This is a genomic window from Amorphoplanes friuliensis DSM 7358, from assembly GCF_000494755.1.
Taxonomy (GTDB): Bacteria; Actinomycetota; Actinomycetes; order Mycobacteriales; family Micromonosporaceae; genus Actinoplanes; species Actinoplanes friuliensis.
This window is the reverse complement of the sequence record NC_022657.1, coordinates 713,842-770,832: the sequence shown is the minus strand read 5'-3', so window position 1 is coordinate 770,832 and position 56,991 is coordinate 713,842. Positions and strand designations below refer to the sequence as shown.

Below are 56,991 nucleotides of genomic sequence, written 5' to 3'. Positions count from 1 at the left end.
TGTAGTCGTAGGTGTACGTGATGCCGAGCTTCTCGGTCTGGCCGTAGACCGCCCGGTAGCGCACGATCGGCTCGTACTTCTTCGGCAGGCCGGACAGGTATGCGGTCTTGCCGACCTGACCCGGCTCGTAGCCGAGGAAGACGACATTGACCGGCACCTTCTCGGTGAGGCGAGGCTGCCCACCGGGGTGCAGGAAGTGGTACGAGGACTTGGGTGCGGCGCCCGCTGCTCCCGCGGACGCACCCACCATCGCCGTAATCAGCGCAACGACGAGCGCGGCTCTCCGTTTCATGGGGTCACGCTTCCACCCGGCGGACACCCAGTAAAGATTCAGGAAGTTAAAAGGCTCAATCCCTTGGCGTACCCCTGGCCGGCCGCCTGCCAATAGCCGACAAGTACGTCTCGTTGAGCTTCGTCCAAAGTGCTCACATATCCGGCGATGCTTCCGCGTACGCCGTCGAGCAGCTCCGCGAGGTCCTCCGGCGTCATCGTGGCGGTGACGGTGACCTTGCGGCGGTCGTGCGGATCGGCCGCCCGTTCCGCGTAACCGGCCGCCACCAGACGATCGACCAGGCGGGTGGTGGCGCCGGTGGTCAGACCCAGCGCGGCCGAGAGCGCGCCCGGCGTCTGCGGGCCGCGCAGTTCCAGCAGGTTGAGCGCCTGATAATCGGTCGGCCCCAGACCCACGGCGTGCGCCGCCGACTGGTGGAAGAGGACCAGCGCGGCCAGGTATTCGCGGTAGACCGCCTCGAGGCTGTTGCGGGACGCCACCGGACCTCCTAGATTACCTGCATGGATGCAGATACTTTATCAGGGCAGATAAACGACTGCCTGGCGCGCATGAAGGATGCCTGGGACCGCGGCGACGCTACCGCCTACGCGGAATGCTTCAGTCCCGACGCCGTCTACGTCATCTTTGTCGGCACCACGTACATCGGCCGCCGGGACATCACGGAATGCCACGAAGCGCTGTTCGCGAAGTTCGCCAAGGGCACCACGATGTTCCTCACCGTGCTGGACATGCGCTTCCACGGCCCCGACACGGCGACGGTGCTGACAAGCGGCGACGCGGCCAAGCGGGCACCACGGCCCGGCCGGGGCAAGGTGCAGACCTACACGTTTCACCGGGGCACGGACGGCTGGACGTGCGTGTCGTTCCAGAACACCAAGCGCAACGTCCTCATGGAACGCACCTCGTTTCTCTTCGACCGCCGCTTCCGGCCGATCCTGCAGCGGGCGATCTAGGCTCTGCGGGTGGCGAAGTATTTCGACGTGCATCCCGACAACCCGCAGACGCGGGCCATCTCGCAGGTGGTCGGCATCCTGCGGGACGACGGGCTGATCGCGTACCCGACCGACTCCTGTTATGCGCTCGGCTGCCGCATCGGCAACGCCAAGGGGCTCGACCGGATCCGGGAGATCCGCCGGCTCGGCAGCGGGCACCACTTCACGCTGGTGTGCCGTGACTTTGCGCAGCTCGGGCAGTTCGTGCAGATCAACAATGCGGTCTTCCGGCTGGTCAAGGCCTCGACGCCCGGCAGTTACACCTTCATCCTGCCCGCGACCCGCGAGGTGCCGCGCCGGCTGCTGCACCCCAAGAAGAAGACCGTCGGGGTACGCATCCCCGAGAACGTCGTGACCCAGGCCATCCTCGCCGAGCTGGGTGAGCCGCTGCTCTCCAGCACCCTGCTGCTGCCCGGGCAGGAGGAGCCGCTGACCCAGGGCTGGGAGATCAAGGAAGAGCTGGACCACGTCGTGGACGCGGTCATCGACTCGGGCGAGTGCGGCACCGTGCCGACGACGGTGGTCGACCTGTCCGACGGCGAGCCCGAGATCCTCCGGGTCGGCGCGGGTGACCCGTCCCGCTTCGAGTGACCCGGCCGTAATGAAGCGGCCCGGCCCGCCGGGGCTGCGCTACAGTTTCGACCGCAAGGCGCTGATGGGGACGAGTAACGCCGAACGCAGCCGATAGAGACCCGGGGACGGTGGAAGCCCGGGGGCGTGCGCGGCGCGAACATCACCCCGGAGCCGACGCGATCAGAAAGAGAGGGCCGTCGTTCGTCAGGCGGTCAAGGAGGGTGGTACCGCGGGGCCGCACAGCCTCGTCCCTCCGTTGGAGCTGCACCCGCCGACGGAGGAAAGACGATGTACAAGCCCGTGCCGGCCCAGGTGGACCTGGGCGCGCTGGACCACGAGGTGCTGCACTTCTGGCAGGCCAACAGTGTGTTCCACCGCAGCCTCGAGCAGTCCCGTGGCCGCCCCGAGTGGATCTTCTACGAGGGTCCGCCGACCGCCAACGGCATGCCGGGCACCCACCACATCGAGAGCCGCGTCTTCAAGGACGTCTTCCCGCGCTACAAGACCATGAAGGGCTTCCACGTCGCCCGCAAGGCCGGCTGGGACTGTCACGGTCTGCCGGTCGAGCTCGCCGTGGAGAAGGAGCTCGGCTTCACCGGCAAGCAGGACATCGAGGCGTACGGCATCGAGCTGTTCAACGCCAAGTGCCGCGAGTCGGTGACCCGGCACACCGACGCGTTCGCCGAGCTCACCCGGCGCATGGGCTACTGGGTCGACATGGACGACGCCTATCGGACCATGGACCCCGAGTACATCGAGTCGGTGTGGTGGTCGCTGCAGCGCATCTTCGACAAGGGTCTGCTGGTCGAGGACTTCCGGGTGGCGCCCTGGTGCCCCCGCGACCAGACGGCGCTGTCCGACCACGAGCTGGCCCAAGGGTACGAGCAGGACATCGACCCATCGGTCTACGTCCGCTTCCCGCTGACCTCCGGCCCGTACGCCGACCAGGCGTCGCTGCTGGTGTGGACGACCACGCCCTGGACGCTGGTGTCCAACACGGCTGTCGCGGTGAACGCCGACGTCACCTACGTCGTGGCGAGCAACGGCGACGAGCAGCTCGTGGTCGCCGAGCCGCTGCTGCCGGCCGTGCTCGGTGACGGCTGGACCGTGGTCGCCTCGTTCACCGGCAAGGAGCTCGAGCGCTGGACCTACCGGCCGCCGTTCGACCTGGTCGAGGTGCCGGACGCACACATCGTGATCCTCGCGTCCTACGTCACCACCGAGAGCGGCACCGGGCTCGTGCACCAGTCGCCGGCGTTCGGTGCGGACGACCTCGCGAGCTGCCGGGCGTACGGGCTGCCGATGGTCAACCCGGTCCGCCCCGACGGCACGTTCTCGCCCGAGGTGCCGCTGGTCGGCGGGCAGTTCTTCAAGACCGCCGACGCCGCCCTGGTCACCGACCTGGAGGCGCGCGGCCTGCTCTTCCGCGAGGTCCCGTACGAGCACAGCTACCCGCACTGCTGGCGCTGCCACACGCCGCTGATCTACTACGCGCAGCCGTCCTGGTACGTCCGCACCACCGCCGTCCGCGACCGGATGCTGCAGGAGAACGAGAACACCAACTGGCAGCCGTCGACGATCAAGCACGGGCGGTACGGCGACTGGCTGACCAACAACGTCGACTGGGCGCTGTCCCGGCAGCGGTACTGGGGCACTCCCCTGCCCATCTGGCGCTGCCCCGACAACCACCTGACCTGCATCGGGTCCCTGGCCGAGCTCGGCGAGAAGACCGGCGCCGACCTGTCCACGCTGGACCCCCACCGGCCGTTCATCGACGACGTCACCTTCGCCTGCGGCGAGTGCGGCCAGGCGGCCACGCGGGTGCCCGACGTCATCGACGCCTGGTACGACTCCGGGGCGATGCCGTTCGCGCAGTTCGGCTACCCGTACCGCAACAAGGACGTCTTCGAGCGCAGCTACCCGGCACAGTTCATCTCCGAGGCGATCGACCAGACCCGCGGCTGGTTCTACACGCTGATGGCGATCGGCACGCTGGTGTTCGACCGGTCCGCGTACGAGAACGTGGTCTGCCTGGGTCACATCGTGGCCGAGGACGGCCGCAAGATGTCCAAGCACCTCGGCAACATCCTCGAACCGCTGCCGCTGCTGGAACGCCACGGCGCCGACGCGGTGCGCTGGTTCATGGCCGCGGTCGGCTCACCGTGGTCGTCGCGCCGGGTCGGGCACACCACGCTGCAGGAGGTCGTCCGCAAGACGCTGCTGACCTACTGGAACACCGCGGCTTTCCAGGCGCTGTACGGGCGTACCGCGGGCTGGACGCCGTCGGACGCCGACCCGGCGCCGGCGGACCGCCCGGTGCTGGACCGCTGGGTGCTGTCCGAACTGAACACCCTGGTCCGGGACGTCGACGCGGCGCTGGCGGCCTTCGACACCCAGGAGGCCGGCAAGCTGCTCGCCGGTTTCATCGACGACCTCTCCAACTGGTACGTCCGCCGCAGCCGCCGCCGTTTCTGGCGCGGTGACCCGGCGGCGCTCGCCACGCTGCACGAGGCCCTGACCACGGTGACGCTGCTGATGGCGCCGTTGACACCGTTCGTCACCGAGCGGGTCTGGCAGGACATGGTCGCGCCGGTCACCCCGACCGCGGCGCAGTCCGTGCACCTGGCGGCGTTCCCGGAGGCCGACGAGTCACTGATCGACCCGTCGCTGTCGGCGCAGATGGCGATCGCCCGCCGGCTGGTCGAGCTCGGCCGGGCGGCCCGGGCCGACTCGGGCATGAAGACGCGGCAGCCGTTGTCGCAGGCCCTGGCTTCGGCGCAGGGCTTCACGGACCTCTCGCCGGAGCTGCTGGCCGAGATCGCCTCGGAGCTCAACGTCGGCGTGGTGCTGCCGGTCGGCGCCGCGGGCGACTCGCTCGTGGACACCACGGCCAAGGCGAACTTCCGGCCGCTCGGCAAGCGGTTCGGCAAGCGCGTCCAGCAGGTGGCCGCAGCTGTCGCGGCGGCCGACGCCACCGCGCTCAAGGAGTCGCTGCGTTCCGGCGGAAGCGCCTCGGTTGTCGTCGAGGGCGAGGAAGTCTCGCTCGGCCCCGACGAAGTGATCATCACCGAGACGCCTCGCGAGGGCTGGGCCGTCGCGGCCGAGGCCGGGGCGACGCTGGCGCTCGACCTGCACCTGACACCGGAACTCCGCCGGGCCGGACTGGCGCGGGACGCGATCCGGCTCATCCAGGACGCCCGCAAGACCAGCGGCCTGGAGGTCTCCGACCGCATCGTGCTGCGCTACCAGGCGACGCAGGACGAGACCGCGGCCGCGCTCGACGAGCACGCCGGGCTGGTCGCCGACGAGGTGCTGGCCACCGACTTCGGCGCGGGTGACCCGGGCTGGGCCGGCGCCACGGCCTACCGGGAGGAGACCATGGGCCTCACCTTCTGGCTGAGCAAGGCCTGATGGTCCGGCGCGCGCTCCTCGCGGTTCTCCTGATCGTCGCGGGGTGCGCGGCGCCGCCCCGCAACGCCTGGACCGAGGCTTCCCTGCCGGGCGACGGCCCACGGCTCGTCCGTGACGCCGTCGCCTGCGGCGGTCACTGGTACGTCGTCGGTGGTCTCGGCACCGGTCCGGCCGCCTGGGAGAGCCGCGACGGGCGCACCTGGCGCAGTCTTCGTCCTGCGCCACTGCCCGGCAGCTACTACGGCCCGCGCAACCTGCTCTACGCCGTCGCCTGCGCCAACGGGCGCATCGCCGCCCTCGGTTCGAGCCCGGGCGGCGCGCACGGCAATCCCCGGGTCAGCACCTGGTACCAACGCGACGACGCCACCCTGGCCGAGGCACCGGCGCCGTTCGAGACGTACGGCGGTGACACGGCGGTCGACGTCGGCCGCATCTCGGGCGGCCCGGCCGGCTTCCTCATCACGGGCAACCGCACCAGCGGCGCCGCCGCCTGGACATCACCCGACGGCCGGCGTTTCCAGCTCTTCGAAAACGCACCGGGCCTGGCCGGATCGCGAACCCCGGCCCGCGACGGTGTGGTCCTCGACGGACAGTTCGTGCTGGTCGGCGGCACATCGGTCTGGACCTCCCCGACCGCCGCCACATGGACGCGGTCGGACGTGCCGGCCGGCGCCGGCTACACCGAACTCCAGCGTGTGACCCGCCTCGGCCCGGACCTGATCGCCGTCGGCCAGTCCGGCGACACCTTCGGCGCCTGGCACAACCAGGCTTTCACCGGCTGGACAGCCCTCGGTCGTTTCGGAACCGCAAACCAGAGCGGAGCGCGCTCACTCACCGCCGCCGGAGGTCGTCTCTACGCGGTGGCCGGCGGAATCTGGCGTTCGACCGACGGCGGACGGTCCTGGCTCGGCATCATCCCGCCGCGCGACGCCGACACCCCGGCCGCCGTCGCCGCACAGAACAACCAGCTCCTCCTGGCCGCCGCCGACCGCGTCTGGCTCGCCCACGGCGTCTGACCGGAACACTCATGCTCGGACAGGCGCCAGCCGGAAGCGGTTGACGATCGCGCGCAGATCGTCGGACATCTCCGCGAGCTGCCCGGCGGCCCGGTTCGCCTCCGTCACACCGACCGTCGTCAGCTGCACGGACGCGGCCACCTCCGTGATGGTGTCAGCCACCCGGCCACCGGCATCGGCGGCCTCGGTGACGTTGCGGCTCATCTCGTTCGTGGTCACCGTCTGCTCCTCGACCGCGGAGGCGATGGTGGTCTGAAATTCGCTGATCCGGCCGATGATCTCGCTGATCTCCCCGATCGCCGCGACCGCGCCGACGGTGTCGGTCTGGATGGCCGCCACCCGCTGTCCGATGTCCTCGGTCGCGCGGGCGGTCTCCTGAGCCAGGTCCTTGACCTCGCTGGCGACCACGGCAAAACCCTTGCCCATCTCACCGGCCCGGGCGGCCTCGATGGTCGCGTTCAGGGCCAGCAGGTTGGTCTGCTCGGCGATCGAGGTGATCACCTTGATGACGTTGCCGATCTCGGTCGACGACTCGCCGAGCTTCGCCATCACCGTGGTCGTCGTCGCGGTGACGTCGACGGCACGGGCGGCGACACCCGCGGCCTGGGTCGCACTCTGGCTGATCTCCCGGATGGACGCGCCCATCTCCTCCGCACCGGCGGCCACGGTCTGGATGTTCGACGACATCGTCGCGGCCGAGTCGGCGACGCTGGTGGCCTGCCGCGCACCGGCTTCGGCGCTCGCCGCACTGTCCTTGCTGGTCGAAGCGAGTGCCCCGGCCGCGGTGTTGAGATTCTGCGAGTGGGTGGTCAGGTCGGTGACCGTGGTCCGGAGGGTGGAGATGGCACGGCGCAGCGACCGCGCCATGTGCCCGAGTTCGTCGCGTTGTTCCACGTCGGGGTCCTTGGAGAGGTCACCCTCGGCAACCGCGTCGAGCACCACCGACACCCGCCGGAGCGGCGTAATGATCATTCGGGCGACCCAGAGAGCGAGCAAGATCGACAGTCCGAGCGCGATCACGATGGTCCAGATGAGGTTGAGCCGGGTGCTTCCGACCGTCGCGTCGAAGTCCCGGCCGGCGATCAGGGCCGCGTCGGCCCGATCACCCTCGGCGGCGAACTGCTCCTCGTAGGTTTTGCGCAGATCCCGGGTCGCGCCGAGCGCCGCGGCAACGGCCGCCGGCCGGTCGGTCACAAAAGTCTTGAACTCGGCGTCCAGTGCACTGAACCACGTATCGGTCCCGGCCTTGATCTTGTCGATCGTGGCCTGCTCAGCGGGCAGCCCCAGGCTGCGCGCGACGGCGAGTTGCTGATCGACCGCCTCCTGGCGGCCGAGGGCCTCGTCGCGGAACTCGGTGTCACCGGCGATCAGGTAACCGCGCTCGTCGTTCGCAGCGCCCTTTGCCGCTAGTGCCGCGTTCCTCTCACCCATCGGCGCGAGGTGCCGCCTGCTGACCATCTGGGTGCAGAAAGGTAGCCAAGAAATCTTTGCCAAGTTTTCTTGGGCAGGCGCTAAGCTCGGGCGATGGAAGAACCAGCGCGCCTCAACGACGCCCGGGTGATGCGGGCGCTCGCCCATCCGATCCGGCTGCGGATCATTGCGCTGCTGTCGGAGATCGGCCCGGCCAGTGTCAGTGCGCTCGCCGGGCACACCGGCGAGTCGACGGCCTCGGTCAGTTACCACCTCTCGCAGTTGGCCCGCTTCGGGCTGGTCGAGGAGGCCGTCGAGGCGCGCACCGGCCGCGAACGACCCTGGCGGGCTGTGCACCGGGGCTTGTCCTGGGACTGGAACGACGGGGATCACGGGCTGCGGGCGGCGTACCTGAAGGAGCGTCTGCGGGTCGTGGACGAGTTTGTCGCCGCGGAGGACGCGCTGACACCCGAGTGGAAGACCGCCGCGTTTTTCCTCGACGACGTCGGCCATCTGACAACTGCGGAGCTGGCCGAGGTCAGCGACCGCATCAAGGCGCTGCTGGCGGGATACCGGCGGCCCGACCCCGCGGACCGGCCGGCGGACGCCCAGCGGGTTGTCTTCTTCGCGTACGGGCTACCCCATGAGCGGTAAGGGGATCGCGGCGCTGACGGCAGCGAAGCTGATCTCCACCACCGGGTCGTGGACGAGCACCGTGGCGATGCCCTGGTTCGTGCTGACGACCACCGGTTCGCCGGCGCGGATGAGTCTGGTGCTCGCCGCGCAGGTCGCCGGGGTGGTGCTGCTCGGTCTGCCCGGGGGCGCACTGGTCACCCGGCTCGGTACGCGTCGCACGATGCTGCTCGGTGACGCCGCCCGGGCGCCGCTGATCGCGCTGATTCCGCTGCTGTTCCACGTCGACGCCCTGGCGTTTCCGGTGCTGCTGGCGCTGGCTTTCACGGTCGGTGGCTTCACCGCGCCGTACGTGGCCGCGCAGCGTCTGGCGGTCGCCGAGCTCGTCGGCGAAGAACCGGCCCGGGTGACACGGGCGAACAGTCTGGTGGACGGCGCCACCCGGGTCGGCAATCTCGCTGGGCCGGCCCTGGCCGGTGTGCTCATCGGCGTGTTCGGCGCCGCGAACGTACTGCTGGTCGACGCGTTGACGTTTGTGCTGTCGTTCCTGATCGTGCTCACCCTCGTGCACCCGCGGACCCGGGCCACGGCAACCAGGGCTCGGCACGGCCTCCGGACCATGACGGCCGATCCGGCGCTGCGGTGGATGGCGGTCTCGTTGCTCTTTGTCGGCGTGACCTACCCGCTGATCATGGTGACGTTGCCGGTGCTGACCACCACCCGGTTCGCGGGCGATCCGCGTACCTATGGGCTGCTGGTCTCGGCCAGCGGTCTGGGACTCGCGGCAGGGAGCGTGCTGGCGGTCTGGGTGGCGGGCCGCTGGTCACCCGCGACGCTGGGCGGGATCGCCGCGGTCGGCGCGATGGGCCCCCTGTGGTTGCTGCCCCTGCCGCTCAGCTGGGTGGGAACGGGCGCGGTGCTCGCGGTCTCGGGTCTGTTCATCCCGGTGTTCAGCGCCTGCCTGACGTCGTACTTCACGCTGCGGACGCGGCCGGAGCTGCGGGCCCGCGTGATGACCGGCGTGGTGGCCACGGAGAACACGGCAGGGTTTGCCGCCTACGCGTGCGGCGGTCTGCTGATCGCGGCCGTGGGCATCGGACCGACCCTGCTGATCGTCGCGGTGGCCGGCACCGGGTGCGCCCTGTCGCTGCTCACCGCCGTGCGGGAGATCAAGCGGGACACACCTCGGGCGCGACGGACACCGGAACCTTCAGTTTCAGCTGGGCCCGGGTCAGCAGGCTGACACCGGCCGCCGCGGCACCGGCGCTGGCCAGAGCGATCAGGGCGCCGACCGTGCCGCCGGTGATCTGCTCGCCCAGCAGCACCAGGCCGATCGTCGCGGCGGCGACCGGGTTGGCCAGGGTGCTGACCGCCAGCGGCGCGCCGAGACCGTCACGGTAGGACCGCTGGGTGAAGAGCGTGCCGGCCGTGGACAGGACGGCGATCGCCAGCGCGGCAACGGCAACCGTCGGGTCGAGCAGGGCGCCGAAACCCTCGTCGGTGACGTGCACGGCGACCGTCTGCGTCAGCGCCGAGGAGACACCGAACGAGACACCGGCGGCGGCCGCGGTCCACAGGCCCGAGGCGCCCGGCACTGCGCCCCAGCCGCCCAGGGCGGTCAGCACGGTGGCGGTCACCAGCAGCAGCCCGACGAGCTGGGCGGTGCTGAGCACGGCGATGCTGTTGGTCGTACCGGCGAGGAGCAGGATGCCGACCAGGCCGGCCACCGTCAGGGAGATGCCACGGCCCTCGACGCGGCTGACCGCCCGCCGGGCGAGCGTCGCGGCCAGCGGGACCGCCAGCACCAGGGTGAGCACACCGAACGGCTGGACCAGCGAGAGCGGGCCGTACCGCAGGGCGGCGACGTGCAGGGCAGCACCGACACCGTTCAGCGCGATCGCGACCCACCACACGGGCAAACGGACCAGCACGCCGAGGGGTCGCTGCGCCACCCGCTCCTGCAGGACGGCCGCGGCCGCGTAACCCGCGGCCGAGACGATGCACAGCAGCACGGCGATCACCAGCGAGCTCATGGCTGCGTCTCCCCCGGACGGACCAGACCACTCTGGTACGCGATGACGACCAGCTGCGCGCGGTCGCGGACGCCGAGCTTGCTCATCGCCCGGTTGATGTGTGTCTTCACCGTCAGCGGCGACAGGTGCAGCCGCTCGGCGATCTCGTCGTTCGACAGCCCGTACGCCACCAGCGCCAGCACCTCACGTTCGCGTTCCGTCAGAGCGCCGAGCTCCAACGCCGCCGGCAGTGCGCTGGGCACCGGCTGGCTCAGGAAGCGGCTGACCAGTCCGCGGGTCGCGGCCGGGGAGAGTAACGACTCACCCGCCGCGACGACCCGGATGGCGTGCAGCAGATCGGCGGGCTCGACGTGCTTGCCGAGGAAACCGCTCGCGCCCGCCCGCAGGGCCAGCACGACGTTGTCGTCGTTCTCGAAGGTCGTCAGGACCAGCACGCGCACGCCGGCCAGGTCCTCGGCCTCGGCGATGTGACGGGTGGCCTCGATGCCGTCCATGTCCGGCATGCGAATGTCCATGAGCACCACGTCGGCCCGCTCGGAGCGGGCCAGCTGCACGGCCTCGCGGCCAGTGCCGGCCTCGCCGACCACCTCGACGCCGGGGTCGGGCTCGACGAACATCCGGAAGCCGGCCCGGATCAGCGGCTGGTCGTCGGCCAGCAGGACGCGGATGGTCATGACGCGGCCGGCTCGAGGGCGGCGGAGGGCAGCTCGGCGTGGACCGCGAACAGGCCCTGCGCCCCCGGGCAGGCCGTGAGGAGGCCGCCCGTGGAGGCGGCACGCTCACGCATGCCGAGGATGCCGTACCCGGATCCGGCCGGGGCGTTCTCGCGCTTGACCGGGTTGGTGATGTCCAGGGTCACACCGTCGCCGGTGTAAGCCACGATCAGACGGGCGGTGCCGTCGCCGTATTTCTGGGCGTTGGTGAGCGCCTCCTGCGCGATGCGGAAGGCCGCGAGGTCGACCAGCGCGGGCAGCTCGCGGGACTCGCCGATCTGGTGGTGGTCGACACGCAACCCGGCGGCGGCGAGGTCGTCGAGCAGCCCGCTCAGCCGGGCCAGCCCGCGGGTCGGCTCGGTCGCCGGCGCCGGGTCACCGTCGAGGTTCTCGGAGCTGCGCAGCAGGCCGACCACCGAGGCGATCTCCTTGAGCACGGCGTCCGAGGAGCGGCTGATGTGGTCCAGCGCCGGGCCGACACGTTCCGGGCGGTGCGCCAGGATGTGTTTGGCCCCGGTGGCCTGCACCTTGATGACGGCGATGTGGTGGGCGACGACGTCGTGCAGCTCCCGGGCGATGCGGACCCGCTCCTCGACGACACGACGGCGGGCCTCCTCGTCGCGGCTCTGCTCGGCACGCCGGGCCCGCTCCTCGACCTCGGCGACGTAGGCCCGGCGGCTGCGGGTGGCGTCCCCGATGGCCGTGGCCATGCCGATCCAGGCGACACCGCCCAGGTTTTCCGGTGCCCACCAGCCACCGCCGCCCCACGCGACACCGGCCAGGTAGAGGGCCGCGGCGACACAACCGGCGGTGATCCAGGCCGTCCGCCGGTCGGTGCGGCTCGCGTGGGTGAAGAGAAGGACGACCAGGGCCGCGGTCAGCACCGGCTGCCGCTCGTGGTGGACCCCGACCACCGCGGTCCAGGCGATCGCCGCGACGATCAGCGCCGGCCGGGTCCGGACGCGGCGCAGGGAGACGGCCAGGAAGGCGACGGCGATCGCGAAGACGTCGGCGACTCCGGGCGAGCGCGGTGTCTCACCGTGCGGCCCGACGCGCAGGGCGATGACCGCGAAGATCGCCAGCGCCACGCCGAGGGCGGCGTCACAGAGCAGCGGATGGTGGCGAACTGCCTGCCCCACCCGTGTCTCGTGCCATCCGCCCAGCTCCATGCCGATCACGTTACGCGCGGAGGGGCCGACAGAACGTCGTCCCCGGGCGGTAAGAACGTGACCTCGGATACCGCAGTTGCAGTACACGGATCTACCCACCGCGGGACGACGCGGATGACAGGCCCGGCGCGCCAGCCTGGTACCCATGATCGAGGTACACGAACTCACCAAACGGTACGGCGCCAAGACAGCCGTCGACTCGCTGACGTTCACCGTCAAGCCGGGCATCGTCACCGGCTTCCTCGGCCCCAACGGCGCCGGCAAGTCCACCACGATGCGCATGATCCTGGGGCTCGACCGCCCCACGTCCGGCACGGCGACCATCAACGGCCGCCCGTACGCCGAGCACACCGCACCGCTCAAGCAGGCCGGCGCGCTGCTCGACGCCAAGGCCGTGCACACCGGGCGCTCCGCCTACCACCACCTGCTCGCCATGGCGGCCACCACCGGCGTACCCCGCAGCCGCGTCGACGAGGTGATCGACCTCGTCGGGCTGCACGAGGTCGCCCGCAAACGCGCCGGCGCCTTCTCGCTGGGCATGGGCCAGCGCCTCGGTATCGCGTCCGCGCTGCTCGCCGACCCCGAGGTGCTGATCCTCGACGAGCCCGTCAACGGCCTCGACCCCGAAGGCATCCTCTGGATCCGCCACCTGATGCAGAACTTCGCCGCTCAGGGCCGCACGGTTTTTGTCTCCTCGCACCTGATGAGCGAGATGGCGCTGACCGCCGAGCACCTCGTGGTCGTCGGGAAGGGCCGCCTGATCGCCGATGTGTCCGTGGCCGCGTTCATCGAGCAGGCCGCCCGCGACACCGTGCTGGTCCGCTCGCCGCGGGCCGTCGAACTCCACGACCTCATCACCGGGCCGGGCGTGACCGTGCTCAGCGTCGAACGCGGCGCCTTCGAGGTCTCCGGCCTCTCCGCCGCCGAGGTCGGTGACCGCGCCTCCGCGGCGGGCATCGCCCTGCACGAGCTGACCGTGCAACGGCCCTCGCTCGAGGAGGCGTTCATGGAGCTGACCAAGGACGCCGTCGAATACCAGACCGTAGGAGCAGCAGCATGAGCACCGCGACCCTCTCCCCGCCCCCCGACACCGCTCAGGCCGCCGCGCCGGTCGTGGCGTCCAAGCTCAAGGTCACCCAGGCGCGGGTGGTCCGCTCCGAGTGGATCAAGTTCTGGTCGTTGCGTTCCACGACCGTCACGCTGGCCGCGGCCGTCGTCCTGCTCGTCGGCATCGGCCTGCTCGCGTCCTCGATGCTCAACTCGGGTGACACCGGCGGTCCTGGCCCCGACGTCCTCGGCCCGGTCAGTGCCAGTCTCGCCGGTCTGACCTTCGCGCAGCTGGCCTTCGGCACCCTGGGCGTGCTGTTCATGGCCAGTGAGTACAGCACCGGCATGATCCGCTCGTCGCTGACGGCCGTACCGAAGCGCCTCCCGGTCCTCTGGGGCAAGATCGCCGTTTTTGCGGCGGTGGTCTTCGTTGTCGGTCTTGTCGCCTCGGCCGTCGCCTTCACCGGCGGTCAGGCCATCATCGGTGACGGCGGCGCCTCCTGGTCGGACCCGGGCGTGACCCGCGCAGTCGTCGGCTCGGCGGTTGTCCTGGCCGGCTCCGGCGTCCTCGGCTTGGCCCTCGGCGCGCTGCTGCGGTCGACCCCGGCCGCCATCAGCACGCTGTTCGGCGCGATGTTTCTGCTCAGCGGTGTGGCTCAGCTCCTGCTGCCGGACGCCTGGCGCGACGACGTCGTCCGCTTTCTGCCCGCCAACGCCGGTGACGCGTTCACGGCGGTGACCGAGGGCTCGGGCGCCCTGACCCCCTGGGCCGGCCTCGCCGTCTTCGTGGCCTACGTCGCCGCGGTGGTCGCGGGTGGCGCCTGGCGCCTCAAGCGCTCCGACGCCTGATCACGATAGGGTCGGAACCGGTGTGCCGGGAAGTCTGGTCGGCGATTCTGTCGGCGACCCCACCGGAGGCCCTCATTGTCCCTCTTCGGACGCGGCACCTGGCCCGAGGCACGCCGGATCGCCGAGCTGCTGCGCGCCGAAACCGTCGGCGGAGTGCTGCTCCTGGTCGCCGCGCTGGCCGGCCTCGCCTGGGCCAACTCACCCTGGGGTGACAGCTACCGCAGCCTCTCCGCTCTGCACGTCGGACCGCTCACCCTCGCGGAGTGGGCGGCCGACGGGCTGCTGGCGATCTTCTTCTTCGTCGCCGGTCTGGAGCTCAAGCGGGAGTTCGTCGCCGGGGACCTGCGTGATCCACGCCGCGCCGCACTGCCCGTCGTGGCCGCCGTCGGCGGGATGATCGCACCCGCCGTGATCTTCACCGTGATCAACCTGAACAGTGGCGCCCTCGCCGGATGGGCCACGCCGACCGCGACCGACATCGCGTTCGCGCTGGCCGTGCTCGCGGTCATCGGCACCCATCTGCCCGCCGCGCTGCGGACGTTCCTGCTGACGCTGGCCGTCGTCGACGACCTGCTCGCCATCACGATCATCGCGATCTTCTACACGTCGTCGCTGCACCTCCTGCCACTGCTGCTGGCGCTGCTGCCGCTGGCAGGATTCGGCCTGCTCGTCCAGCGCGGCGTACACCGATGGTGGCTGCTGCTGCCGCCGGCCGCGGTGACCTGGTTCCTGGTGCACGAGTCCGGCATCCACGCGACGGTGGCCGGTGTTCTGCTCGCCTTCACGGTTCCCGTGCACAGGGACGGGATGGCCGAGCATTTCGAACGCCGCATCCGGCCGCTGTCGTCCGGGTTCGCCGTACCGGTCTTCGCCTTCTTCGCCGCCGGGGTCTCGGTGGCCGCGGCGGGCGGACTCGGCGCCAGCCTGCGCGACTCGGTGACGATCGGCATGATCGTCGGTCTGGTCGCCGGCAAGACGATCGGCATCACCGGCGCGACCTGGCTGGTGCAGCGTTTCACCCGCGCCAGCCTCGACCCGGGCCTGAGCTGGTGGGACGTCCTCGGCCTGTCCCTGCTGGGCGGGATCGGCTTCACGGTGTCACTGCTGATCGGCGAGCTCGCCTACGGGTCCGGCACCGTCCGCGACGGCCACGCGAAGATCGGCATCCTCCTGGGTTCCCTGATCTCCGCACTGCTGGCGACGATCGTCCTGCGGCTGCGCGACCGGCACTACCGGCTGATCGCCGTCGAGGAGTCGCACGACGCGGACGAGGACGGCATCCCGGACGTCTACCAACGCTGACGCGCCACTGTCGTGTTTCGGCACTGCGGGTAGCCTTGGCGACCGGACCTAGACCGGGGGGCACTGGGTGAGCCGGCTACGCAGGCGCTGCGAGCGTCGCATTCAGAACATTCCGATCCCACGACCGTTCGATCTGAGCACGTTCTGCGCGGTGGTGGCCTCCCACCGCGGACGGCCGTTGAGTCTGCAACCCATGCCCGGCCTGACCGCCGGCGCACCGTGCGGCCTGTGGATCTCGGTGCCGACCGCGGACTACGTCTTCTACGATCCGGGCACCTCACGGCTGCACGCCGAACACATCGTCCTGCACGAGCTCGGCCACATGCTCAGCGGTCACACCACCGGCCTCGACGTCAGCGGCGGGGCCCTCGCCCGGCTCGTCCCCGACCTCGATCCGTCGACGGTCACGACCATCCTCGGCCGGGTCAGTTACACCACCGCGCAGGAGCGTGAGGCCGAGATGCTGGCCTCGCTGATCCGCGCCCGGTCCGGACCGGAGACCACCGGTGACGAGCGGCCCGGCGGCACTCTCGGCCGGGTCGCCGACGTGCTCAACTTCCAGTCTTGAACGGCGCTCTCACCGGCATCCTGCTTGTTGTCCTGTGGGGCACGGTCGCGGCACGTCTGCCGACGCTGTGGCGCGACGCCCAGCAGCGGGCCATGTGGGCGACGCTGTGCGCGCTGGCGCTGACCAAGACCGTGGCGACGCCCGGCGTCAACTCCGTGCTCGGCGAGCTGATCCCGCATCCGCAGATCCTGCCGCACCTGCTCGGGGTCGCGGCCGCGTACTTCCTGCTGCGGTTCATCTCGCTGATCACCGCTTACGACGCCGCTCATCCCCGGGCCGCCCGATACCAGCCACTCCTGGCCGGTGTGGTGGTCGTCCTGCTCATCGTGCTGATGAACGCGACACCCGGAGGCATCTCGACCACGGGCGCCGACCTGATGGCAGCAACCCTGACACCTTCGGCGACGGCGTACTGGGTGGTGCTGAACGGTTACCTGGGCACGGTTCTGGTCATTGCGACCGCGCTGTTCTGGCGGATCAGCCGGTCGGCCGCGGCGCGCCTGCTCCGCAACGGTCTGCGGGCCATCGCGATGGGGACGTTCCTGGTGGCCGCGTACGCGGTGCTGAAGACCGGTGTGATCGTGGCGCACGGTTCGGGTCTGACCCTGCCCCTGCAGGAGATCGAGCCCATCGCCAACGCCCTGCGGTCGGCCGGCACGATCCTCGCCGTCGTCGGCGCGGCCGTCCCGGCGGGCGGAAAGCTGCGCTCGGTGATCCGGTCGTACCGTTCGCTGTGGGCTCTTCGTCCACTGTGGCGGGTGATGCGGCGGACCTTCCCGCAGGTGATCCTCTTCTCGCGGCGGCGCGCCCTGGTCGAGCTGGCCGGTGTCGACGACGTCCAGCTGCGGCTCTACCGCCGGGTCATCGAGATCCGGGACGGCATGCTGACCCTGCGCGACTATCTGCCCGCCGGCACGCTGGCCGAGGCGCGGCTCTTCGTGGGTGAGAGTCCGGCGCTGATCGAGGCGTGCGGCATCACGCTGGCCCTGCACCGGCACGACTCCGGGTTGCCGCCCGTGGACAACGGCGACCACTGGGCGCAGGTGGGTGGTGAGGTCGCCGACGAGGTCGCCTGGCTCAGCGCGGTCGCGGCGGCCTTCCGCCGCAAGGAACCGGCCGCGTTCACGCGCCGGCGCACCGCGACGGTGGCAGGCTGACGGGTCTCAGGCCTCGGGTCGGCGACGGTCGCGTTCCAGCTCCCACACCTTGCGCACCAGCTCGCCGATCGTGTCGCGGCTGCTCGGTGACACGTCCGCGGCCCGCAGTGCGATCTCGGTGACCTGGGCGTCCCGCAGCGAGCTCAGCAGCGCCAGCTGACCGTCGATCTTGCGGGCCTCGGCGTCGTCCAGGAAATAGGCGACGGGCACCCCGAAAAAGGTGGCCAGCCCGGTCAGGTGCTGCACCGTCGGGTTGTCACGCCGCCCGGTCCGCAGCTGCCAGATGTAGGTGTGGGAGATCTGGATGCCCTGCTGGGCCCGGATCGCCTCGGCGACGGCCATGTAACTGGCCTCGCCCTGGCCCGCGGACCGGACCTGCTTGAAGAGCCGGTCCAGTTTTTCGGCGATGGAGAACTCGCTGGGCACGCGCACTCCCCTCGTCGCCGGGCCAAGATCGGACATGCGGATCATACCGACGAAAACCGGCCGCTGCATCGGTGCCCATGAGCAGCCGGAGCTGCACATCCCCCGATGTGAGGGCACCGCGAACGACCGTAAACTCAGATTTATGGTGCTCGTTGGGAGCGTAAACGAAACACTCCCGTCGCTCAAGCGACCGGTATTCTTCTCACCGTGACGGACATTGTGGAGAGTCCCGAGGTGACGACCCTGCTCGATGAGCTGACCCGGTTGCCGGGGCGGGACGATCCCTATCCGCGCTACCGGCGACTGCGCGAGATCTCGCCGGTCGTCCGCGCCGAGGACGGCGCCCTGGTCGTGACCCGGCACGCCGACTGCGTCGCCGTCACCCGCCACCCGAAACTCGGCCACATGCCGTCACACATGATGGAGTTCGTCCGCCCCGACTGGGACCGGCACCCCGCGCTGCAGCAGCTGTTCACCAGCATCCTGGCGATCAACCCGCCCGACCACACCCGGCTGCGCCGCCTGGTCAGCTCGTCCTTCACCGCCCGGCGGGTGCAGGCCCTGCAGCCGAGGATCGCGCAGATGGTCGAGGAGCTCCTCGAGCCGATGAGCGGCGAGGTCGACTTCGTGCAGGCGTTCGGCTTCCCGCTGCCGGTCAACGTCATCGGCGAGCTGCTCGGCATCCCGGAGCCCGACCGCGCGCAGTTCCAGACGCTGGTCCGCGACTGGACGCAGGTGCTCGAGGTCATCTCCCCCGAGGTGCTGGCGACCGCGGACCCGGCCGCGGCCACGATCCGCTCCTACCTGGCCGGCCTGGCCGCCGAACGCCGCCGCAAGCCCGGTGACGACCTGATCAGCGCCCTGGTCGCCGCCGAGGAAGACGGCGAGAAGCTCACCGAGGACGAGCTGCTCACGATGGCCGCCCTGCTCTTCGCCGCGGGCTTCGAGACGACCACCAACCTGCTCGGCAACAGCGTCGTCTCCCTGCTGCGCAACCCCGACCAGCTGGAGCTGCTGCGAATGCAGCCCGGGCTGGCGGCGAGCGCGGTCGAAGAGCTGCTGCGTTTCGACACCCCGGTGCAGCTGCTGAGCCGGGTGGCCTGGGACGACATCGAGATCGCCGGTGTGCCCGTGTCCGGCGGCGAGCGCATCGTGGCGTACCTCGGTGCGGGCAACCGGGACCCGGAGCGGTTCACCGACCCGGACCGCCTCGACCTGGCCCGTCCGGACAACGCGCCGCTGTCCTTCGGCGGCGGCATCCATTACTGCCTCGGTGCGCCGCTGGCCCGCCTGGAAGCGCAGATCGCGATCCCGGCGCTGCTGGCGCGCTTTCCCGGGCTGGCCCTCGCCGGCGAACCGGGGCGTCGTGACAGCCTGGCCATCCGCGGATACACCAGTGTGCCGGTGACCGTCGGCTGACGATTCAGCCGGGAAATAGGAGCGCCGCTGCGAATTCCACGGGGGAAGAACTCGCAACGGCGTCGTAGGAAAGAGTATCGACCGTTGCGGTTCTTGTCCATCCGTACCGACGATCAACGCGCGCGGGCCGAAACGCCGATCCCCCACTCCCCGCCCAGCACCCTGACATCGGCGAATCCGGTGGCCCGCACCGCCGACGCGACGGTCGAGGTGATCCGGTCGGCGGAGGTGGGACCGTCACCGCCATACAAGATCAATAAGCGCCCGCCGGGCCGGATCACCCCCGCGAGAACGTCCAGGCCCGCACCCGGCGTGGTCCAAAAAACATTGACGTCCATGGCGTACGCCGTGACAAATACTTGCCGTTCGGCAGTTAATTCGCCGAGGCTGCTCCGGCGCACCTCGAGCCGGCCGGCGTCCACGTGGGCCGCGTTGCGGCGCGTCGTGCGTCCGACGGCGACGGCCGACCGGTCGATCGCGAGCAGCCGCCCGGTGGTCAGGCGTTCGCAGACCAGCCCGGCGGCGACACCCGGACCGCAGCCGATCTCGAGCAGCTCGTCACCGGGCGCCGGCGCGATGACCTCGATCGCCCCGCGGACCCGGTCAGGATTCAAGGACGCCGACGCCGGGAGCTTCCGCGCTCTCCGCCAGCATCTTCTTGCGCTTCTTGGCGGGCAGGCGGTCGACGTAGAGCAGACCGTCGAGGTGGTCGGTCTCGTGCTGCAGGCAGCGCGCCAGCAGGCCCGTGCCGTCGATGCGAACCGGGGCGCCGTGCATGTCGACACCGGTCACGTACGCCGTGGTGGGCCGGCCGATGTCGGCACGGACGCCGGGCACCGACAGGCAGCCCTCGCTGTCGACCTCGAGCTCACGCCCGTCGGGCAGGTGCAGCACGGGGTTGACGACGTGCGCGACGACGTGGGTCTCGGTGGCGTCGGGGCAGTCGACGACGAACACCCGCGCGTCGACGCCGATCTGGTTGGCGGCGAGCCCGACCCCTTCCGCCGCGGCCATCGAGGCGAACATGTCGGCTACGAGCTGCTGAAGCTCGTCGTCGAAGACGGTCACCTCGGCGCACCGGCGGTGCAGGACGGGGTTTCCATAACGGGTGATGGGTCGCGGAGTTCCGGCACGAGTCTGCACAGCCCGATTTTATGACGGCCCCGGGCAGCAAGACGCCCGCGCTCCGGAACGGGGGACCGGAACGCGGGCGACGTCAAGCGATCAGGCCTGCGGGGTGTCACCGGGGTTGTCGGCCGGACGGCTCTCCCGGCGTGCGGCACGGCCGGCAGCGTCCGCAGCCGTGCTGGCCCAGGCGCGGGCCTTCCCGGCCTGCGTGCCGGCCCAGTCGCCGAGGTCGGCCGCGCCACCGGTCACCCGGCGGGCCAGCGTGACCAGCGGGTCCTGAGAGTTCTGGAACGACTCCCGGTAGTGACTCGCCGCGGCCTTGACGTCGCCGGTGACCGACGCGTTGCCGTCCGAGTCCCGGCGCGGGTAGTCGCCACCGACGATGCGGGCGTAGTCGCCGGAGTCGATCCAGCGGCGCAGCTCGGCCGCGCGGGCGACCGGCACCGGGTGGCTACTCCAGGCCGTCATGCTGATCTTGTGGATGCTGTCGCGCAGGTCGCCGCCACCCTGGTATTCCGCCGCCTGCTCGAGGAAGGCCGCGGTGTCGATCTGCGACAGGTCGCCGCCACCCGCGAGCTTCATCAGCAGGCGGATCGAGGCTGACGGGTCCTGGCCGGCGAGCAGGCCCGCACGGTCGGCGGAGAGCTCGGCCTTGCGCCACCACTCGTACATCGCGGCGATGATCGCCCGGAGTGCGATCGCGCCGATCGGGAGCCAGCTGACGCTGGTCGCCCACTTGGTCAGGATCATCATGATCGTCTTGTAGACGGCGTGACCGCTGCGGACGTGCCCGATCTCGTGACCCAGCAGCGCACGCAGCTCGTCGTCGTCGAGCTTCTCGACCGCGCCCGTGGTGATGACGATGAACGGCTTGTCCATGCCGATCGCCTGGCCGTGGATCATCGGCGACTGGGTGACGAACAGCTCGGGCAGCTCGGCGACGTCCAGCGTCGTCGCCGCCTCGGCGTACCGCTGATAGACCCGCGGGTACTGGCGGTGATCGACGCGGATCGACCCGGCCAGGTACGAGAGGCGGAAACCGCGCTCGTTCCACATGCCGAAGAACGCCTTGACGACGTCGTCGAAGCCGCGCAGCTCACGCAGGGCGGTCAGCGCACCCCGGTCGGCGGGGTGTTCCCAGGCCCGGGAGCTGATGTCGGTCAGCGTGACCCGCTGCCGGGCCGGTCGATTGTCGTCGTCGATCGTCATGGTGGTCCCCTCAGCGACTCGGTCTCCTGATCCGGCCACCAGCTTGGCTTCCGGGGCGGCCCGGGCACATCGGCTCCGAGCGGGACTCTGCCCAGCCAGGATCAGACTTTCGGCCGACCCGGCCTGAGGTGTTTTTGATGGGTCCCCAGCCTTGTTACGATCATGTAACGACCGCATTCTCGGAGGCGTGAAGCTTCTTCAGGGAAGAGTCGTCCTGGTCAGCGGCGGGACACAGGGCATCGGCGCGGGCGTCGCCCGGGCGGCGGCCCGCGAGGGCGCGTCCGTCGTCGTGACCGGCCGCCGACCCGAGAGCGGCGAGCCGCTGGCCCGCGAACTGGGTGGCACCTACCTGCAGTCCGACGTGTCCGACGTGGACAGCGCCCGTACGTCCGCCCGCGCGACGATCGAACGCCACGGCCGCATCGACTGCCTGGTCAACGCGGCCGGGCTGACCTCGCGCGGCACCCTGCTCGACACCACCCCGGAGCTTTTTGATCAGCACATCGCGGTCAACCTGCGCGGGCCGTTCTTCCTGATGCAGGCAGCCGTGCAGGACATGGTCCGCCGCGGTGAGCCCGGCACGATCGTCAACATCATCTCCTCGTCCGAGCTGGGCGGGCAGCCGTATCTCGCGCCGTACGTTGCCGCGAAGGCTGGGCTGGCCGGGCTGACCCGCAACGCCGCCCACGCGCACCGCTTCGACCGGATCCGCATCAACGGCCTCGACATCGGCTGGACCGACACCGAGGGTGAGGACGTCACGCAGCGCGCCTTCCACGCCGCCGACGACGGCTGGCGCGAGCGGGCCGCGAAGAACCTGCCGATGGGCAAGCTCAGCCAGGTCGACGAGATCGCGGACTTTGTGGTCTTCCTGCTCTCCACGCGCAGCGGCGTGGTGACCGGCTCGGTCATCGACTGGGACCAGAACGTCCTCGGCGGAATGGACTGAACATGCGAATCGGACTCATCGGGCTCGGCCGTATCGGTGCGTTCCACGCCGAGACCCTCAGCGGACTGCCCGCCGTCACCAGCCTCGTTGTCGCCGACGCCGTGCCGGCTGTGACCGAGCGGATCGCCGGCAAGTTCGGCGCCGAGCGGGCCGCCAGCCCCGGGGCGGTGCTGACCAGCGGCATCAATGGCGTGGTCATCGCGGCCGCCACCGACGCGCATCCGCAGCTGATCCTGGCGGCGGTCGAGGCCGGACTGCCGGTCTTCTGCGAGAAGCCGGTGGCGAAGGGCGCGGCCGAGGCCGAGGAGGTGCTGCGGCACTGCGCCGGCGCAGGAGTGCAGATCGGCTACAACCGCCGGTTCGACCCGGGCTTCGTGGCGGCACGCGCCGCGATCGCCGCCGGTGAGCTCGGGCGGCTGCACACCGTACGGTCGACGACGATGGACCCGGCACCACCGCCGGCGGCGTATCTCGCCGGATCGGGCGGGATCTTCCACGACTGCAGCGTGCACGACTTCGACATCATCCGGTTCGTCACCGGTCGCGAGGTCGTCGAGGTCTACGCGACCGGAAGCACAGCCGGCGACGAGATCTTCGCTCAGCTCGGTGACGCCTCCACCACCGCGGCGACCCTGACGCTGGACGACGGCACGATCGCGGTCGTCTCGAACACCCGGTACAACGGCCGGGGTTACGACGTGCGCCTCGAGGCGCACGGCAGCGCCGACAGCATTGCCGTGGGCTGGGAGGAACGCCTGCCGATGCGTTCGGTCGAGCCGGGTGTGGCCTTCCCCGGCGGCACCCCGCACGGCTTCTTCATGGACCGGTTCGCCGAGGCCTACCGCCGCGAGCTGTCCGCGTTCACCGAGGTTGTCGCCGGCACCCGCACCAGCCCGTGCACGGTCGCCGACGCCGTCGCGGCGGGCTGGATCGCCGAGGCCTGCACGGTGTCGCTGCGGGACCACCGTCCCGTACGTGTTGATGAAGTGAGGAGCGCAGCATGAGGATTGCCGGGGCGCCCATCTCCTGGGGTGTTTGTGAAGTGCCGGGCTGGGGCTATCAACTGCCCGCCGACCGGGTCCTGCGCGAGATGCGTGAGGTCGGGCTGACGGCGACGGAGTTCGGCCCCGACGGCTTCCTGCCGACCGACGAGATCCTGCGTGACCTGGGGCTGAGCGCGATCGGGGGTTTTGTCCCGGTCATCCTGCACGATCCCGGCCACGAGCCGGCCGTCGACTTCGAGCGGTTCGTCGCCGCCGGGGCCGACACCGTGGTTCTCGCCGCGGCGACCGGCCAGGACGGGTACGACAGCCGCCCGGTCCTGGACGCCCGGGGCTGGCAGAGCCTGCTCACCAACCTCGACAAACTGGCCGCCGCCGCGCGCGAACGTGGCCTCCGGGCCGTCCTGCACCCGCACGTCGGCACGATGGTCGAGCAGACCGCCGAGGTCGAGCGGGTGCTCGACGGCTGTGGCATCGGCCTGTGCCTGGACACCGGTCATCTGCTGATCGGCGGCACCGACCCGGTTGTTCTCGCTCAGCGGGCCGGCGACCGGATCGCCCACGTGCACGCCAAGGACGTCGACGACAGCGTCGCCGCCGAGGTCCGCGCGGGCCGGCTCGGGTACACCGAGGCCGTCGGCGCGGGCATGTACAAGCCGATCGGCGACGGGGACGTGGACTTCGCCGCGGTGGCGGCGGCGTTGCAGCGCCACGACTACGACGGCTGGTGGGTGCTCGAGCAGGACACGATCCTCACCGGCGAGCCGGCCGGCGAAGGGCCGATCGCCGACGTCCGCCTCAGCGCCGGCCGCCTGCGCGAGATCCTGGCCGCTCAGGCGAAGCGGTAACGGGTCTGCGTGTAGGGGTTCTTGCCGAAGGACAGCACCTTGCGCGGGCGCACCCCGAAGACGAGCCCGGTACGCCCGGCGCCGTCGCCGAACGCGTCCTCGCCTACCACGTAGTCCCAGTCCAGTTTCGACTTCCACAGCGCCGCGAGCTCGACCAGGCGGGCGTGGTCGGTGATCCGTTCGGCCACACCCTCGACCACCACGTCGACGCCGGAGTGCAGGTCGTTCGTACCGGTGGTCAGGACGCAGGCGGGCCGGCCCAGCAGATTTTTGGTCTTCTGTTCCTGGTCACCGGCGCAGAAGTGCAGGATGTTGTCGAGCCAGACGGTCGGCAGCGGCGTGACGTGCGGGCGCCCGTCGCCGCGGACGGTCGACAGCCAGAACATCTCCGACTTCGTCAGCAGGTCGTCGACGTCGGCCCACGGCACCGGGCCGGCGCCCGGCTCGCTGAAGCCCTCGTTGAACTCCACGATCGGTGCGGTCATCGGTCCTCATCTCGTCAGGTCCTCGGCGCGGGTCAGCAGGGCCCGGCGCTCCGGTTCGGTCGGGGCCGCCGCGGCGGCCCGCTCGAACAGCGACACAGCCCGCTCGACGTCCCCGGCCCGGGCGGTCAGGTCGGCCTCCACCGCCAGGACATACGGGTACGCGTCCAGCGCCCCACCCGCGCGTGCCTCCGCGAGCAGCACCAGCCCTGACGCCGCACCGTGGGCGTAGCCGTGCGCGACCGCCCGGTTCAGCGCGATCACCGGTGTCGGCAGCAGGCCGTAGAGCTCGTCGTAGAGGGTGGCGGCCGTGGGCCAGTCGCTGGGCGAGGCGACATGACAGGCGGCGATGCGCGCCTGCAACGCGTACGGGCCGGGCTGTGCCGGGAGGAGCGCGACGGCCTCCCCGATCGCCGCGTGGTCCCAGCGCCCGCGGTCCTGCTGGTCCAAAGTGAGCAGATTGCCGTCGGCGTCGCGACGCGCAGCGCGCCGCGAGTGCTGCAGCAGGAACAGCGCCAGCAGCCCCGACACCTCCGGCTCGCCCGGCATCAGCGCACGCAGGAGCCGCGCCAGCCGGATCGCCTCCTCCGCGAAGGCCGGCTCCCCCTCGGTGTCGTACCCCCGCGTGAACAGCAGGTAGAGCACGGCCAGCACCCCGGGCAGCCGTTCGGTCAGCGCCGCCCCGGTCGGTACGCGGTACGGGATCCCGGCCGTCGCGATCTTCGCCTTGGCCCGTGTCAACCGTCGTGTCATGGTCGACTCGGTGACCAGGAACGTCCGTGCGATGTCGGCGGCCGGCACACCCGCGATGGTCCGCAGGGTCAGCGCCACCCTGGCTTCCAGCGCCAGAGCCGGATGGCAGCAGGTGAAGATGAGTCGCAGCCGATCGTCCACAGCGGGCACCTCCTCCGGCTCGGTCGACGCCAGCATCGCCAGTTCTTCGAGCTTGCGGCGTTCGACGGTCGCGCGCCGCAGCACGTCGACAGCGCGGTTGCGCGCGACCGTCATCAGCCATCCGCCCGGGTTCGCCGGCACCCCGTCTTTCGGCCAGCGCTCCAGGGCGAGGGCCAGCGCCTCCTGGGCGCAGTCCTCCGCCAGGGTCCAGTCACCGGTGATGCGGATCAGCGCGGCGACGATCCGCGGGCGTGACTCCACACCCGCGTCGGCGACCGCCCGGGCGGTGTCGGTCATCTAGGCGAAGGGACGCAGCTCGATGCGACCGCGCCAGGCCATCGGGTGCGCCCGCGCGACCTCGATCGCCTCGTCCAGGTCGGCGCACTCGAGGAGGTCGTATCCCACGATGACCTCCTTGGTCTCCGCGAACGGCCCGTCGGAGAGAAGCAGCTCACCGCCGCGCACCCGGACCGTGGTGGCCGCGGCCGGCGAAACGAGCTCGCTGCCCTCGATGCGGCGTCCGGCCTTGTCGTTCTCCGTGACCCACACGTCGACATCGGGGACCAGCGAGTCGTCGGTCTCCGGCTCGGTGTCGGTGCAGACGAACATCATGTACTTCATCGCGAACGCTCCCTCATTTTTCGTGATCTCACCATCGTGACGAACGGGCGACGCGGTTCCGGACAGCTCTCGCCGAAAAGATTTCAAAGTTCTGCGGGCGGTGCATTGTGTGGCGTTATCACCTGGATCGCCGACGGTGTGGACCGCACCGGGCCGGGCAGCGCACCCTGCGCCTGCATGATCACCTGGCATGCCCGGCGCATGTCCGTCCGCAGATCGTGGTGCAGCACGGCCGAGATCCGCCGCCCGCGCAGCAGTGCCGTGTTCTCCTCGTCGAGGTCGTGCGCGACAAAAACGTCGTAGGTCCGCTGCTGCTTCGCGAAGGCGTCAGCCACCGCGGTGTTGCCGCCCGCACCGGCGTAGAGCGAATAGACCGCACGCACGGACGGGTGAGCGGCCAGGGCCTCGCGGGTGCCGATGTGCACGGCGTCCGCGCGGTCCTCCTCGTCCACAACCTCGACCAGCCGGCGCCCGGTGGCCAGTGCCCGCATCTCGGCCCGGAAGCCCATCTCCCGCTCGTCCTCACCGCGGAACGAGCCGTGCCCGCGCACCACGAGCACGTCACCCGCCCGGCCGGCCAGCCACTGCTCCACCAGGTACGCCGCGGTCGCACCGGCGGCACGATTGTCGATACCCACGTACGCGGCCCGCGCGCTGGTCGGCAGGTCCGTGACCAGCGTGACCACCGGGGTGCCGCGATCGGTGAACCGTGCAACCGCCTCGACCACCTCCGGTACGTCCGGCGCCTTGAGAATCACCCCGTGCGAGCCCTTACGGGCGACACGTTCCAGGACGCCGACCAGATCGCCGACCGCCGGGCTGTCGAGCAGGTGGAACCGCGACCGGATGACGGCCGGGCGCATCGCGGGCAGTTCGGCCTCCAGCGCCGTGCGGACGGTGGCCGAGAACCGCCGTGGTGCCTGCACGATCACGTCGACCATGAAGGTCCGGCCACCGATCCGGAGCTGGGACCGCTGCCCATCGAGATCGGCGATGGCCTGCTCGACCTCGCGCACGGTGCTGCCGCGAACCCCGCCGCGGCCGTGCAGCACCCGATCCACGGTGGCGGGGCTGAGGCCGGACTGGGCGGCGATCTCGCGGATCCGGTACGGGTGCTTCACCCGTACACGGTGATGGTTTTTTGAGGGCTTTTCAAGGCACTTTGATGTTGTTTTCCGGCTTAGCGTCGAGTCCATGACTTCCTGGTTCTCGGCGGCCGACTGCCGCCTCTCAGACTTCCGGGCCGTGGTCGAGCGGCAGACGGACCGGGCCGGCTACCCCCACGCCGCCGACGTGCGGCAGAACGTCCTGATCTACGACCGCACGGTGCTCGACGGTGACCGCCGCGAGGTGCAGGCCGAGCTGGCCCGCGCGCTGATGGACGGCCCGGGCATCGTCGTCTTCACGGGCGCCTTCGCCGCGGACGTCGTCGATCGGGCGACCGGCGTCTTCGCCGCGCTGATCGACGAGCAGAAGGCCTCCGGAGCGGTCGCCGGCGACCACTTCGCCAAGCCGGGTGCCAACGACCGCATCTGGGGCGGGCAGGAGAAGTTCGCCCTGCGTGACCCCGAGGTTTTCGCCGACTACTACGACAACGCCACCCTCGCGCTGATCTGCGAGGCCTGGCTGGGCCTCGGTTACCAGGTCACGTCCCAGGTCAACGTGGTGAACCCGGGCGGGCAGGCCCAGGTCGCCCACCGCGACTATCACCTGGGTTTCATGTCCCGGGAGCAGGCACAGAGTTACCCCGCGCACATCCACGCGCTGTCACCCGTGCTGACCCTGCAGGGTGCGATCGCGCACATCGACATGCCGGTGGAGACCGGTCCGACGCTCTACCTCCCGCATTCGCAGAAGTACCCGGCCGGTTACATCGCGTTCCACCAGCCGGAGTTCACCGCGTACTTCGAGGAGAACCACGTGCAGTTGCCGCTGGCCAAGGGCGACGCGGTGTTCTTCAACCCGGCGCTGTTCCACGGCGCGGGCACCAACCGCAGCGCGGACGTGAAGCGGATGGCCAACCTGTTGCAGGTCTCGTCGGCGTTCGGACGGGCGATGGAGAGCCAGGACCGCGCGGCGATGTGCCGGGCCCTCTATCCGGTGCTGCAGAAGTTCGAGGGCAACGTCGGCAACGTCATCGCCGCCTCCGCCGAGGGTTACGCGTTCCCCACCAACCTCGACCGTGACCAGCCGATCGGTGGCCTCGCGCCGCAGACCCAGGCCGAGCTCATGCACCAGGCGCTCGCCGAGAAGTGGGATCCGACACAGCTCTCCGAGGCCCTGAACGCCCAGTACGAGAGGCGATCTTGATTTCGGAACGTTATGATTGACGGGCCCGGTCGAGAGGCGCTGCGACGGATCACCTGGTCCGCCACGCTCGACCGCAGGCCAAGACGACGAAAGGGCGCCTTCCGTAAGTGGGAGGTGCCCTTCTTCATGTCTGACAAGCTTCAGCAGCGCAACGGTCTCGACTTCGCCGTGGCCGACCTGTCCCTCGCGAGCTTCGGCCGCCACCAGATGCGCCTGGCCGAGCACGAGATGCCCGGCCTGATGTCCCTCCGCAAGGAATACGAGGGCCAGTTCCCGCTCCGGGGCGCGCGCGTCGCCGGTTCGCTGCACATGACCATCCAGACCGCCGTGCTCATCGAGACGCTGGTCGCGCTCGGCGCCGACGTGCGCTGGGTCTCCTGCAACATCTTCTCGACTCAGGACGAGGCCGCCGCGGCGATCGTCGTCGGCCCCGAGGGCACGGTCGAGGCCCCCACCGGCACCCCGGTCTTCGCCTGGAAGGGCGAGACGCTGGAGGAGTACTGGTGGTGCACCGAGCAGCTGTTCAACTTCGCTGACGGCCAGGGCCCCAACATGATCCTGGACGACGGCGGCGACGCCACCCTGCTCGTGCACAAGGGTGTCGAGTTCGAGGCGGCCGGCGCCGTGCCGCAGGCCACCCCGGAAGACCACCACGAGTACACGATCATCCTCGACACCCTGCGCCGCAGCCTGGCGTCGGACCCGCAGCGCTTCACGCGCATCGCGGCCGACACCCGCGGTGTCACCGAGGAGACCACCACCGGTGTGGCCCGGCTCTACAAGCTGGCCAAGGAAGGTGCGCTGCTCTTCCCGGCGATCAACGTCAACGACGCGGTCACCAAGAGCAAGTTCGACAACAAGTACGGCATCCGCCACTCGCTGGTCGACGGTCTCAACCGCGCCACCGACGTCATGCTCGGCGGCAAGCTGGCCGTCGTCTGCGGTTACGGCGACGTCGGCAAGGGCTCGGCGGAGACGCTGCGCGGCCAGGGTGCCCGGGTTGTCGTCACCGAGATCGACCCGATCTGCGCCCTGCAGGCGGCCATGGACGGCATGCAGGTCGTCCGCATCGAGGACGTCGTCTCCGAGGCGGACATCTTCATCACCACCACCGGTGGCCAGGACATCATCACGCCGGAGCACATGGCGGCGATGAAGCACAACGCGATCGTCGGCAACGTCGGTCACTTCGACGACGAGATCGACATGGCCGGCCTGGCCAAGGTCCCCGGCATCGAGAAGGTCGAGGTCAAGCCGCAGGTCCACGAGTGGCGCTTCCCGGACGGCCACGCCGTCCTGGTGCTCTCCGAGGGTCGCCTGATGAACCTCGGCAACGCCACTGGTCACCCCAGCTTCGTGATGTCGAACTCGTTCACCAACCAGGTCATGGCCCAGATCGAGCTCTGGACCAAGCCCGGTGAGTACGAGAAGCAGGTCTTCGTGCTCCCGAAGCACCTCGACGAGAAGGTCGCCCGCCTGCACCTGGACGCCCTGGGTGTGCGCCTGACCGAGCTCACCAAGAAGCAGGCCGAGTACCTCGGTGTTGCGGTCGAGGGCCCGTACAAGCCGGACCACTACCGCTACTGATCCACCGCGCAGCCCAGGTCTCCCGATCACCGGGGGACCTGGGCTGTTTCGTTCAACGTCAAGATCGCATCATCGGCCGTAGTCCGGGAGAATGCCCGGGTGAATGTCGAGACGACGTTGCTGTTCATCCTGGCCTGTGTTGCCGTGGTGGTCGCGATCCACTGGTTCGCGCACAAGACCGGCCTGCCCGCCGCCGCCCTTCTGACACTCATCGGCATCCTCTACGCGGTCCTCCCCGGGCCGAACATCGCCCTCGAACCCGAGCTGATCCTCACGCTCGTTCTCCCTCCGCTGCTCTACAGTGCGGCCCTGGATTCCTCACTGATCGACATCCGGCACAACCTGCGTACCGTGATCAGCCTTTCGGTGGTGCTGGTGCTGCTCACGGCCCTGCTGATCGGCCTGGGCTTCAGCCTCTTCGTCGCCGGTGCGACGCTGGCCGCCGGTGTGGCGGTCGGCGCTGCCGTCGCCCCTCCCGACCCGGTCGCCGCGCTGTCGGTCGGCAAACGGGTCGGTCTGCCCCGCAACATCGTCACCCTGGTCCAGGGTGAGGGCCTGCTCAACGACGCCACCGCCCTGACGCTGCTCACCGTGGCCGTCGCGGCCGCGGTCGGCGAGGGCTTCTCGTTCTACGCGGCTGTGGGCGAGTTCGTCCTGGCCGCGACCGGTGGGCTCGTGGCCGGCATCGTGGTCGCGTACGCCGTCCGGGCCGCCCGGCCGATCATGCGAGACCCGCTGATCGCCAACGCGATCTCGCTGGCCACACCGTTCGTGGCCTACCTGCTGGCCGAGCAGGTGCACGTCTCCGGTGTGCTCGCCGTGGTCGTCGCGGGCCTGATCGTCGGTCACGACGCGCCGCGGCTCTCCTCGGGTGCCAGCCGTCTGCAGGTCAGCGCGGTCTGGCGACTGGTCGACTTCCTGCTGGAGGGTCTGGTCTTCCTGCTGATCGGCCAGCAGCTGCCCGCCGTCGTCAAGGGTCTCACCGAGTACAAGACGTCGACGATCATCATCGCGGTGGCCGTCTCGGTCGGTGTGGTGCTGCTGCTGCGCCCGCTGTTCCTGATCCTGACGCAGATGCTGCCGCAGTCGCTGCACACCCGGCTCGGTGGCACCAACGAGGACGCATCGGCCCCGGCCCGGACCCGGGAGCGCCGCCTCAACGGCAAGGAGATCACCGCGCTGAGCTGGTCGGGCACGCGTGGTGTCATCACGCTCGCGGCGATCTTCACCGTCCCGGAGTTCACCGAGAGCGGAGCGCCGTTCCCGGACCGGGACCTGCTGCTGTTCTGCGCGTTTGTCGTTGTGCTCGTCACGCTGGTCGGCCAGGGGGTCACCTTCGCACCGCTGGTCCGCATGCTGGGCCTGCGCGCCAACGAGGCGGACAACGCCCGGCTGCGGAACGAGGCCCGCTCGGCGTCCGTGCAGGCGGCCCTGGACCGGCTCGACGAGATCGACCACGAGACGCACGGCGAGCTCGAGGACAAGGCCATCGAGACGATGCGCAAGCAGCTCGGTCACCGGATGGAGCGGTACCAGCGCCGTCTCGACCTGCTCGACAAGTCGGACTCGGACGAGGTGCCCGTCTCACCGCAGTACGAGGCCGCGCTGCGGATCCGCCGCTCGACGATCGACGCCCAGCGTGAGGAACTCCTGCGCTGGCGTGACGCCAACCGCCTCTCCGACGAGAACCTCCGTGTCCTCGAACGCGAACTCGACCACGAGGAACGGCTGCTGCCGGACCGCCCGCGCTGACCTCTCGCGGCCCGCCCCTTTCACCAAGGGCGGGCCGCAGGGCCGTCAGGTCGCCGGCACGTCACGCCGCCGGAAGCCGGCCAGCCCGGCCGCACCCAGCACCACTGCGATCACGGTCAGCACCACGAGCGGCAGGGCAGAAGCACGGCCGCCGGGCAGGTGCGGGACGTGCGTGAACGGCGAGATGTCCAGCACCCACTGATCCAGCTGCAACGTCGCCCCGACCAGCAGCACGAGCACGCAGACACCCAGCGCACCCCAGGCCAGTGGGGCCAGTCGCGGCAGCAGCCCGAAGAGCCCGGCCGCCACCCCGGCGAGCACCCAGACCGCCGGTATCTGCGCCGCGGCACCGCCGAGCACGGCACCCAGCTGACCACTCACGTCGTGGACGGCGAGACCGTGCACGAGCCCGGTGACCGCCCCGCCGACCAGCAGCGCCAGCGCCGGCCCGAGCAGGGCGAAGACCAGGTGGCTCAGGACCCAGCGGTAGCGGCTCACCCCGGTGGTCAGCACCAGCTCGGCGTGGCCGGTGCTCTCCTCGTCCCGCATCCGCAGCATCGCCTGCACGGCGAATGCGGCGGCGAAGAGCCCGAGGAAGCCGAGGATCCCGACCAGGAAGCTGTCGACCACTCCCGAGGCTCCGCCCAGCCGGGCGAAGATCTCCGCGAGACCGGCACTGTCGTCGGCCAGCGTGGCGATGCTCTGCGCGACGCCGCCGAAGACCAGCCCGAGCAGCGCAAACCCGACGATCCAGGCCGTGAGCAGCCCTCGCTGCAGCCGCCACGCCAGGGCCAGCGGCGACCGCAGACCCGGCGCGGCCTGTGCCGGTCCGGGCCGGGTGGGCAGCAGACCGGCGCCGACATCACGCCGCGATGCGAGCAGCACGGACGCCGTCACCAGCGTCGCACCGGTCACCACAGCCAGACCCGCCGGCCACCAGACGTCCGCACCGTACGGGAACAGGTGCTGGGCCCAGCCGATCGGCGACAGCCAGGACAGCCACGCGACGGTTCCCGTGCCGAGGTCGCTGACGTCGCCGGCCAGACGCAGCACGTAGGCCACGGCGATCGCGATCATTGCCAGTGAGCGTGCGGTCCGGGCGCTGCCGGACAGCTGTGCGGTCACCGCGGCGACGCCGGCAAAAACGGCCCCCGTCAGACCGAAACCGAGCCCCAGCAGCAGGGATCCGGTCGCGGGCAGCCCTTGACCGACCAGCACGACGGTCATGAACAGCGCCAGCAGCAGGTTGGCGCCGAGCGTCGTGATCAGGGCAGCGGCCAGTCCGGCGTGCCGGGAGACGACGCCGGAGCCGATCAGCTCGGTGCGCCCGGCCTCCTCGTCCGTACGCGTGTGCCTGATGACCGTGAGCACGCTGAACAGCGCGACCAGCACGGGGATGAAACCGGCCCGCCAGGCCACCATCTCACCGAGGCTGGACCCGTGCAGCGGCCCGTAGAGCGACACAAATCCGGCGTTGCCGGCGCTGACCCGGGCGTACTCGTCCAGGCCGGCGGCGGTCGGGAAGAGCTGCCGGAACGAGGACACGTAAGCGGCCGGGAGCACCGCGAGCAGCACGACCCAGAGCGGCAGCAGCACCCGGTCGCGGCGCAGGATCAGCCGGATCAGCGGCCAGGTGCCGGTCATCGCACCGGCTCCTGCCTGTACTGCCGGAGGAACAGCTCCTCCAGCGACGGCGGTTGGCTGACCAGGCTGCGCACTCCGGCCCCGACCAGCTTCTGCAGGGCGGGCTCGAGCGAGTCGGTGTCGACGTCAAAACGCACCCTGTGGTCCTCGACGCGCAGGTCGTGCACGCCCGGCAGGGTGGCCAGCCCGTCGACCGGCCCGGTGAGCTCGGCCTCGATCGAGGTCCGCATCAGGTGCCGCATGTCGGTGAGCGTTCCGGTCTCGACGGTCCGGCCCTCGCGGACGATCGTGATCCGGTCGCAGAGCGCCTCGACCTCGGAGAGGATGTGGCTGGAGAGCAGCACGGTCCGGTCGCGCCGCCGCTCCTCGCGGATGACCTCCCGGAACACCTCCTCCATCAGCGGGTCGAGCCCGGAGGTCGGCTCGTCGAGGATCAGCAGCTCCACGTCGGAGGCCAGCGCGGCGACCAGGGCGACCTTCTGCCGGTTGCCCTTCGAGTAGGTCCGGCCCTTCTTGCGCGGGTCCAGAGCAAACCGCTCGAGCAACTCGTCGCGCCGCCGCGGGTCGAGACCACCGCGCAGCCGGCCGAGCAGATCGATGACCTCGCCCCCGGACAGCGTCGGCCACAGCGTGACGTCACCCGGCACGTAGGCGAGCCGTTTGTGCAGCTCCGTCGCGTCGGCCCAGGGATCACCGCCGAGCAGCGAGGCGGTGCCGCCGTCCGGCCGCATCAGCCCGAGCAGGATCCGGATGGTGGTCGTCTTCCCGGCGCCGTTGGGCCCCAGAAAACCGTGCACCTCGCCCGTCCGGATGCTCAGGTCGAGCCCGGTGAGAGCCCGGGTGCGCCCGAAGTTCTTGGTGAGCCCGGCGACGCTGATCGCCTCGGTCATGTCATGACTCCTCAGCAGCGGTGAGCCGGTCCAAGGTCACGTACGCCTGATCGGCCTGGGTGGGATCGAGCAACGGCTGGGCGAAGATCTCCACGGTGGCGCGCAGCAGCCGCGCGTGGTTCGCAGGCTGGTTCAGATCAACGCCGAGGACCTGGGCCATCTGGTCGCGCATCATGAACATCCCCATCTGCATGGCGACGAGGGCGGTCGCGTAGACGCGCGGATCCTTGCTCTCGATGGGCTGATCGGCGAGCCACTGCTCGCCGACCTCGACCAGCTTCTCGAACATCGCGGTCGCCGACGCCGAGCCGTCCATCATGGACCGCACCAGATAACGCTGCAGCAGCATCGACTCGGGATGCACCGTCCCGACAAAAGCCGCGTCGGCCATCCCACCGCGAGCGATCATCGCGGTCCGGATCACGGTCATCCGGCCCAGCGCAAACTCGTCGCACGCGTCGCGCAGCCCGTCCTTGGATCCGAAATGGTGCCGGAGCAGCCCCGAGGAGACCTGCGCCTCGTGCGCAATGTCACGGATGGTGGTGGGGACGATCCCCTTCTCCGCGAACAGGCGGATGGCCGAATCCCGGATGCGCGCTCGCGCGGTCAGATCGCTACTCACATGTGCAATTTACTACACAAGCGTGTAGGCCCCAAGACCCATGTCGTGCCTGATTGCCCGGTTCAGACCGTCGCTCCCGCCGATTGCCGGCTGCGTGCTCCCTCAGCCGGCAGGCAGGGTGACCACCATCGTGAGGCCCCCACCAGGGGTTTCCTCCGGTGTGACCGTTCCGCCCATGGCCTCGGCGAGCCCGCGGGAGAGTGCCAGGCCGAGACCCACGCCGGAGTGGTTGTCGCGGTCACCGAGGCGCTGGAAGGGCAGAAAGACGTCGTCGTGACGGTCCGGCGGGATGCCCGGGCCGTGGTCGATCACGCGGAGCTCGATGCGGTCGCCGAGGGCACTCGCCGTGATCACCGGTGGCCGGTCCGCCGGGCTGTAGCGCAGCGCGTTGCCGACCAGGTTGACCAGCACCCGCTCCAGCAGACCGGGATCGGTGAGCAGGGCCGGCAGATCGTCCGGGATGCGCGTGATCACCGCACGACCGTCCGGCCCCAGGTCGTCGAGGACCCGGGGCACGACCTCCTCGGCGCCGACGCCGATGATCGTCACTCCGAGCGCACCGGCCTGCAGGCGGCTCATGTCCAGCAGGTTCGTCACCAGCCGGTCGAGGCGTTCCAGGGACTCGTCCGCCGTCTCCAGCAGCTCCGACCGGTCGTCCTCGTCGAAGTGGACCTCCGTGCTGCGCAGGCTCGCCACCGCTGCCTTGGCCGACGCCAGCGGTGTCCGCAGGTCGTGACTCACCGCCGCCAGCAGCGCGGTCCGCATCCGGTCCGTCTCGGCCAGCGGCCGGGCCGTCGCAGCCTCGGCGGCCAGACGCTCCTGGCGCAGAGCAACCGCGGCCTGCGCCGCGAACGCCTCAACGATCCGCCGGTCCGACGCGGCCGGCGAACGCCCGCACAGCAGCATCACCAGCTCGTCGTCCACCTGCACCGCACCGTCAGCACCGGCCACGTCCGTGCAGGCGCTGTCGCCGACATTCGCGACGACCTCACCGCGTTCCAGCAACGTCACCGAGGTCAGCTGGAACGTCTCCCGCAGGCGTTCCAGCAACGCCGGCAACGGTCGTGTGCCGCGCAGCACGCTGCCCGCGACGGTCGCCAGCGTCTGCGCGTCCGCACCGGCCTCGGCCGCGAGCCGCGTCTTCCGCGCCGCCTGATCGACCACCCAGCTCACCGCGACGGCGACCACCACGAAGATCACCAGCGCCAGCAGGTTGTCGCCCTCGGCGATCAGAAAGCGCCCGTACGGCGGGGTGAAGAACCAGTTGAGCAGCAACGACCCGGCGACGGCCGCGAGCAGCGCCGGCCAAAGCCCACCGATCAGGGCGACTGCGACCACCACCATCAGGAACAGCAGGATGTCCGTAGTCAGCGACGGTGCGAGCGTCAGCAGGAGTCCGGTCAGCGCCGGTAGACCGGCCAGCGTGAGAGCAAGACCCGCCAGCCGCCGCCCGCGGGACAGAGCCGCCGGCATCCGTTGCGCCCGCGTACCTTTCCCGGCCCGTTCGTGCGGGACCAGGTGCACGTCGATGGCACCGGCGAGGGCGGTCGTCGTGACACCCACACCAGCCGTGAGCAGCTGCGCGAACCGCCCGCGGCTGGAGGCACCGAGCACGATCTGGGTGGCGTTCACCGCCCGGGCGAAGTCGAGCAGGGCCCGCGCAATGTCCGGACCGGCGACCTGGTGATAACTGCCGCCCAGGTTCTCCACCAGCACCCGCTGGCGGGCCAGCACGGCCGGATCCGCGCCGGTCAGGCCGTCGTTGCGCATCACGTGCACGGCCTGCAGGTCCGCGCCCCTGGTCCGGTTCGCGATCCGCGCCGCACGCCGGACCAGCGTGTCGCCCTCGGGCCCGCCCGTCAGCGCGACAACCACACGTTCGCGCGTCTCCCAGGTGGCGCTGATGTCCTGCTCGGCGCGGTACCGCCCGAGCTGGTCCTCCACAGTGTCCGCGAGCCACAACAGCGCCAGCTCCCGCAGCGCGGTCAGGTTGCCCGCCCGGAAGTAGTTCCCCAGCGCCGCGTCGATCTCGTCCGGCCCGTAGACGTTGCCGTGCGCCACCCGCCGCCGCAGCGCCTCCGGTGTCATGTCCACCAGCTCGACCTGCTCGGCTGCCCGCACCACCGCATCCGGCACGGTCTCCCGCTGCGCGACACCGGTGATCTGCGCGACCACGTCGTTCAGCGACTCCAGATGCTGGACGTTCACCGTGCTGAGCACGTCGATGCCCGCGTCGAGCAGCTCGTCCACGTCCTCCCAGCGCTGGGCGTGACGCGAGCCCGGCCCGTTGGTGTGCGCAAGCTCGTCCACCACGGCCAGCTCCGGTTTACGCGCCAGCACCGCATCGAGATCAAGCTCGCCCCGGGGAGTGGGCGCCAGCACCTCCAAGCCGTCGATCATCGCCGTGGTGTGCGTACGGTCATGCGTCTCGACCAGCGCAACCACCACGTCCGTACCCCGCTGCGCCCGCCGATGAGCCTCGCCCAGCATCGTGTACGTCTTGCCGACACCCGGGGCGGCACCGAGGTAGATCCGTAGTCGGCCGCGCGGCATGGAGTCTCCTCAGTGGGGCAGGTTCGCCGCCGCCCATGCTTTCAGGCTGGTGGGCGTCGTGGTGACGAAGCTGCGGGACTGCTCCGGTGTGAAGTTGTCGCGCAGCCCGGCCGTCATCCCGACGATGGCCTCGACAACACCGTCGGTCAGGCCGGCACCGCGCAGCGCCCCGCGCATCTCGTCGTCGCTCAGCACGTTCACCTCGAGCCGGCGTCCGAGCACTTCGCCCAGGATCTCGGCCACGCCGGACCAGCTCAGGTCGGCCGGACCGTGCACCGCCTGCACCGGCGTACCGGTCCAGTCGGCCGCGAGCAGACGGGCGGCGGCGATGTCACCGACGTCGCGCGGGTCGACCCACGGCATGGGTGCGTCCGCGGGCATCGTCGTGGTCAGCACCCCCGCCTCGAGCGCGTCGAGCATGCCGAGCAGGTTGGTGAAGTAGTAGCCGCAGCGCAGCGTGAGCAGGTTGCCGCCGAGCAGCTCCTCGTTGCGGGCCAGCCCGTCGATCGAGCCGGCGCCGTGGCGTTTCTCCGCGCCGACGCTGCTGATCAGCACGGTGTGCCCGATGCCGTTGGCGGTGATGGCCGCGGCGCCGTTCTCGCCGATCCGGGCCATCTCCGAGAGCGGGTCCTCACCGGTGAACAACTCCGGGACGACCCAGAGCAGCGCGTGGACACCCTTGGTCGCCCCGGCCACGTAGGCCGCGTCGGTCAGGTCGCCCGGCGCCACATCGACGAGGTCGCGTACCCGAGGGTCGAGCTTGGAAGGGTCCCGGACCAGCACGGTCGGCCGGACTCCGGCCTGGACCAGGAGCTGCACGACGCGGGAGCCGACATGGCCGGTCGGTGTGGTGACAGCAATAGTCATCACCGCACCGTACCCAGGTCAGACCTGCCGGAACTCGATCCCCAGGAGACTGGCAGCCGCCTTGTAGTCCGCCGCGCGGTGGTCCAGCGACAACGACCAGTGGTGACCCACACCCGAGGCGCTCCACTCGTCGACCCACTCGCCCGGGTCGCGGCCGAAGTCGACACGACTGGTCGTGTTGCCGATGGCCAGCAGCGGGCCGGGCACAACCGTGCCCTCGGCGGCGATGAACGACAGCGAGCCGTCCCGGTCCTGGCCGAGCCCGAGCAGGGTCACCGGGCCGGGCCGCACGTCGAACTCCACGCTGACACCCCAGCCGCGCTTGCCGTGATAAACGCCGAGGCCCCGCAAAAGCGGGTCGCGGGCGCCGACCGCCAGGTGGGCCGGACCGTCGTGGCCCATCTCCACCACGTTGTCCTCGAAGTTCAGCGCCTGCAGCTCACAGAACGAGCCACCCGCGCCGACCGCCTGGGTCGCCAGCTGGGCCACGGTGGTCCGCAGCTCGTACTCACCGGTGGCCGGGATGCCCCGAGCGGTGAGCAGCGACGCCCCGAGGATCATGCCGGCGCCGAGCCGTTCGTGCTGCTCACCGTCGAGCCCGCGGTGGTAGTACGCGATGCTGTCGAGCTCGAAGTCGTCGACCAGCCGGTCCAGGGCGACGGACACCGTCGCGCCCCAGGCGAAGTCCTCCTCCTGGACGGTGTCGTCGAGCGTGAAGATCTGGCGGGCGAGGTCCATCCGTTCCTTGGTCTCGGACTCGGTGACCTTCTCGACGCGCTGCCGCAGGTCGTCGAACTCCAGCACCTCGACGTGCGAGCCGAACGTCACCGGCAGCAGCGTCAGGTCGGTGGAGACGTCGAGCATCCCCGGGTACAGGTGGCCCATCAGACCGTGCCGCGCGTGCCGCAGCGCGGCGCGGACGTGCGCAGCCCGGATCCACTGCCCGATTCGCTGCCAGGCCGACTCCTGCCGCAGCCAGCCGGAGACCGACCGGAACGGGATCCCGGCCCGCCGGAACGTGTTGCCCATCTCCGGTACCGGGCACTGCCCGCAGTACGCGAGCCAGGCTCCCGTGTCGAACGACGCGTGATCCATCTTCTCGGTCGGCTGCAGGTCGATGACCAGCACCGGAGTGTTGGCCCGCTGCGCGATCGGCAGCACCATCGAAGCGGTCAAGTACGTCGTCAGGAACAGCACGATGAGGTCGCAGTCAGCCTGCCGCAGCTTCTCGGCGGCGACGGCACCCTCCTGCGCGTCGGAGATGAAGCCGACGTCGGTCACCTCGGCGTCCATGTCCTGGAACCGCTGCGAGACGTACCGCGCGGACTCCTGCAACTGCGGCAACAGGTCGGGGAACTGCGGCCAGTACGTGCCGAGCCCGCCGGCCACCAGCCCGATCCGCGTCTTACGCCGCTGCTTGGCCGGGAGCAGATCACTCATGGTCGGACGCCTCCAGAAGAATGACGTGCAGACGCCGCGGGCCGTGGACGCCCTCGACGCGGTTGAGTTCGATGTCGCTGGTGGCGGACGGGCCGCTGATCCAGGTGAGCGGCCGCTGCGGGGCCAGCCGGGTGAGCGCCTCGGGCACGGAAGCCACCACCTGATCGGCGCGGACCACACAGATGTGCAGGTCAGGCAGCAACGAGATGACCCGGCGCCCCTGATCGGGTGAACCGTCGAGCACGATCGTGCCCGTCTCGGCCACCGCCACGGTTGCGGCGGTGAGCACTCCCCCGGCGACCGCCAGCACGTCCGCGCTCAAGCCGTCGTCGTGCAACACCTCGACACCGGCGGGCAGCCAGTCCGGGTTGATGCCGGGCGGCACGATCAGCGGGTCGGGCGCCAGCGCGGCCACGGTCTCCGCCACCGACACACCGCGGTGCACCACGGCCTTGTAGTCCTCCAGCCGGTGCACGAGCAGATCGAGGTCGGCCGGCTGGTCGCCGCGGCGATAGTCCCGCGGGATCCCGGCGGGCGGCGCGGCGTCGTCGCCCAGTGCGGCCCGGATCCGGCCCAGCACCACGTCACGGCTGCTCATCGTTTCGCCCACCAGTCGCGGAAGGTCTCCGGTGGGGGTTCGGGCAGGTCACGGCTCGCGGTCCAGCCGTTCAACGGTGGTGGCAGCCGGTGCCCGGCCAGTTTGGTCAGCTTCGCGGCGTGCTGCGCGGCCGCGTACAACTTGGGGTGGTCCATCGTGTACGCGGCGGCCGCCATCGCCGCTCTTTCCGTACGCGGATGTGGCACCTCGTTGCGCAGATGCACCAGGATCGACGGGATATCGATCTTGACCGGGCACGCGTCGAAGCACGCACCGCACAGCGACGACGCGTACGGCAGCGAAGCGTTGTCCTCCACCCCGGTCAGCTGCGGCGACAGCACTGCGCCGATCGGCCCCGGATACACCGACCCGTACGCGTGCCCGCCCGTCCGCTCGTAGACCGGGCACACGTTGAGGCACGCCGAGCACCGGATGCAGTGCAGCGCCTGCCGCCCCACCTCGTCGGCGAGGACGGCACTGCGGCCGTTGTCGAGCAGCACGAGGTGGAAACTCTGCGGCCCGTCGCCGGGTGTCACCCCGGTCCACATCGACGTGTACGGGTTCATCCGCTCGCCGGTCGACGCCCGCGGCAGCAGTTGCAGGAACACCTCGAGGTCCTGCCAGGTCGGTACGAGTTTTTCGATGCCCATGACCGTGATCAGCGTTTCCGGCAGCGTCAGGCACATCCGCCCGTTGCCCTCGGACTCGAGCACCACCAGCGTCCCGGTGTCGGCGATCGCGAAGTTCGCCCCGGACACCGCGACCTTCGTGCTCAGGAACGTCTCGCGCAGATAGCGCCGTGCCGCGCCCGCCAGCACGACCGGTTCGTCGGTCAGCGCCGGATCGACACCCGGCATCTCCCGCAGGAAGATCTCACGGATCTCCGACCGGTTGCGGTGGATCGCGGGTACAAGAATGTGGCTCGGTTTGTCGTTGCCGAGCTGCACGATCAGCTCGGCCAGGTCCGTCTCGATCGGCTCGATCCCGGCTTCTTCCAGAGCCTCGTTGAGCCCGATCTCCTGCGTCGCCATCGACTTGACCTTGATGACGCGCTGCTCGCCGGTCGCCCGGACCAGTTCGGTGACGATGCGGTTGGCCTCGTTGGCGTCGGCGGCCCAGTGCACCACACCGCCGGCTCGGGTGACGTTCTCCTCCAGCTGCAGCAGGAGCTCGGGCAGCCGGGCCATGGTCGCGGCCTTCAGCGCCGACCCGGCCGACCGCAGTTCCTGCCAGTCGGGCAGCTCGCCGATGACCGCACCGGACTTCGCGCGGATCGTCGTCGTGGCATGACCGAGGTTGCGGCGCAGCTGATCGTTCCCGAGCGCCTTGCGAGCGGCCGCCGGGAACGACTCGTCACCGCGCAGATTCCCCACACCCCGCGGCGCAGTCGCCGGCATCCCCAGGAACGTGCTCATGCCGTCTCCTCCGTCGCCGCCAGGATCTCCGCCAGATGCACCGTGCGGACGCCCGCATCCAGCCGGGACAGTCCGCCGCCGATGTGCATGAGGCAGGACGAGTCGCCGGCCGTACAGACCTCGGCGCCGGTGTCGAGCACGTGCCGCATCTTGTCCGCGAGCATCGCCGCGGACGTGTCGGCGTTCTTCAGCGCGAACGTCCCCCCGAACCCGCAGCACTGATCCGCGGCGGGCAGTTCCACCAACTCCATCCCGCGTACGTGTCGCAGCAGCCGTTGCGGCTTGTCCCCGACCCGGATCATCCGCAACGAATGGCACGTCGGGTGGTACGTGACCCGGTGCGGGTAGTACGCCCCCACGTCCTCGACCCCGAGCACGTCGACGAGCAGCTCGGACAGCTCGTACGTCCGCGAGGCGACGTCCTCGGCCCGGGCGGCCAGCCCTTCCTCACCCGCGGCCCGCGCCACCATCGCGTGCTGGTGACGCACCGACCCGACACACGACCCGGAAGGCGCGACCACCACGTCGTACGGGGCGAAGGTCTGAACGTGCCGCCGGACCAGCGGCAACGCGTCCTTCTGATAGCCGGTGTTGATGTGCATCTGCCCGCAGCACGTCTGGCCGGCGGGGAAGACGACCTCGTGACCGAGACGTTCCAGCAGGTGCACGGTCGCCTTGGCCGCGGCCGGGAACATCGTGTCCGCCAGGCAGGTCACGAACAGGGCGATCCGCATGTCAGGCCTCCAACCGGCGCTCGGCTGCCCGCCACGCTCCTGCGTCGCCGCGTGGCTCGTAGCGCACGATCTGCTGAGTCTCCCGCAGGACGGCCCGCAACGCCGAGAGATCTCCGCTGATTGCGCCGGCCGTGCGGGCCTGCACCAGGATGTTGCCCAGCGCGGTGGCCTCGACCGGACCGGCAAGCACGGGCAGCCCGCAGGCGTCGGCGGTCAGCTGGCAGAGCAGCTCGTTCCGGGCGCCACCACCGACGATGTGCACGGCGTCGACGTGCCGCCCGGACAGTTCCTGGGCCTGGCGCACCGCACGTCGATGGGCGAGCGCCAGGCTGTCCAGAATGCACCGTACGACGGCGCCGCGCGGGGTTGAGCGGTCGCTCCCGCCGGCTCCCGCGGTTAGTAAACGCTCACCAACCGAGGCCGCGGCTCCCTCACCCTGCCCGGTTAGTAAACGCTCACCAACTGAAGGCGCGCCGTCGCCACCAGCGCCCGACCCCGTTGGTAAACGCTCACTAACCAGGGCCGCGCGGTCCGCGCCGCGCCCGGTTGGTAAACGCTCACTAACCGAGGCCGCGCGGTCCCCGCCACTCCCGGTTGGTAAACGCTCACTAACCGAGGCCGCGTGGTCCCCGCCACGCCCGGTTGGTAAACGCTTACTAACCTGGGTCAGGCGAGCGACCATGTCGCCCGGCGGTAGAAAGATCGGGTCGTCCAGATCGACGAGCGCCCCAAAAGCCGGCGCCGCAGCCGCTTCCCGCAACAACGCCGCCAGATCCGGCGAGCCCCACTCCCGCAGGCATTCCTGCAACGGCCAGAGCCCCATCACATTGCGCAAATAGCGGACCGTCCCGTCGACGCCACCTTCGTTCGTGAAGTTCGCCAGCCGCGAAGCCTCGGTCAGCACCGGCGAGTCCAGCTCCACCCCGACCAGCGACCAAGTGCCGCACGAGATGTAGGCGAAGTTCGAAGAGGCCGCCGGCACGCCGACCACCGCGGACGCCGTGTCGTGCGAGCCGACAGCGATGACGTCCGGTGTGCCGATTCCCAGCGACGACAGCACCGGCCCGATCACCGTGCCGGGCGCACGCAACGGGGGAAAGAGCGACGGCCGGATGCCGAGGGACGTCATCAGTTCGCCGGCCCACTTCCCCGAGCGCAGGTCGAGCAGCTGAGTCGTGGACGCGTTGGTGAACTCCGCGCCGACCTCACCCGTGAGCCAGTAGGCGAGTAGATCCGGGATCATCAGCAGCTGCCGGGCGGCTTCCAGCTGAGGTGTTCCCGCCGCCGCAACCAGCTGGTAGATCGTGTTGAAGGGCAGCTTCTGCAGGCCGGTCAGCGCATACAGCTTGTCCTCGGCGACAACCGAAGACACCTTCGCGGCCGTGCCCTCGGTACGGCTGTCCCGGTAGTGCACGGGATTACCCAGCAGCGCGCCGGTCGCGTCGAGCAGGCCGTAGTCCACCGCCCAGGAGTCGATGCCGATGCCGTCGACCGGGCCGGCCAGGCGCAGTCCTTCGAGGACCCCGCGGTAGAGGCCGAGGATGTCCCAGTGCAGTGTGCCGCCGGTGCGGACGGGTTCGTTCGCGAAACGGTTGACGGCTTCCAGCGTGACGCGGCCGGCCTCAACACGGCCGACCATGACACGTCCGCTGGACGCGCCGAGGTCGACCGCCGCGAAGGTGTTCATCGCAGGAACGCCGCCGCCACCCCGGCGTCCACCGGGATGTGCAGGCCCGTCGTGTGGGACAGCTCGCCGCCGGTCAGGACGAACACCGCGTTGGCGACGTGCTCCGGGAGCACCTCACGCTTGAGCAGCGTGCGCTGGGCGTAGTACGCGCCGAGTTCCGACTCCGGTACGCCGTACACCGCGGCCCGCTTGGCGCCCCAGCCGCCGGCGAAGATGCCGGAGCCGCGGACCACGCCGTCGGGGTTGATGCCGTTGACCCGGATGCCGTGCCCGCCGAGCTCGGCCGCGAGCAGTCGAACCTGGTGTGCCTGGTCGGCCTTGGCCGCGCCGTAGGCGACGTTGTTAGGGCCGGCGAAGAGCGAGTTCTTGCTGGAGATGTAGACGATGTCGCCGCCGAGCCCCTGCGCGATCATCACCGCGGCGGCGGCCTTGGCCACCAGGAACGAACCCTTGGCCATGACGTCGTGCTGCAGGTCCCAGTCAGCCTCGGTGGTCTCCAGCAGCGGCTTGGAGATCGACAGCCCGGCGTTGTTGACCACCAGATCCACCCCGCCGAACGCCAGCACGGCCTCTCGCAGCGCGGCGGTGACCTCGGCCTCCGAAGTGACGTCCGCAGCCACCGCGACCGCGACGTCCGCCGAGCCGATCTCACCGGCCACCGAAGTCGCCGCTTCAAAGTCTCGGTCCGCGACCACAACACACGCGCCCTCGGCGGCGAGCCGCAGCGCGATCGCCTTGCCGATGCCCGAGCCGCCACCGGTCACGAACGCGACCCGGGTCGCGAGCGGCTTCGGCTTCGGCATCCGCTGCAGCTTCGCCTCTTCGAGAGCCCAGTACTCGATGCGGAACTTCTCGGCCTCGTCGATCGGCGCGTAGGTCGAGACGGACTCGGCGCCGTGCATCACGTTGATGGCGTTGACGTAGAACTCGCCGGCGACCCGCGCGGTCTGCTTGTTGGCCCCGAAACTGAACATCCCCACCCCGGGCACCAGCACGATCGCGGGGTCCGCGCCGCGCATAGCCGGGCTGTCCGGCCCCGCGTGCCGCTCGTAGTAACCGCGGTAGTCGTCGCGGTAGGCCGCGTGCAACTCCTTGAGCCGGGCCTCGACCTCCTCCAGCGGCGCGTCGGGCGCGGTGTCCAAGACCAAAGGCTTGACCTTGGTACGCAGGAAGTGGTCCGGGCACGAGGTGCCGAGCGCGGCCAGTTCCGGCATCCGTTCGCGGCGTACGAAGTCGAGGACAACCTCGGAATCCGTGTAGTGGCCGACCTGCGCGCGGTCCGTGGACGCGAGTCCCCGCACGACGGGGAAGAGGGCGGCGGCGCGCTCACGGCGTACCGGATCGGGCAGGGGCTCGTGGATCAGCGGGCCGAAGGGCGCCTCGCGGCCGTGCGCGGCCAGGTAGGCCGCGGCGGTGTTGATGATCTCGAGGGAGTTGGTCTCGCACTCGGCGCTGGTGGCGCCCCAGGCGGTGATGCCGTGGCCGCCGAGGATGACGCCGATGGCCTGCGGGTTGGCGCGCTGCACGGCGGCGATGTCGAGGCCGAGCTGGAATCCGGGCCGGCGCCAGGGCACCCAGAGCACCCGGTCGCCGAAGATCTCCTTGGTCAGGGCGGGGCCGTCGGCGGCGGTGGCCAGCGCGATGCCCGCGTCGGGGTGCAGGTGGTCGACGTGCGCCACGTCGACCAGGCCGTGCATGGCCGTGTCGATGGACGGGGCCGCACCGCCGCGGCCGTGCAGGCAGTAGTCGAACGCCGCGACCATCTCGTCCTCGCGGTCGACACCCGGGAAGACCCCCGCCAGCGCCCGCAGCCGGTCGAGCCGCAGCACGGCGAGGCCGGGCTCCGTCAGCGTGCCGAGGTCGCCGCCCGATCCCTTGACCCACAGCAGCTCCGCCGGCGTACCGGTGACGGGGTCGGTCTCCGCACCTTTGGCCGAGGTGTTGCCCCCGGCGTAGTTGGTGTTGCGGGGGTCGGCGCCGAGGCGGTTGCTGCGGGCCAGGAGGTCGCTGACTGCGGGGTTCGACATGGGCATCCTTCACCAGCTCGCATGAAACGTTTCACACATTGCAGGCAGGTTACGGGCCGGAGCCGCGCCCGGTCAATACCTCGGGCCGGATCCACCGGCTTCTGAAACGTTGTCAGTAGGCCCGGGAACGGACGACCGTGGAGGCCCGCGCGACCAGCTCCGGGACGAAGCTCAGCTGCTGGTGCTCGTGGTCGGGATTGGTCGCCTCGTCCAGCACCAGCTGCGCGGCGGCACGCCCCAGCTCCTGCCGCGGCTGACGCACCGAGGTCAGCGGGACCGCGGCCGCGGCGGCGAATTCGATGTCGTCGAAACCGACGATGGCCAGCTCCTCCGGCACCCGGAGACCGGCGCCGATGCTCTGCTGGAGCAGTCCGAGCGCGAGCAGGTCGTTCGCGCAGAACGCGGCGGTCGGCCGGCGCCGGGCCGGGATGCCGGCCAGCCGCTCCCCCGCCGAACGTCCCTCGGCGACCGTCAGCGCGGCCGTCGGCAGATAGGTCAGATCCTCGGGCGGCAGGCCGAGCTCGGCCCAGATCTGCCGGGCGCCCTCGACCCGTTCGCGCACCTGACCGATCGACTCCGGCCCGCCGACGACGGCGACGCGGGTGTGCCCCTGCTCGGCCAGATGTTCGACCGCGATGCGCCCACCCAGCACATCGTCGACCGCCACCGAGCAGAACGCGCCACCGACACCGACCCGGTCGACTATGACGACGGGGATGCCGCGGCGGCTGATCTCCCCGAGATGAGCGGCTTCCGGGTTGACCGGCGTGATCAGGATGCCCTGCACCCGCTGCTGCATCAGGCGGTCGAGGTGGACCTCCTCGCGCTCGGCGCGGCTGTTGCTGTTGCAGATGAACAGCGACAGGTCGGCGTCCTCGGCGGCGAGCTCGATGCCCTGCGCGACGTCGTGGAAGAACGGGTTGCTGCCGTCGAGCATCACGTAGGCGAGGCTGCGGCTGGTGCCGGCGCGCAGCTGGCGGGCGGACTCGTTCCGCACGAAGCCGAGCTCGGCCATGGCCCGCTCGACCCGTTCGCGCGTCGACGGGCTGACCACCTCGGGGCGGTTCATGACATTCGAGACCGTGCCCAGGGAAACCCCGGCCGAACGGGCGACGTCCTTGACGGACGGTGTCCTGCCGTTGACCACGGCTCCCCCTTTGAAACGTTGAAGCGACATCGTACGGCACCTGCTTCCCGTACCGGGCCCATGTTTCTCGTTCGTTTCCGTCCAGTGCTTGACACGTGTGATCGGGGCCACCTACGTTCGTCACACGGCGTATGAAACATTTCAACGACATCACTGCGGAGGTGGCCCGTGGCGGCAGCGCCCGACAAGTCGTCGGCCGGCCCGGCCCTGCTGGAAGTGCGCGAGGTGAGCAAGTCCTTCGGCGCCGTGGCGGCCGTGCAGGGAGTCAGCTTCCCGCTGTACGCAGGTGAGGCCCACGCGCTCGTCGGCGAGAACGGTGCCGGCAAGTCGACGATCGTCAAGATGCTCGCCGGCGTGCACCGCCCCGACACCGGGACGCTCGCGGTCAACGGCACGGCGACCGAGTTCACCGGCCCGGCCGATGCGAAGGCCGCCGGCATCGCCGTCATCTACCAGGAACCGACGCTCTTCCCCGACCTCTCGGTCGCCGAGAACATCGCGATGGGCAACCAGCCACTGACCCGGCTCCGGCAGATCGACCGGCGGGCGATGCACACCAACGCGGCGCGGCTCTTCGCCCGGCTCGGTGTGCACATCGACCCGGACCGCCCGGCCCGCGGCCTGTCGATCGCCGACCAGCAGCTCGTCGAGATCGCCAAGGCCCTCTCCAGCGAAGCGCGCATCCTGATCATGGATGAGCCCACCGCCGCCCTCAGCGGTGTCGAGGTCGAGCGGCTCTTCACGGTCACCCGGGCGCTGCGCGACGAGGGCGCCGCGATCATGTTCATCTCGCACCGCTTCGAGGAGATCACCGCCCTCTGTCAGCGGGTCACGATCATGCGGGACGGCAAGCACGTCTGCACCGAGCTCGTCGCCGACCTCAGCGTCGACGACATGATCCGGCGGATGGTCGGCCGCGACCTGAGCGCGCTCTTCCCCAAGCAGGACGCCACGATCGGCGAGACCGTCCTCGAGGTGGAGGGCCTGGGCCGCGAGGGCGTCTTCCGCGACATCAGCTTCACCGTCAAGGCGGGCGAGATCGTCGCGCTGGCCGGCCTGGTCGGCGCCGGTCGCAGCGAGGTCATGCAGGCGGTGTTCGGCGTCGACAGGTACGACACCGGCTCGGTGAAGTTCCTCGGCAAGCGGCTCAAGGCCGGCTCGCCGCGGGCCGCCATGGCCGCGGGCATGGGCCTGGTCCCCGAGGACCGCCGCCAGCAGGGCCTGATCATGGAGTTGTCCGTCGAACGCAACGTGACCCTCCCGCGCAGCCGCGCACTGGCCAAGCTCGGCCTGCTCTTCGGCGGTTCCGAGCGGCAGGAGGCCCGCAGCTGGACCGAGCAGCTGCACACCAAACTGGGCCGCCTCTCCGACCCGGTCGGCACGCTGTCGGGTGGCAACCAGCAGAAGGTCGTGCTGGCCAAATGGCTGGCCACCAGCCCGAAACTGCTCATCGTCGACGAGCCCACCCGGGGCATCGACGTCGGCACCAAGGCCGAGGTCCACCGGCTGATGTCGTCGCTGGCCGCCCGGGGCCTCGCGGTCGTGATGGTCTCGTCCGAGCTGCCCGAGGTGCTGGGCATGGCCGACCGGATCATCGTGCTGCGCGAGGGTCACATCGCCGCCCAGCTCACCCGAGACGAAGCCACGGAGGAGTCCGTCATGTACGCGGCCATGGGACAGGTGGCAGCATGACCACGGCAGTCGCGTCGAAGCCGAAACGGCCGCAGTTCTCGCTGGGCGGTGTGCTGAAGACCCGCGAGCTCGGCATCGTGGTGGCCCTCGCGGTCCTGGTCGCCTACACGGCGATCAGCAACCCGCGGTTCCTCTCCGGCCAGAGCGTCCGCGACATCCTGCTCAACACGGCGATCATCGCAGTGATGGCCGCCGGTCAGGCCGTGGTGGTCATCACGCGCAACATCGACCTGTCGGTCGGCTCGGTCCTCGGCCTGAGCGCGTTCACCGTGGCCACGATGATGAGCGCGAACCCCGGCCTGCCGATGGTCGTCGCCCTGCTGGTCGGCCTGGCTGTCGGCGGCGCCGCGGGCCTGCTCAACGGTGTCCTCGTCCGGTACGGCCGGGTGCCCGCGCTGGTGGTCACGCTCGGCACGATGTACATCTTCCGCGGTCTGACCTACTCGTGGGCGGGTGGCCAGCAGGTCAACGCCGACGAGCTGCCGCGGCACTTCCTGCAGTTCGCCAACGCCTCGTTCCTGAAGATCCCGTGGCTGGTGCTGATCGCCCTGATCGTCGTCGGCGGAGTCTCCCTGGTGATGCGCAACTACCGCGTCGGCCGCGAGCTGTACGCGATGGGTTCCAGCCCGCAGGCCGCCGAGCTGGCCGGCATCAAGGTCAGCCGCAACCTGCTGGGTGCGTTCATCGTCAGCGGGGCGCTCGCGGGCCTGGCCGGTGTCCTCTTCGCCGCCCGGTTCGGCACGGTCGACGCGGCCGCCGGCACCGGGTACGAGCTGAACGTCGTCGCCGCGGTGGTTGTCGGCGGGGTCGCGGTCTTCGGTGGCAGCGGCACGGTCTGGGGTGCCGGTCTCGGCGCCCTGCTCCTGACCGTGATCGGCAGCGCCCTGACCGTCCTCGACATCAACCAGTTCTGGCAGCAGGCGATCGTCGGCGCCCTGATCATTCTGGCCATCTGCGCGGACCGCCTGGTCGCGGTCCGGATCGCCCGGTCACTGCGGAAGAAGGACTCGCATGTCTGAGCTGAAGCGGAAGCTGGCCGGCTGGGACACCATCATCATCGCGCTCACCGTCGTGGTGCTGGTGATCGCGTCGCTGGGTGTGCCGAACTTCGGGACCAGCCGCAACTTCACCTTCCTGGTGCTCGACCTGATGCCGATCCTGCTGGTCGCCCTGCCGATGACCTTCATCATCGTGACCGGCGAGATCGACCTGTCGGTGGCGAGCACCCTGGGCCTGGCCAGCTCGATCATGGGCTGGCTGTGGAACCAGGGCCTCTCCATCGAGTCGATCATCCCGATCTGCATCATCGCCGGCGCGGTGCTCGGTGCCCTGAACGGCTTCCTCGTCACCGGCCTCGGCCTGCCCTCGCTGGCTGTCACGATCGGCACGCTCGCCCTGTACCGCGGCCTCGCGCTGGTCGTCCTCGGTGACGGCGCAGTCGCCGACTTCCCGTTCAACTACACCGGCTGGGTCACGGGGACCATCGGTGGCGGCTCGATCCCGAACGTCCTCATCCTGATCGTCGCCCTCGCGGTGATCTTCGGGGTGGTCCTGCACGCGACCCCGTTCGGCCGTTCCCTGTACGCGATCGGTGCGAACGCCGAGGCCGCCCACTTCTCCGGCATCCGCGTCGCCCGCACCAAGTTCTGGCTGTACGTGGTCAGTGGCGCGGTCGCCGGACTGGTCGGTGTGCTGTGGACGCTGCGCTACTCCAGCGCCCGCGCCGACAACGGTGCCGGACTCGAGCTGGCCGTGGTCGCCGCGGTCCTGCTCGGTGGTGTCTCCATCTTCGGCGGCAAGGGCAGCCTCCCGGGTGTCCTCGCCGGCGTGGTCCTGCTCGCCGCACTCCAGAACGCACTGCGTCTGCAGGACGTGTCGGGTCAGGCGCTGAACATCGTCACCGGCGCCCTGCTCGTGCTCTCCGTGCTCCTGCCCAACATCGCCACCTCGATCCGCAGTACCTGGCAAAGGCGGAGACTCCGCCGCGCCGCCACTGTTTGACCTTCCCCTCGTATAGGAGCTCGCCATGCTTCGCACCCACCGACGCCTACTCTCGGCAAGCGCCGCATCACTGCTGGTTCTTGGTATCGCTGCTTGTGGCGGCACCACCAAGGACAGCGCCTCCGACTCGGGTCCCGCCGCCGCGCAGTCCGGTGCCGCCGACCCGAACGCGAAGCTCAAGGAAGGCCTGAAGATCGCCTTCCTGCCGAAGCAGCTGAACAACCCGTACACCGACGTGGAGGTCGGTGGTGGCAAGGTTGCCGCCGGCGAGCTGAAGGGCGAGTACAAACTGGTCGGCCCGAACGATGCCAGCGCGTCGTCGCAGGTCAGCTACATCAACACGCTCATCCAGCAGCAGCAGGACGTCATCGGCATCGCCGCCAACGACCCGAACGCGGTCTGCCCGTCGCTGAACCAGGCCCGCCAGGCCGGCATCAAGATCGTCGCGTTCGACTCGGACGCCTCCAAGGACTGCCGCGACGTCTTCATCAACCAGGCCACCACCCAGGGCATCGGCGAGAGCCTGGTCAAGATGGCCAGCGAGCTCGCCGGTGGTGAAGGTGAGATCGCGATCCTGTCGGCCACCCCGAACGCCACGAACCAGAACGCCTGGATCGAGGTCATGAAGACCGAACTGGCCAAGCCGGAGAACTCCAAGCTCAAGCTGGTCAAGACCGCGTACGGCAACGACGACGACCAGAAGTCGTTCCAGGAGGCCCAGGGTCTGCTGCAGTCGTACCCGAACCTGAAGGTCATCGTCTCGCCGACCACGGTGGGCATCGCCGCCGCCTCGCGCTACGTCAGCTCCTCGAACTATAAGGGCAAGGTCGCCATTACCGGTCTGGGCCTGCCGAACCAGATGCGCGAGTACGTCAAGGACGGCACCGTGAAGAAGTTCGCGCTGTGGAACCCGGCCGACATCGGCTACCTCGCCGCGTACGCCGGTGCCGCTCTGGCCTCGGGTCAGATCACCGGCAAGGAAGGCGAGAAATTCACCGCCGGCAAGCTCGGCCCGTACACCGTCGGCGCCGCCGGTGAGATCGTCCTCGGCCCGCCGACCGAGTTCACCGCCGAGAACATCGACCAGTTCAACTTCTGACAGCCATGCGCTACTGCTTCCACCTCCAAGTCCGCGAGGACCGGATTGCGGAGTACGTGGAGCGGCACCAGGCCGTGTGGCCCGAGATGCAGTCAGCATTGCGGGCCACCGGCTGGCGCAACTACTCCTTGTTCCTGCGCCCCGACGGCCTCCTGATCGGCTACGTCGAAGCCGACAACCTCGACGCGTCCCGGGCCGCGATGGACGCCACCGACGTGAACGCCCGCTGGCAGGCTGAGATGGCCCCCTTCTTCGCCGGCACCACTCCCGAAGAGGGTTTCCCCCTGCTCACCGAGGTCTTCCACCTCTCCGAAGACGAAGACACAGAAGGTAAGTGATCCACATGGCTGACCTGGCCGCCGTCAAACGGGCTCTCGCCGCACAGCGCATCGAGACCCCGTCGTGGGCTTTCGGCAACTCCGGCACCCGGTTCAAGGTCTTCGCCCAGGCGGGCGTCCCCCGCACCCCGGAAGAGAAGATCGCCGACGCGGCAACCGTCCACAAGTACACGGGCATCGCACCGACGGTCGCGCTCCACATCCCGTGGGACAAGGTCGACGACTACGCGGCCCTGGGCGAATACGCGGCCTCCGTCGGTGTCGGGATCGGCGCCATCAACACCAACGTCTTCCAGGACGACGACTACAAACTCGGCTCGGTCACCAACCCCGACCCGGGAATCCGCCGCAAGGCCACGGACCACCTCCTCGAAGCCGTCGACATCATGGACGCGACCGGCTCCCAGGACCTCAAACTGTGGTTCTCCGACGGCATCAACTACCCGGGCCAGGACGACCTCCGCAACCGCCAGGACCGCCTCGCGGCCGCGCTGCGCGAAACCTACGACCGGCTCGGCGACAACCAGCGCATTCTCCTGGAATACAAGCTCTTCGAACCGGCCTTCTACGCCACGGACATCCCGGACTGGGGCACCTCGTACGCCCACTGCATCGAACTCGGCGAGAAAGCCACGGTCTGCATCGACACGGGTCACCACGCGCCCGGCACGAACATCGAGTTCATCGTGGCGTTCCTGCTTCGCCAGAAGAAACTCGGCGCGTTCGACTTCAACAGCCGCTTCTACGCGGACGACGACCTCATGGCCGGCGCCGCAGACCCGTTCCAGCTCTTCAGAATCATGTACGAGATCGTGCGTGGCGGTGCCTTGGACCCGGCCTACGGCATCAACTTCATGCTCGACCAGTGCCACAACATCGAGGCGAAGATCCCGGCCATCATTCGCTCGGTGATGAACATCCAGGAAGCGACCGCCAAAGCCCTGCTGGTCGACCGCGAGGCGTTGACCAAGGCCCAGAACGACGGCGACGTCCTGGAAGCCAACGCCGTCATCATGGACGCTTACAACACGGACGTCCGGCCACTGCTCGGCGAGGTCAGAGCAGATGCGGGCCTGGACCCGAACCCCATCAAGGCTTATCGCGAGAGCGGCTACCAGGAGCAAATCGTGAAGGACCGGGTCGGCGGAGAGCAAGCCGGCTGGGGCGCGTAGCGGAAGCAAGCGGCCGGTGCCGGGACCCGTGGGTGCGGGTCCCGGCGTGAGCGTCTCAGAACAGGCCGTTGCTGTGCGGTAGATCGCCCTTGATCTCGGGGGTGATGTCCCAGTGCTCAACGATCTTGCCGTTCTCGACCCGGAACAGGTCGTAGAACGCGGTCGGGGTGACGCCGAAGCGGCCCTCGGAGACGGTCAGCACGAAGTCGCCCTCGGCGACGACCTTGTGCACGGTGTCGTAGACCATGCTGACGCCCTGCTCGGCCAGCGCGCCGAGCGCGGCGCCGAGACCGTCGAGGTTGTCGCCGATGCCGGTGTTGTGCTGCCAGTACTTCTCGGCGCTGAGGTAGTCGGTGATCGTGTCGACCTTGCCGCCCTTGAGCACGGTCTCGACGAACCCGACGACCAGGTCACGGTTGGCGTCGGTGGCGTCGAGGTCGGTGACCTCGGTGGCACCGTCGGTCTGCGAGCGGCCGGAAACGGTCTTGTCGACCTGCGGCGTCAGCGCGTCCCAGTGCTCGGCCAGTTTGCCGTCGGCGACACGGAAGATGTCGAACGCGACAAGCGGGTCCGGGCCGAAGCCGTGGTAGGTGCCGTGCAGGGCCACCAGGTCGCCGTCGGCGATGACGCGGTGCAGGTCGTAGCGGAACCCGGCGGGCAGATTCTGCACGAGCTGCCGCAGACCTTCGGGGCCATCAGCGGCCAGGCTGCTGTGCTGCACGTAGGCCGGGCCGACCCAACGGTCGACGGCCGAGGGGTCCTTGTCGCCGAACAGCTGTCCGGCGGCGCTCAGAACGACGTCCTTGGCAGTCATGACGGGTGCCTCTTTCTTCGTGGTTGCCTGTGCTGTTGAGACCAAGGTATGGGCCGGAAACGGGTTCAGCCGGGTACGCTGGCGACCTGTGATGGTCAAAAACCGACACGCTGCCGACGGTATCCCCGAACTGGGATTTGCTGCGCCCGCCGGCACACCGGCCGGCGTGGAGGTCATGACGCTCGCGCAGCTGCACGCACGCGTCGGGAACGACGGGCTGGGCAGACCACAACGCCCGACGTTTCATCACCTGATCACCGTCAGCCGCGGCACGCTGTGGCACACCGTCGACTTCACCGAATACAGCCTGAGTCCGGGCAGGTGGCTGTGGGTGCGCCCCGGCCAGGTCCAGCAATGGGGTCGGCTCGACGACGTCGACGGCACGCTGGTGCTCTTCCAACCGGACTTCCTCGACCCCGGCAGCGGCACGGCCGCCCGCCTCGACGACCCGCACGCCCCGGTCCTGCGCGAAGCCGCCGACGACGATGAGGACCGGCTGACCGACGCGGCCGAGCACCTCAGCCGCGCCTTCACCAGCCCCGGGCGGTTGCCGCTGGAGGTGCGCCAGGCGGTGCTGCGGCACCTGCTCGCCGTTCTTGTTCTGCGTCTGGCCCACCTCGGAGCCCCACCCGGCAGCCCCGCCCCTGAACCCAGCGACACGTTTCTGCGGTTGCGCGACGCCGTCGAACGCGACTTCACCCGCACCCGCCGGCTGCAGGACTACGCGCACACCCTCGGCTACTCCGCTCGCACCCTCTCACGCGCCACCCAGGCCGCCGCCGGCGTCAACGCCAAGGAATTCATCGACCGCCGCGTTGTGCTGCAAGCCCGGCGGCTGCTCGCCCACAGCGACGACACTGCCGCACAGATCGCCGCCCGGCTCGGCTTCACCAGCGCGACCAACTTCAGCAAGTACTTCCACCAGCGCACCGGCACCACCCCGATCGCCTTTCGTGCGGCCATGCGGACCAGCACGCCACCCGACCTGTCATGACACCGGCGCAGGGCGAGGGCCGCTGCCATCGGCAGCGGCCCTCTTCCTTTTCTCAGGCTGCGTGGGGTGGTGGTTCTGCTGCTCCCGTCATGATGGCTACGGCCTCTGACATGGAGTGGCTCTTCGGTGTGATGACTGTTGCTCGTCGTCCGAGCCGTTGGATGTGGATCCTGTCCGCGACCTCGAAGACGTGCGGCATGTTGTGGCTGATCAGGATGACCGGTAGGCCTTTGTCCCGGACGTCTCTGATGAGTTGGAGGACTCGGTTTCCCTCCTTGACGCCCAGGGCGGCTGTGGGTTCGTCGAGGATGACGACCTTGCTGCCGAAGGCGGCTGAGCGAGCCACCGCCACCGCCTGCCTTTGACCACCGGACAGGGATTCCACCGCCTGGTTGATGTTCTGGAGGGTGGCGACGCCCAGCTCGCTCATGTGCCGTTTGGCTTCGGAGCGCATGTGTCCTTTGTCCAGGAGGCGGAAGACTTTGCCCAGGACTCCGGGTTTGCGTTCTTCGCGGCCCAGGAAGAGGTTGTCGGCGATGTCGAGGCCGGGGGCGACGGCGAGCGTCTGGTACACCGTTTCGATTCCGGCAGCCCGGGCGTCCATGGGGTTGCGGAAGTTGACACGTTCGCCGTCGAGGTAGATTTCGCCGCTGTCCGGGACGACAGCTCCGGACAGAGCTTTGATGAGGCTGGATTTGCCGGCGCCGTTGTCACCGATGACGGCGAGGATCTCGCCTGGATAGAGCTCCAGGTCGCCGCTTTCGATGGCGGTCACGCGACCGTATCTCTTGGTGAGGCCGCGGGCCTCGAGGACCGGTGTTGTCACGTCTTCACCTTCCTGATCCATTGGTCGAGGGAGACCGCGACCAGGACGAGCAGGCCGATGGCGAAGCCCTGCCAGACGACTTCGACGCCGGCGAGTTGCAGGCCGTTGCGGAAGACGCCGACGATGAGGGCGCCGATGAGAGTGCCCAGGACGCCGCCGCGGCCGCCGAAGAGGCTGGTGCCGCCGAGCACCACTGCGGTGATGGAGTCGAGGTTGTAGTCGACGCCGACGTTCGGGCTGGCCGAGGCCAGGCGGCCGATGAGGATCCAGGCGCCTACCGCGTAGAGGAGACCGGCGACGGTGTACACCGAGAAGAGGACCCGGTTGGTGCGGATGCCGGCCAGGCGCGCCGACTCGATGTCGTCACCGGTGGCGTAGACGTGTTTGCCCCAGGCGGTGGAGCCGAGCGCGTAGAAGAAGAACGCGAACAGCAGCAGCATGATGATCGAGCCGTAGGTGAGGCGGAAGCCGCCGATGGGGATCGTCGTGCCGGTCCAGGTCATGATGCCCGGCATGTCGGAGCCGCGGATGGTCTCGCTGTTGGACACCACGGCGTTCAGGGAGAAGAAGATGCTCAGGGTGCCCAAGGTGACGATGAACGGGGGCAGTTTGATCCGGGTCACCAGGAAACCGTTGAGCG

54 protein-coding genes and 1 riboswitch (2 of these 55 cut by a window edge) are annotated in these 56,991 nt (G+C 69.9%); of the genes, 25 read left to right on the top strand and 29 right to left on the bottom strand.

The genetic code is table 11. The features are described from left to right. Positions 1-292, bottom strand: partial view of a zinc metalloprotease gene (locus AFR_RS03530; RefSeq protein WP_148307860.1) — the beginning only. 1,631 nt of this gene lie to the left of the window's left edge; the window shows 292 of its 1,923 coding nt (coding positions 1-292); it begins with the start codon at positions 290-292; the stop codon falls past the left edge of the window. Between the two features lie 38 nt (positions 293-330). Continuing rightward, positions 331-771: a MarR family winged helix-turn-helix transcriptional regulator gene (locus tag AFR_RS03525; protein WP_023357928.1), complete on the bottom strand. Its 441-nt coding sequence runs from the start codon at positions 769-771 to the stop codon at positions 331-333. 21 nt (positions 772-792) lie between these two features. Between AFR_RS03525 and AFR_RS03520 the strand changes: the two genes are divergently transcribed. From AFR_RS03520 to AFR_RS03505, 4 genes are all read left to right on the top strand, one after another. Beyond that, positions 793-1,245, top strand: a complete 453-nt coding sequence (locus AFR_RS03520; RefSeq protein ID WP_052359318.1) for an SgcJ/EcaC family oxidoreductase — start codon at positions 793-795, stop codon at positions 1,243-1,245. Between the two features lie 9 nt (positions 1,246-1,254). Next, positions 1,255-1,875, top strand: a complete 621-nt coding sequence (locus AFR_RS03515; RefSeq protein ID WP_023357926.1) for an L-threonylcarbamoyladenylate synthase — start codon at positions 1,255-1,257, stop codon at positions 1,873-1,875. A gap of 270 nt (positions 1,876-2,145) precedes the next feature. Next, entirely contained in the window at positions 2,146-5,268 is a 3,123-nt protein-coding gene (gene ileS, locus AFR_RS03510) for an isoleucine--tRNA ligase (RefSeq protein ID WP_023357925.1), read from the top strand. Continuing rightward, positions 5,268-6,284 (top strand): WD40/YVTN/BNR-like repeat-containing protein, encoded by a 1,017-nt coding sequence (locus AFR_RS03505; RefSeq protein ID WP_023357924.1) that lies wholly within the window; start codon positions 5,268-5,270, stop codon positions 6,282-6,284. The genes ileS and AFR_RS03505 overlap by 1 nt, the downstream gene beginning before the upstream one ends. Positions 6,285-6,293: 9 nt before the next feature. On the opposite strand, the gene AFR_RS03500 is transcribed toward AFR_RS03505, so the two are convergent. Then, the gene (locus AFR_RS03500) at positions 6,294-7,715 is read right to left on the bottom strand and encodes a methyl-accepting chemotaxis protein (protein ID WP_023357923.1); all 1,422 of its coding nucleotides are present in this window, start codon (positions 7,713-7,715) and stop codon (positions 6,294-6,296) included. 93 nt (positions 7,716-7,808) lie between these two features. Between AFR_RS03500 and AFR_RS03495 the strand changes: the two genes are divergently transcribed. Next, positions 7,809-8,348, top strand: coding sequence for an ArsR/SmtB family transcription factor (locus tag AFR_RS03495; protein WP_023357922.1), 540 nt, complete (start codon positions 7,809-7,811; stop codon positions 8,346-8,348). Further along, positions 8,338-9,570, top strand: a complete 1,233-nt coding sequence (locus AFR_RS03490; RefSeq protein WP_023357921.1) for an MFS transporter — start codon at positions 8,338-8,340, stop codon at positions 9,568-9,570. The genes AFR_RS03495 and AFR_RS03490 overlap by 11 nt, the downstream gene beginning before the upstream one ends. Here AFR_RS03490 and AFR_RS03485 read toward each other — a convergent pair. The 3 genes from AFR_RS03485 to AFR_RS03475 are packed head-to-tail and all read right to left on the bottom strand — an operon-like array spanning position 9,497 to position 12,242. Beyond that, positions 9,497-10,360: a DMT family protein gene (locus AFR_RS03485; protein ID WP_023357920.1), complete on the bottom strand. Its 864-nt coding sequence runs from the start codon at positions 10,358-10,360 to the stop codon at positions 9,497-9,499. The two genes, AFR_RS03490 and AFR_RS03485, sit on opposite strands and share 74 nt — an antisense overlap. Next, positions 10,357-11,034, bottom strand: a complete 678-nt coding sequence (locus tag AFR_RS03480) for a response regulator (RefSeq protein ID WP_023357919.1) — start codon at positions 11,032-11,034, stop codon at positions 10,357-10,359. Before AFR_RS03480 ends, AFR_RS03485 begins: the two co-directional genes overlap by 4 nt. Beyond that, positions 11,031-12,242 (bottom strand): sensor histidine kinase, encoded by a 1,212-nt coding sequence (locus tag AFR_RS03475; RefSeq protein ID WP_023357918.1) that lies wholly within the window; start codon positions 12,240-12,242, stop codon positions 11,031-11,033. Before AFR_RS03475 ends, AFR_RS03480 begins: the two co-directional genes overlap by 4 nt. A 145-nt stretch (positions 12,243-12,387) precedes the next feature. Here AFR_RS03475 and AFR_RS03470 point away from each other — a divergent pair, with 145 nt between their 5' ends. The 5 genes from AFR_RS03470 (at position 12,388) to AFR_RS03450 (ending at position 17,165) form a co-directional block, all read left to right on the top strand. Further along, positions 12,388-13,302, top strand: a complete 915-nt coding sequence (locus tag AFR_RS03470; RefSeq protein WP_023357917.1) for an ATP-binding cassette domain-containing protein — start codon at positions 12,388-12,390, stop codon at positions 13,300-13,302. Further along, a complete protein-coding gene (locus AFR_RS03465; RefSeq protein WP_023357916.1) occupies positions 13,299-14,138 on the top strand; it encodes an ABC transporter permease in 840 nt (279 codons plus the stop codon). Before AFR_RS03470 ends, AFR_RS03465 begins: the two co-directional genes overlap by 4 nt. Before the next feature lie 75 nt (positions 14,139-14,213). After that, on the top strand, positions 14,214-15,440 hold the full coding sequence (gene nhaA / locus AFR_RS03460) for a Na+/H+ antiporter NhaA (RefSeq protein ID WP_023357915.1): 1,227 nt from the start codon (positions 14,214-14,216) through the stop codon (positions 15,438-15,440). A gap of 178 nt (positions 15,441-15,618) precedes the next feature. Then, entirely contained in the window at positions 15,619-16,008 is a 390-nt protein-coding gene (locus AFR_RS03455; protein ID WP_193786351.1) for a hypothetical protein, read from the top strand. Next, positions 16,005-17,165, top strand: a complete 1,161-nt coding sequence (locus AFR_RS03450) for an MAB_1171c family putative transporter (RefSeq protein ID WP_023357913.1) — start codon at positions 16,005-16,007, stop codon at positions 17,163-17,165. The genes AFR_RS03455 and AFR_RS03450 overlap by 4 nt, the downstream gene beginning before the upstream one ends. Positions 17,166-17,171: 6 nt before the next feature. Here the strand turns inward: AFR_RS03450 and AFR_RS03445 are convergent, their stop codons facing one another. After that, positions 17,172-17,591, bottom strand: a complete 420-nt coding sequence (locus AFR_RS03445; protein ID WP_041841740.1) for a helix-turn-helix domain-containing protein — start codon at positions 17,589-17,591, stop codon at positions 17,172-17,174. Between the two features lie 207 nt (positions 17,592-17,798). Here AFR_RS03445 and AFR_RS03440 point away from each other — a divergent pair, with 207 nt between their 5' ends. Further along, positions 17,799-19,010, top strand: a complete 1,212-nt coding sequence (locus AFR_RS03440) for a cytochrome P450 (RefSeq protein ID WP_084297894.1) — start codon at positions 17,799-17,801, stop codon at positions 19,008-19,010. A gap of 113 nt (positions 19,011-19,123) precedes the next feature. Here the strand turns inward: AFR_RS03440 and AFR_RS03435 are convergent, their stop codons facing one another. From AFR_RS03435 to AFR_RS03425, 3 genes are all read right to left on the bottom strand, one after another. Continuing rightward, the gene (locus AFR_RS03435; RefSeq protein WP_023357910.1) at positions 19,124-19,624 is read right to left on the bottom strand and encodes a class I SAM-dependent methyltransferase; all 501 of its coding nucleotides are present in this window, start codon (positions 19,622-19,624) and stop codon (positions 19,124-19,126) included. Beyond that, positions 19,614-20,153, bottom strand: a complete 540-nt coding sequence (gene def / locus AFR_RS03430; RefSeq protein WP_041840575.1) for a peptide deformylase — start codon at positions 20,151-20,153, stop codon at positions 19,614-19,616. Before def ends, AFR_RS03435 begins: the two co-directional genes overlap by 11 nt. A gap of 81 nt (positions 20,154-20,234) precedes the next feature. Next, on the bottom strand, positions 20,235-21,347 hold the full coding sequence (locus tag AFR_RS03425) for a M48 family metallopeptidase (RefSeq protein ID WP_023357908.1): 1,113 nt from the start codon (positions 21,345-21,347) through the stop codon (positions 20,235-20,237). Positions 21,348-21,534: 187 nt separating this feature from the next. On the opposite strand from AFR_RS03425, the gene AFR_RS03420 reads away from it, so the two are divergent. The 3 genes from AFR_RS03420 to AFR_RS03410 are packed head-to-tail and all read left to right on the top strand — an operon-like array spanning position 21,535 to position 24,145. Continuing rightward, positions 21,535-22,296: an SDR family oxidoreductase gene (locus AFR_RS03420; protein WP_023357907.1), complete on the top strand. Its 762-nt coding sequence runs from the start codon at positions 21,535-21,537 to the stop codon at positions 22,294-22,296. Positions 22,297-22,298: 2 nt separating this feature from the next. Then, the gene (locus tag AFR_RS03415) at positions 22,299-23,300 is read left to right on the top strand and encodes a Gfo/Idh/MocA family protein (RefSeq protein ID WP_023357906.1); all 1,002 of its coding nucleotides are present in this window, start codon (positions 22,299-22,301) and stop codon (positions 23,298-23,300) included. Next, positions 23,297-24,145: a TIM barrel protein gene (locus AFR_RS03410; RefSeq protein WP_041840574.1), complete on the top strand. Its 849-nt coding sequence runs from the start codon at positions 23,297-23,299 to the stop codon at positions 24,143-24,145. The genes AFR_RS03415 and AFR_RS03410 overlap by 4 nt, the downstream gene beginning before the upstream one ends. Here the strand turns inward: AFR_RS03410 and AFR_RS03405 are convergent. From AFR_RS03405 to AFR_RS03390, 4 genes are all read right to left on the bottom strand, one after another. Then, positions 24,130-24,630 (bottom strand): pyridoxamine 5'-phosphate oxidase family protein, encoded by a 501-nt coding sequence (locus AFR_RS03405; protein WP_023357904.1) that lies wholly within the window; start codon positions 24,628-24,630, stop codon positions 24,130-24,132. The two genes, AFR_RS03410 and AFR_RS03405, sit on opposite strands and share 16 nt — an antisense overlap. A gap of 6 nt (positions 24,631-24,636) precedes the next feature. Beyond that, positions 24,637-25,818, bottom strand: coding sequence for an RNA polymerase sigma factor (locus AFR_RS03400; RefSeq protein ID WP_023357903.1), 1,182 nt, complete (start codon positions 25,816-25,818; stop codon positions 24,637-24,639). Then, a complete protein-coding gene (locus tag AFR_RS03395) occupies positions 25,819-26,142 on the bottom strand; it encodes a YciI family protein (protein ID WP_023357902.1) in 324 nt (107 codons plus the stop codon). Between the two features lie 83 nt (positions 26,143-26,225). Further along, positions 26,226-27,263: a LacI family DNA-binding transcriptional regulator gene (locus AFR_RS03390; RefSeq protein ID WP_023357901.1), complete on the bottom strand. Its 1,038-nt coding sequence runs from the start codon at positions 27,261-27,263 to the stop codon at positions 26,226-26,228. A 73-nt stretch (positions 27,264-27,336) separates the two neighbouring features. Between AFR_RS03390 and AFR_RS03385 the strand changes: the two genes are divergently transcribed. The 3 genes from AFR_RS03385 to AFR_RS03375 all read left to right on the top strand — a co-directional run bounded on the left by AFR_RS03385 (position 27,337) and on the right by AFR_RS03375 (position 31,791). Beyond that, positions 27,337-28,452, top strand: coding sequence for a phytanoyl-CoA dioxygenase family protein (locus AFR_RS03385; RefSeq protein WP_023357900.1), 1,116 nt, complete (start codon positions 27,337-27,339; stop codon positions 28,450-28,452). A gap of 25 nt (positions 28,453-28,477) precedes the next feature. After that, a riboswitch (S-adenosyl-L-homocysteine riboswitch) is annotated at positions 28,478-28,559 on the top strand. A 19-nt stretch (positions 28,560-28,578) separates the two neighbouring features. Continuing rightward, complete coding sequence (gene ahcY, locus AFR_RS03380) at positions 28,579-30,039, top strand: adenosylhomocysteinase (RefSeq protein WP_023357899.1); 1,461 nt, start codon at positions 28,579-28,581, stop codon at positions 30,037-30,039. A gap of 99 nt (positions 30,040-30,138) precedes the next feature. Further along, a complete protein-coding gene (locus AFR_RS03375; protein ID WP_023357898.1) occupies positions 30,139-31,791 on the top strand; it encodes a Na+/H+ antiporter in 1,653 nt (550 codons plus the stop codon). 45 nt (positions 31,792-31,836) lie between these two features. Here the strand turns inward: AFR_RS03375 and AFR_RS03370 are convergent, their stop codons facing one another. The 12 genes from AFR_RS03370 to AFR_RS03315 all read right to left on the bottom strand — a co-directional run bounded on the left by AFR_RS03370 (position 31,837) and on the right by AFR_RS03315 (position 47,445). Further along, positions 31,837-33,435 (bottom strand): ABC transporter permease, encoded by a 1,599-nt coding sequence (locus AFR_RS03370; RefSeq protein ID WP_023357897.1) that lies wholly within the window; start codon positions 33,433-33,435, stop codon positions 31,837-31,839. Then, positions 33,432-34,325 carry an ABC transporter ATP-binding protein gene (locus tag AFR_RS03365; RefSeq protein ID WP_023357896.1) on the bottom strand — a complete coding sequence of 298 codons (894 nt, stop codon included), beginning with the start codon at positions 34,323-34,325 and terminating at the stop codon, positions 33,432-33,434. The genes AFR_RS03370 and AFR_RS03365 overlap by 4 nt, the downstream gene beginning before the upstream one ends. Position 34,326: 1 nt before the next feature. Next, entirely contained in the window at positions 34,327-34,947 is a 621-nt protein-coding gene (locus tag AFR_RS03360) for a TetR/AcrR family transcriptional regulator (protein ID WP_023357895.1), read from the bottom strand. Between the two features lie 102 nt (positions 34,948-35,049). Beyond that, a complete protein-coding gene (locus tag AFR_RS03355) occupies positions 35,050-37,500 on the bottom strand; it encodes a DUF4118 domain-containing protein (RefSeq protein WP_023357894.1) in 2,451 nt (816 codons plus the stop codon). A gap of 9 nt (positions 37,501-37,509) precedes the next feature. After that, entirely contained in the window at positions 37,510-38,367 is an 858-nt protein-coding gene (locus AFR_RS03350) for an NmrA family NAD(P)-binding protein (RefSeq protein ID WP_023357893.1), read from the bottom strand. 18 nt (positions 38,368-38,385) lie between these two features. Continuing rightward, positions 38,386-39,807, bottom strand: a complete 1,422-nt coding sequence (locus AFR_RS03345; protein ID WP_023357892.1) for an L-fucose/L-arabinose isomerase family protein — start codon at positions 39,805-39,807, stop codon at positions 38,386-38,388. Further along, positions 39,800-40,405: a LutC/YkgG family protein gene (locus tag AFR_RS03340; protein ID WP_041841736.1), complete on the bottom strand. Its 606-nt coding sequence runs from the start codon at positions 40,403-40,405 to the stop codon at positions 39,800-39,802. The genes AFR_RS03345 and AFR_RS03340 overlap by 8 nt, the downstream gene beginning before the upstream one ends. Further along, entirely contained in the window at positions 40,402-41,820 is a 1,419-nt protein-coding gene (locus AFR_RS03335; protein WP_023357890.1) for a LutB/LldF family L-lactate oxidation iron-sulfur protein, read from the bottom strand. Before AFR_RS03335 ends, AFR_RS03340 begins: the two co-directional genes overlap by 4 nt. Beyond that, positions 41,817-42,554 carry a (Fe-S)-binding protein gene (locus AFR_RS03330; RefSeq protein ID WP_023357889.1) on the bottom strand — a complete coding sequence of 246 codons (738 nt, stop codon included), beginning with the start codon at positions 42,552-42,554 and terminating at the stop codon, positions 41,817-41,819. Before AFR_RS03330 ends, AFR_RS03335 begins: the two co-directional genes overlap by 4 nt. Before the next feature lies 1 nt (position 42,555). After that, positions 42,556-44,241, bottom strand: a complete 1,686-nt coding sequence (locus AFR_RS47605; protein WP_023357888.1) for a rhamnulokinase — start codon at positions 44,239-44,241, stop codon at positions 42,556-42,558. Continuing rightward, a complete protein-coding gene (locus AFR_RS03320; protein WP_023357887.1) occupies positions 44,238-46,268 on the bottom strand; it encodes a bifunctional rhamnulose-1-phosphate aldolase/short-chain dehydrogenase in 2,031 nt (676 codons plus the stop codon). Before AFR_RS03320 ends, AFR_RS47605 begins: the two co-directional genes overlap by 4 nt. 112 nt (positions 46,269-46,380) lie before the next feature. Then, positions 46,381-47,445: a LacI family DNA-binding transcriptional regulator gene (locus tag AFR_RS03315; RefSeq protein ID WP_052359315.1), complete on the bottom strand. Its 1,065-nt coding sequence runs from the start codon at positions 47,443-47,445 to the stop codon at positions 46,381-46,383. 138 nt (positions 47,446-47,583) lie between these two features. On the opposite strand from AFR_RS03315, the gene AFR_RS03310 reads away from it, so the two are divergent. From AFR_RS03310 to rhaI, 6 genes are read left to right on the top strand one after another with little or no spacing between them, the layout of a single operon-like run. Further along, the gene (locus AFR_RS03310) at positions 47,584-49,107 is read left to right on the top strand and encodes a sugar ABC transporter ATP-binding protein (protein ID WP_023357885.1); all 1,524 of its coding nucleotides are present in this window, start codon (positions 47,584-47,586) and stop codon (positions 49,105-49,107) included. Further along, entirely contained in the window at positions 49,104-50,126 is a 1,023-nt protein-coding gene (locus AFR_RS03305; protein WP_023357884.1) for an ABC transporter permease, read from the top strand. Before AFR_RS03310 ends, AFR_RS03305 begins: the two co-directional genes overlap by 4 nt. After that, the gene (locus AFR_RS03300) at positions 50,119-51,108 is read left to right on the top strand and encodes an ABC transporter permease (protein WP_023357883.1); all 990 of its coding nucleotides are present in this window, start codon (positions 50,119-50,121) and stop codon (positions 51,106-51,108) included. The genes AFR_RS03305 and AFR_RS03300 overlap by 8 nt, the downstream gene beginning before the upstream one ends. Before the next feature lie 25 nt (positions 51,109-51,133). After that, the gene (gene rhaS, locus AFR_RS03295) at positions 51,134-52,207 is read left to right on the top strand and encodes a rhamnose ABC transporter substrate-binding protein (RefSeq protein WP_023357882.1); all 1,074 of its coding nucleotides are present in this window, start codon (positions 51,134-51,136) and stop codon (positions 52,205-52,207) included. Positions 52,208-52,212: 5 nt separating this feature from the next. Further along, a complete protein-coding gene (locus AFR_RS03290; RefSeq protein WP_023357881.1) occupies positions 52,213-52,545 on the top strand; it encodes an L-rhamnose mutarotase in 333 nt (110 codons plus the stop codon). A 5-nt stretch (positions 52,546-52,550) separates the two neighbouring features. After that, positions 52,551-53,717, top strand: coding sequence for an L-rhamnose isomerase (rhaI, locus tag AFR_RS03285; protein WP_023357880.1), 1,167 nt, complete (start codon positions 52,551-52,553; stop codon positions 53,715-53,717). A 55-nt stretch (positions 53,718-53,772) separates the two neighbouring features. On the opposite strand, the gene AFR_RS03280 is transcribed toward rhaI, so the two are convergent. Next, positions 53,773-54,531 (bottom strand): nuclear transport factor 2 family protein, encoded by a 759-nt coding sequence (locus tag AFR_RS03280; protein ID WP_023357879.1) that lies wholly within the window; start codon positions 54,529-54,531, stop codon positions 53,773-53,775. 175 nt (positions 54,532-54,706) lie between these two features. On the opposite strand from AFR_RS03280, the gene AFR_RS03275 reads away from it, so the two are divergent. Beyond that, positions 54,707-55,525 carry a helix-turn-helix domain-containing protein gene (locus AFR_RS03275; protein WP_238547231.1) on the top strand — a complete coding sequence of 273 codons (819 nt, stop codon included), beginning with the start codon at positions 54,707-54,709 and terminating at the stop codon, positions 55,523-55,525. 52 nt (positions 55,526-55,577) lie between these two features. On the opposite strand, the gene AFR_RS03270 is transcribed toward AFR_RS03275, so the two are convergent. Both AFR_RS03270 and AFR_RS03265 read right to left on the bottom strand, forming a co-directional pair. After that, positions 55,578-56,351, bottom strand: a complete 774-nt coding sequence (locus AFR_RS03270) for an ATP-binding cassette domain-containing protein (RefSeq protein ID WP_023357877.1) — start codon at positions 56,349-56,351, stop codon at positions 55,578-55,580. Continuing rightward, a protein-coding gene (locus tag AFR_RS03265; RefSeq protein WP_023357876.1) for an ABC transporter permease crosses the window boundary here: on the bottom strand, positions 56,348-56,991 show its 3' portion. 388 nt of this gene lie beyond the right edge of the window; the window shows 644 of its 1,032 coding nt (coding positions 389-1,032); its start codon lies off the right edge, out of view — the gene reads right to left on this strand; it ends in the stop codon at positions 56,348-56,350. The genes AFR_RS03270 and AFR_RS03265 overlap by 4 nt, the downstream gene beginning before the upstream one ends.

Coding starts and splice junctions, on each gene's coding strand:
- AFR_RS03490 (WP_023357921.1), top strand. CDS start 8,338: ATGAGCGGTAAGGGGATCGCGGCGCTGACGGCAGCGAAGCTGATCTCC.
- AFR_RS03290 (WP_023357881.1), top strand. CDS start 52,213: ATGCGCTACTGCTTCCACCTCCAAGTCCGCGAGGACCGGATTGCGGAG.
- AFR_RS03370 (WP_023357897.1), bottom strand. CDS start 33,435: ATGACCGGCACCTGGCCGCTGATCCGGCTGATCCTGCGCCGCGACCGG.
- AFR_RS03355 (WP_023357894.1), bottom strand. CDS start 37,500: ATGCCGCGCGGCCGACTACGGATCTACCTCGGTGCCGCCCCGGGTGTC.
- AFR_RS03315 (WP_052359315.1), bottom strand. CDS start 47,445: ATGTCGCTTCAACGTTTCAAAGGGGGAGCCGTGGTCAACGGCAGGACA.
- AFR_RS03350 (WP_023357893.1), bottom strand. CDS start 38,367: ATGACTATTGCTGTCACCACACCGACCGGCCATGTCGGCTCCCGCGTC.
- AFR_RS03520 (WP_052359318.1), top strand. CDS start 793: ATGGATGCAGATACTTTATCAGGGCAGATAAACGACTGCCTGGCGCGC.
- AFR_RS03340 (WP_041841736.1), bottom strand. CDS start 40,405: ATGAGCAGCCGTGACGTGGTGCTGGGCCGGATCCGGGCCGCACTGGGC.
- AFR_RS03480 (WP_023357919.1), bottom strand. CDS start 11,034: ATGACCATCCGCGTCCTGCTGGCCGACGACCAGCCGCTGATCCGGGCC.
- AFR_RS03495 (WP_023357922.1), top strand. CDS start 7,809: ATGGAAGAACCAGCGCGCCTCAACGACGCCCGGGTGATGCGGGCGCTC.
- ahcY (WP_023357899.1), top strand. CDS start 28,579: ATGTCTGACAAGCTTCAGCAGCGCAACGGTCTCGACTTCGCCGTGGCC.
- AFR_RS03300 (WP_023357883.1), top strand. CDS start 50,119: ATGTCTGAGCTGAAGCGGAAGCTGGCCGGCTGGGACACCATCATCATC.
- AFR_RS03385 (WP_023357900.1), top strand. CDS start 27,337: ATGACTTCCTGGTTCTCGGCGGCCGACTGCCGCCTCTCAGACTTCCGG.
- rhaI (WP_023357880.1), top strand. CDS start 52,551: ATGGCTGACCTGGCCGCCGTCAAACGGGCTCTCGCCGCACAGCGCATC.
- AFR_RS03400 (WP_023357903.1), bottom strand. CDS start 25,818: ATGACCGACACCGCCCGGGCGGTCGCCGACGCGGGTGTGGAGTCACGC.
- AFR_RS03505 (WP_023357924.1), top strand. CDS start 5,268: ATGGTCCGGCGCGCGCTCCTCGCGGTTCTCCTGATCGTCGCGGGGTGC.
- AFR_RS03395 (WP_023357902.1), bottom strand. CDS start 26,142: ATGAAGTACATGATGTTCGTCTGCACCGACACCGAGCCGGAGACCGAC.
- AFR_RS03475 (WP_023357918.1), bottom strand. CDS start 12,242: ATGGAGCTGGGCGGATGGCACGAGACACGGGTGGGGCAGGCAGTTCGC.
- AFR_RS03470 (WP_023357917.1), top strand. CDS start 12,388: ATGATCGAGGTACACGAACTCACCAAACGGTACGGCGCCAAGACAGCC.
- AFR_RS03305 (WP_023357884.1), top strand. CDS start 49,104: ATGACCACGGCAGTCGCGTCGAAGCCGAAACGGCCGCAGTTCTCGCTG.
- AFR_RS03365 (WP_023357896.1), bottom strand. CDS start 34,325: ATGACCGAGGCGATCAGCGTCGCCGGGCTCACCAAGAACTTCGGGCGC.
- AFR_RS03330 (WP_023357889.1), bottom strand. CDS start 42,554: ATGCGGATCGCCCTGTTCGTGACCTGCCTGGCGGACACGATGTTCCCG.
- AFR_RS03280 (WP_023357879.1), bottom strand. CDS start 54,531: ATGACTGCCAAGGACGTCGTTCTGAGCGCCGCCGGACAGCTGTTCGGC.
- AFR_RS03485 (WP_023357920.1), bottom strand. CDS start 10,360: ATGAGCTCGCTGGTGATCGCCGTGCTGCTGTGCATCGTCTCGGCCGCG.
- AFR_RS03465 (WP_023357916.1), top strand. CDS start 13,299: ATGAGCACCGCGACCCTCTCCCCGCCCCCCGACACCGCTCAGGCCGCC.
- AFR_RS03410 (WP_041840574.1), top strand. CDS start 23,297: ATGAGGATTGCCGGGGCGCCCATCTCCTGGGGTGTTTGTGAAGTGCCG.
- AFR_RS03415 (WP_023357906.1), top strand. CDS start 22,299: ATGCGAATCGGACTCATCGGGCTCGGCCGTATCGGTGCGTTCCACGCC.
- AFR_RS03345 (WP_023357892.1), bottom strand. CDS start 39,807: ATGAGTGATCTGCTCCCGGCCAAGCAGCGGCGTAAGACGCGGATCGGG.
- ileS (WP_023357925.1), top strand. CDS start 2,146: ATGTACAAGCCCGTGCCGGCCCAGGTGGACCTGGGCGCGCTGGACCAC.
- AFR_RS47605 (WP_023357888.1), bottom strand. CDS start 44,241: ATGAACACCTTCGCGGCGGTCGACCTCGGCGCGTCCAGCGGACGTGTC.
- AFR_RS03425 (WP_023357908.1), bottom strand. CDS start 21,347: ATGACGATCGACGACGACAATCGACCGGCCCGGCAGCGGGTCACGCTG.
- AFR_RS03320 (WP_023357887.1), bottom strand. CDS start 46,268: ATGTCGAACCCCGCAGTCAGCGACCTCCTGGCCCGCAGCAACCGCCTC.
- rhaS (WP_023357882.1), top strand. CDS start 51,134: ATGCTTCGCACCCACCGACGCCTACTCTCGGCAAGCGCCGCATCACTG.
- AFR_RS03500 (WP_023357923.1), bottom strand. CDS start 7,715: ATGGGTGAGAGGAACGCGGCACTAGCGGCAAAGGGCGCTGCGAACGAC.
- AFR_RS03335 (WP_023357890.1), bottom strand. CDS start 41,820: ATGAGCACGTTCCTGGGGATGCCGGCGACTGCGCCGCGGGGTGTGGGG.
- AFR_RS03275 (WP_238547231.1), top strand. CDS start 54,707: ATGACGCTCGCGCAGCTGCACGCACGCGTCGGGAACGACGGGCTGGGC.
- AFR_RS03405 (WP_023357904.1), bottom strand. CDS start 24,630: ATGACCGCACCGATCGTGGAGTTCAACGAGGGCTTCAGCGAGCCGGGC.